Below are 57671 nucleotides of genomic sequence, written 5' to 3'. Positions count from 1 at the left end.
CTTGGTAATAACGCATGATAAGTTGCGCTACCATATCCTGTTACTGTTCCTGCTCCAGAGTAAGCAGCTAACTGATCCTCATTAATCATGTCATATTTAACACCTGGAGTAATTTCTAGGTTTTTTGTAGGTCTCCAAGTATATTCAACATATGGTTGGTAAGTATTGTAGCTATTGAACCAAAGTTGATTTCCTGACGCGCTAAATTGATAACCACCAGTAAAATCTGTAGCGTATTGATTGGATTGTTCTGTTTGTCTATTAACCCAAATACCCATTCCAAGATCATCACGACCAAAATTATATTTACCTCTGAACACATCACCATAAGTAGTATTTTGAGTTAATGAAGTGTTTCCGATTAAGTCACTAGCGTTTTGTGTAAAATTAACCAGTCCATTAACACTAGTAACATTTTGTGTACCAGTAAATCCATTTATAGTTGGATTATCTGTGGTGTTACCGCCTGGGTTGGCAGTTTGTAAGTTGGTATGTGTATATTCTGTGGTAAATAATTTATTATCAAAACTCCACTTACCATATTGAGACTGCAACTGAATATAGTACATGTAGCTTGTAAAGTGATCATGGTTAGAACCATATGAATTTTGACTTGATGGGTTGAAATTCAAACCTGGGGTTATTCCACCGTTCGCGGCAATACCGTCTGGCGTACCACCTTGAATAGCATGTTGAAATGTATCGTTAACCATACCAACCATGGTAATCGTATTATTATCATTAATTGGTTTGATTAATTTACCAAATATATTTGTTCTTCTCACTGTATTAAGAGCATATGCACCATCTGTTTGTGAATGATTTACATCAAGATACCCACGTGCATCGCCGTAATCTTTCAAATCACCTGTATCAAATTCAGCGCCAAATAAGCGCGTATTAAATGAACCGTATTGTAAGCGTGTTGTAAGCCCGGCATTTTGAAGAGGATCTTTAGAGTTAACAAATACCGTACCGCCAAAAGTTGCTAAACCAACTGTATCGGCACGTCCAGGACCTCTATCTACCACTTCACTACCCATATCTGATGCCATCATAAATTGGTTTTGGTGATGGGTCTGGTCACGCCCGTCTGCAAAAGGAATGCCATCAAACAATACGTTATATTGACCGTCTTGAAAACCGTGAATTGATAAAGTAGGAACATCAGAACCACCATATCCATTTACGGGTGCACTAACAGCGCCTGGAGTTAATCCTGCTACATCGCCATATGTGGCGGAGCCAGTAAAATTATTATTAATATATTTTTGACTAACTACAGACTGAGGCTCAAAAGTAGTTAATGAAGCTTGCGAAGGAGCTTGATTAGGGGCACTAGATGGATCAGATGCGTAGTCGGCACTGGAACCACTCGTCACAGAACCTAAAGGTACACCTGATGTAACTGAACCAAAATCAACAGCAAAAGCTTGTTGCGCAACTGTTGTTGAAAAAACTGTCGTTAATAATAACTGCGTTAATAAATTTAGCTTAGTTTTTTTCATTAATGCCCCCTGATTAAAAAAAGAATATGAGAGCATTCTGTAGTGCAAATATTAAATATTTGTTAAATAATTGTTTTAAAAAAATATAAATATTTTTAAGGTAAATTTAATTCTTTATTTGTTATAAGCATAATTATAATTATTAAGACTAAGTTTAAATCACTTTAAAAACCAATAGGGATAACGGTTTCATGAAAATACTACTGATCGAAGACGATGCACTGATCGGACAGAACATTGTTAAATCATTAAAATTATCTCATTTTCTTGTGGACTGGTTTCGTGAAGGTGAAGCCGCTTTTCAAGCATTAAATCATTCAGAATATTCTCTATTACTGCTTGATATCAATTTACCTGGCATCAACGGTTTTGAGATTTTAAAAAACTTACGGCGTAAAAACACACAACTACCTGTATTAATTATCTCTGCACGTGATCGCTTAGATGACCGTATCGGTGGCTTAAACGACGGTGCAGACGATTATTTAGTAAAACCCTTTCATCTTGATGAGCTACTAGCAAGAATAAATGTATTATTACGTCGTCAAAATTTTGCACACACCAATACACTTAATTATGGTTCGCTCACTCTTGATCCTGTCAAACATACCGTCATCTACGGCGGTGAAAAAATCGATTTTTCTAGTAAAGAGTTTGCTATTCTTCATGCTCTTTTAGAAAATCCTGACGCAGTTATTTCAAGAAAGAAGCTAGAAGCAAAAGTATATGATTGGAATGATGAAATTGGGAGTAATTCAATACAAGTCTTTATACATCATATTCGTAAAAAACTAGGCGAAGCATCTATACAAAATATACGTGGTGTTGGCTACAAAATAGGAAAGGTATGAAATCACTTCAAACACGCTTACAAATCTGGCTAATTGGCTTTTTATTGTTAGGCGCATGTTCTGCTGCCGTAGCCATTTACTATAAGACACGTCATGAAGTAGCTATCATGCAAGACAATTCATTAAAACAAATTGCACTAGCCCTTCAATCAAGCCTTAAATGGCAACATGATATGCATCAACCTCTACTGATTAATAATCAAGAACAAGAAGAAGAGGGCAATGACGACGAGGACTTAGAGTACGTAGGGCAAATTTGGAATCAACAAAAACAATTAATCTTATCTACCAATACCAATAAACATATCCCATTTTTTAATATCAATGGTTATGAAACGGTATTAAATCAAAATGAACGATTACGAGTATATGTTCTTACTGTTGATCAATATAAAATTGAAATCAGTCAACCTACTAAAGCTAGAAATATTGTTGCTATTACCACGGCCCAACGGGCACTCATGCCACTATTAATGGTTGTTCCTTTTTTAAGTATTATTATCTGGCTATTAGTTTATTTTTTATTTAAGCCTGTCAAAAATATTTCCAAACAACTTCAGCATCGAGAAATATTCTCAACCGAAGCTATTTGTAATGTAAATGTTCCTAAAGAACTCAAACCGTTAATTGAATCACTGAATGGATTGTTAATTCGTCTGAATAAAGCAATCAAACAACAGCAGCAATTAATTGGCGATGCTGCACATACCCTTCGTACTCCTTTAACAGCCTTGACTCTACAAGCTGACATTTTGCAAAGAGAACTAATTGACTGTGACCGAAAAGAGCTTGTTTATCCAATACAAGAGGGAATAGAAAGATTACGACACTCTGTTGACCAGCTATTAACTTATGCAAAACAAGATTTAGATAATCCGAATATACCAATACAACCTGTTGCGCTAAAACCTTTAGTAAAAAGTATTATTAGTGAATTTAACTCTTTAGCCTTATCTCGCTCAATTGATCTTGGATTAACAGATCGAACAAATGTCTTTGTGATGGGCAATGACAGTGCACTGAGGGCATTAATTGAAAACTTAATTCACAATGCACTAAATTATTGTCCAAGTGGCTCACAAGTAGATTTGTCGTTAACTAAAGAGAATCAACACGCCATTATTACTGTTACTGATAACGGACCTGGTATTGACCCATCACTTCATGAGAGAGTATTTGATCGATTTTATCGTGGACCCAACCAAGATATCCAAGGCACAGGATTGGGGCTTGCTATTGCAAAACTTATTGTTGAAAAACATCACGGACAGATCAAATTAGACACCAATCCATTAGGTTCAGGACTGAGAGTAACAATCACGTTACCCTCCTTACCTGTTGATTCTCATTCTTATGTGGTTTAAGCGATCATCCCTGCTGCCACAGTATCATTGGATAATTCATCAATAATGATAAACGAACCATTTGGACGATTGTTTTCATAAAGGTCCATATTAATAGGCTGTTGTACGCGTATCATTACTTTAACGATATCGTTCATAGCTATTTTTTCAGTAGGAACGTGAATTGATTGATTGATATCTAATTTATATTCTAAGGCGGCAATTTTTGCTGCAACTGTTTGTGTGCCATGGCGCAACAACAGACGCTTGTTAATGTCCAAACCAGCATTAGAAAACCAGCAAATTAATGCAGAGAAAGCCTTATCTGTGTGAGGAGGATTGTCCTGAGCGGCAATCATATCACCACGCGAAATATCAATCTGCTTTTCTAAAGTAATAGTAACTGATTGTCCGGCAATGGCTGTATTAATTGCTCCATCAAACGTATCAATACTTGCTATACGTGTCGTCTCACCTGCAGGTAATACCACCACATTATCGCCAACACTAACCTGTCCTGATTCAACACGACCTAAGTATAGACGACGTTCATTTAAGTCATCACTGTTTCTAACTCTGTTAACCAATTGAACTGGAAAACGAAAGGGTGCATGTTGAATGTTTTCATCCACTTTCACAGTTTCCAATACTTCAATCAGTGTTTTACCCTTGTACCAAGGCATGGTCTGCCCCCGATCCACCACCATATCTCCTTGGAGAGCACTCATAGGGACGGCAATAATCTCATCAAACCCCAAAGGTTTAGCAAAATTCAAAAATGACTGATAAACCTCATTAAACACTTGTTCATCAAAATCCACTAAATCCATTTTATTTACAGCCAGCACAATTTGACGAATACCTAATAAACGTACTATATGAGTGTGACGTCTAGTTTGTGGTAATACCCCTTTACGTACATCCATTAAAATAATGGCAACATCGGCTGTACTAGCACCTGTTACCATATTTCTTGTATATTGCTCATGGCCAGGAGTATCAGCAATAATAAAGCGACGCTTAGGTGTACTAAAATAACGGTATGCCACATCTATGGTAATACCCTGCTCCCGTTCTGCTTGTAAGCCGTCGGTTAGCAAAGCCAAATCCGCTTCAGACATTCCACGACGTTGGGAAGTAGCCGTAATCGCAGCCAATTGGTCTTCAAAGATGGCTTTACTGTCATAGAGTAATCGCCCAATTAACGTACTTTTTCCATCATCTACCGAACCGCAGGTGATAAATCTGAGTAACTCTGTATGCTGTTCCATTTGTAATAATTGATCCATATTAGAAATAACCTTGTTTCTTTCTTAATTCCATTGAGGCTTCTGAGGTTTGGTCATCCATACGTGTAGCACCTCTTTCAGTCACTGATGTAATGGCAGTCTCCGCAATAATGGCCTCAACATCCTTGGCTTCTGATGCGACAGGACAAGTACAGGTAATATCCCCTACGGTTCTAAAGCGTACCCATAATTCTTCAACCTCTTCATTTTCACGAGGTGGCGTTAAATGGGTTACAGGTACTAACTGAATTCCACGACGTACCACTTGACGGCGATGTGCATAATAAATGTCTGGTACAGCTAACTGTTCTCGAGCAATGTAACTCCACACATCAAGCTCAGTCCAATTACTGATTGGAAAGACACGCATATTTTCACCTGGGTGAACTCTAGCATTATATAAATTCCAAATCTCAGGGCGTTGATTTTTAGGATCCCAGGCACCAAATTCATCTCTAAAAGAAAAAATTCTCTCCTTTGCACGTGCCTTTTCCTCATCTCGACGTGCCCCGCCAATACATGCATCAAATTGAAACTCATTAATCGTATCAACTAACGTGATCGCTTGTAATGCATTACGACTATCACTATCACTTTTAACTCGCGCTCGACCCTGCTTAATTGTCTCTTCTACGCTACGTACAATCAGTCTTTCATTTAGTTCAGTCACACGGCGATCTCTAAACTGAATGACCTCAGAAAAGTTATGTCCCGTATCGATATGTACTAATGGGAAAGGAAAAGAAAGTGGACGAAATGCTTTCTCAGCCAATCTTAATAATACAATCGAGTCCTTCCCCCCAGAAAACAACAATGCTGGATTTTTAGACTGCGCAGCCACTTCACGCATAATATGAATAGCTTCGCTCTCTAGTCGATCTAAATGATTTAATACTGACACTTCTTCCTCACTTTATGATTTGTTCTTTATAGTCAAGATTGTGCTACATGTAATCCGCATTCTTTTGTTTCAGGATGTTCCCACCACCAGCGTCCCGAGCGCTCAGACTCACCTTCAAGAACAGCTCTCGTACACGGCTCGCAACCAATACTTGGGTAACCTTGATCATGTAAAGCGTTATAGAGCACATGATTTTCGCGTACAAACTGCCATACCTCATCACGAGACCAATCTAATAAGGGATTATATTTAATTAAATTATGATCACTATCCCATGCACTTTTTTCAAGCTGTAAGCGGGTTTGAGATTGCTCTCGACGTAGTCCCGTCAACCAAGCATCCTGTCCTTGTAGTGCGCGTGCAAGTGGTAAGACTTTACGTATTCGACAACAGGCTTTTCTCGCGTCAACACTGTTGTAAAAACCATTTGTTCCTTGTTGCTCAATGAGAGATTCAAGATCCGGCGCTTGTGGAACATATACTTTTATAGTTAAGTGATAATGATCTTTAATGCGTGACAGTAAACGATGAGTCGCCTCAGGAAGACGTCCTGTATCGAGGGTGAAAATGCCAATGGGTAGTTGCTCTGTTTGAATCACGTGGGTGAGTAACATGTCTTCAACACCAAGACTACTGGCTAATACCACATTATTATGTTTTTCGATTATCTGCCTTAAGTCAGCAATGAGCTCTTGGTAACGTTGCGAAATGGTCATGAGTAATCCTAAGCCAATTGAAAACGACGACGAAATAAAGGACTCTCTTTAAAGGCTGCCTGATAGCTCTCAGAAAACACTTTAAATCCTTGCAGTGCATGTTCTAACGTTTCATTCTCTTTAACTAAAAATGAATTAAATCCACAACGCTTTAAATAAAAAACCGTATCTTTAAACACATCACCGCTGGCTCTCAAAATTCCATTAAAGTGATACGCTTCACGAAGTAACCTTGCTAAAGAATGACCGCGCCCATCTGTGAAACTAGCATAATGAATATCAATCAATGATAGTAAAGGCAAATAAGGAGTTAACACTGCCAAATCGATATCTGTACCGACTCGAAGCCCAATTTCACCACTATATTGATCAAATTTACTTTTCTCTTCAACATACAACCCATAAGGAGCAATCACATGTGAATAGTGAGTTAATTCTTCAATAGAAGTGATGAAATGATAGGGATCGTTCACAATCTCTTCATTTAATATTTGTTTAGCCATTTTCCACCTCAACGTGCGACCCTTTTTGCTGATAGACAGCTGTTTTGAATGGTTCAATCCCTACTCTTTCAACCACATCCACAAAGCGTTCACTACTATCCTCTCTTATTTGTAAGTAGACACTTATTAATGACTCTATGGCTTGGGGAATATCCTCTTGTTTTAATGAAGGCCCAATGACTTTCCCTAAACGAGCTGGAGCCTGTGATCCACCAATGGTAATTTGATAAAACTCTTCACCGTGTTTGTCTACACCAAGAATACCAATATGGCCAATATGATGATGACCACAGGCATTCATACAACCTGAAATATTTAAATCAAGTTCCCCAATATCATATAAATAATCTAAATCAGAGAATTTATTTTGAATGGCTTGGGCAACAGGAATCGACCTGGCATTAGCCAGAGAACAGTAATCGCCCCCGGGACAAGAAATAATGTTTGATAACAGACCGATATTGGGCGTAACAAGAGCTAATGATTTTAATTCATCATACACATACTTAAGTTGTGTGACTGGTACATCAGGAAGAATTAAGTTTTGTTCATGACTAACGCGTATTTCGCCAAAACCTACTTGATCTGCAAGATCAGCTACCTTATCCATTTGCTCTGCACTCATATCTCCAGGAGCGTGACCTAACGCTTTAAGAGAAATTGTCACTGCTTTGTAACCAGGAACTTTATGAGCAAACACATTGCGTTCATACCAAGGTTTAATAGATGCTTGGCTGACAAACGATTCTATATCACTAGGTAAAGATGCTGGCAGTGATTGGTAGTTGTTATCCGGAAAACGTAGTTTAATTCTCTCGATTTCTTCATTAATTAATGTAGTGGGACCATCTTTAATTCGTAGCCACTCCTCTTCAACAGCCAGAGTAAATTTTTCAGGAGTCATGGCTTTTACTAAAATTTTTATTCTTGCCTTAAACTTATTATCACGGCGTCCATATCGGTTATAAACCCTTAAAATCGCATCAAGATAACTTAATAAATGCTTCTCTGGTAAAAACTCTCTGATAACCACGCCAACCATAGGCGTTCTACCTAACCCTCCGCCAACGATTACCCTAAACCCTAATTCATCATTGTGCTTTAAAGCATGTAGCCCTATATCATGCACCATAGTGGCTGCACGGTCTTGTGTAGAACCATTTACGGCAATTTTAAATTTTCGTGGTAAAAAAGCGAACTCTGGATGGAAAGTGGACCATTGTCGAATTAATTCACAATAAACCCTTGGATCAATGACTTCATCATGGGCCACACCGGCAAAGTGATCAGTGGTTGTGTTACGAACACAATTACCACTGGTTTGAATAGAATGCATTTGTACCGCAGCCAAATCAGACAAGATATTAGGGACATCAGCCAACTTGGGCCAGTTAAATTGAATATTTTGTCGAGTAGTGAAATGCCCTACTCCACGATCATATGTGCGTGCGATATGAGCCAATTGCCTTAATTGTTTACTAGATAACACCCCATATGGAACAGCAATTCGTAGCATGGGAGCATGGCGTTGGATGTATAAGCCATTTTGTAACCTTAAAGGCCTAAATTCGTCCTCAGATAGTTTCCCTGCCAAAAAGCGCAATGTTTGGTCACGAAACTGAGCGACACGCTCATTCACTATTTGCTGATCAATTTCATCATAGATATACATAAAAAAATAAGCAGAGCAATTAATTAGATCTGCTTATTTTAGACGAAAGTTATATATTATTTTAAACTAAAAAATTACGTATTAAGAACTTTTAATTATAAAGTCATACATACGCTTTTAAAGTGCGCGAAAACTGTTCTAACGCTTTGATCCCGCTGTTCTCAGCTCGTTCACACCAGAGACTTAAATCATGAACCAGTTGATCTTTGGTGGCATTGGTTTTAGTCCACAAAGCTGATAAATCATCACGCATAGTGATCACTGTTTGCAAGCATTTGCTCTCTGCCATCAGTTCTGAGAGAACTTGACGATCAGTTTCTTTCAGGTTTTCACTATCACGATGTAACCAACGATTTACCATAGCCATCATTTCACTGCGTTTGGGTAACCCATGACCGGACTTAATATTATTCAATTCTAATGAGCAGGTTTTTGACAATTCAGCAGCATAACGAGCAATTACATCATAACGATTACGGATAATTGCTTGTAAAGTCTCCTCATCACAACTTAATTTTCGACGATCAAAACTGACTGTAGGAGCCACATTTTTCACTTTAGCTTGACCCAAAATTTCCAGAATACGAATATATAACCAACCAATATCAAATTCATACCAACGGTTAGATAACTTTGCTGACGTAGCAAAAGTATGGTGGTTATTATGTAATTCCTCACCACCAATTAAAATTCCCCAAGGAAAAATATTGGTACTGGCATCACGGCATTCAAAATTTCGGTAGCCCCAAAAATGCCCTAAACCATTCACCACCCCTGCCGCCCAAAAGGGAATCCAGAGCATTTGAACTAGCCAAATTAACATACCTGGAACAACACCAAACAAGGCCATGTTAACAAAGGCCATAATAGTGACACCTAAACGACTGTATTTGGAGTAAATATTTCTCTCCATCCAGTCATCTGGTGTGCCATGTCCGTAGCGCTCCATCGTAGTTTTGTTTTTGCTTTCTTTGACATAAAGAAGAACACCACCCCATAGGACTTTATTAATACCTAAAATTTGCGGGCTATGGGGATCATCAACGGTCTCGCATTTCGCATGATGTTTACGATGAATAGCTGCCCATTCTTTGGTTACCATGCCGGTTGTAAGCCATAACCAAAAACGAAAAAAATGACTCGCTACAGGCCCTAATTCAAGGGATCGGTGTGCCTGATGACGATGTAAGAAAATAGTGACACCAGCAATAGTGATATGAGTTAACACTAATGCCACAATAACGTCTTGCCACCATGAAAAATGAGAAAAGCCTGAGAACCACATAAGCTATTTACCTTTAATAGATTTACACATTATTGTAACAAAAAAATATATTTTGATCAATGAGTTACGTTAACGCGACTCAATTTGTGCGCTGCCGCGTACGAGATCCACAACAGTAAATTGTAAGCCCATGGCGTTCATCGTGACATAAATATCTGCTAATAATTGACTGCGAATGCTATTGTCAGATAATTTGGCATCAGCAATCCAATATTCAAGCAATAACTCAAGGCCATGTATACCTAAATGAGTGAGCTGTAGCGTAGGCTCTGGCTTAGTCATAATCAACGATTGTTGTTTTGCCAACTCTTCAATAACCGTCTTTACTTGACCAAAGTCAGTACCGTAGGGCATTTGTAGTTTAACTGTCCTATATAAACCCACACCGCCTTGCGTGTGATTAGTTAAGGATTGGGTCATAAAGGTTTCATTCGGTAACACAAACAGCGTGCCGTCCCCTGCTTTGAGAGTAGTACAGCGCGCTTCAAGCTTTAGTACCTCTCCTTGTTTCCCGTCAATAGTCACAATATCGCCAAGACGCACAGAACGGTCAGCCAAAATAATAAAACCACTTACATAATTGCTAGCGATTTTTTGTAACCCGAACCCTAAACCCACACCCAACGTCCCACCCAATACAGAAAGGAAAGTTGAGTCAATACCAACCATGGGTAGCGTCATGATGACAGCCAAGAAGAGAATCAGTCCTCGCAAAATTTTGACAGCAATCGCTTTGGCATTCCCATCTAGAGTTTCTGTACGCATTACTTTGCGTTCAATACTCGAACCTAACCACAAAGCTAGGGCCACCATAATTGAAAACACTAAAATGGCTTGAATTACCTGCAGCAATGAAACAGTACTACCACCTATGGGGAAGGTAATATCACGCAAAATATCTAAGAGTGGTACCAGTAAGCCAGTAATGTGCAGAGCAAATCCTAACCATACCAAGCGTACAAATACTGTTTGTAAACTCAACACACGCTCTGAAACACTGAATATATGTTTTAAAATATAAACACCAATGCGTGCCAACCCCAGTGTCAGCGTCAACGCAAGAGCCATATGAACAATTGGCGAAGGTCTTCCTTGAGAGAAAAAGCGCGTGAATAAGTCGAGCGTCACCGTTGCCACTAAAGCAAACACAATACCCCGTAAATCCTCTCGAAAACGATGGTCACTAGTCTGCCTTGCCAATACAGACGAGGCGCCAAAAGCAATAATTAAAGAGGCAAAAATAACCGGGACTTGCCAAAGATGCTTGGGTTGAAATAAAGCTTGAAAAAACTCAATTAAAGTAATGCCATAGTCACTGACATCGCTCATAAAACCACTCCCTAACTAACCTTACGTTGCCATATCGCAGCAAAAAAACCATCGGTACCATGTTTATGAGGCAAACACTTTAAATACTGCTCACCAGATAAACCTAACTCTAATTGCTCATTATTGGTTAACACAAAATCTGGATGTTTCTCAGAAAACCACTTTACTTGATCTTCATTCTCTTCGAATAAGATACTACAAGTAGCATACATAAGCATACCACCAGGTTTTACACAATGAGCAGCTGACTCTAAGATTGCTCTTTGTTTTACCACTAATTCATCAATTCCTTGAGCGCTTTGTCGATATTTAAGGTCTGGATTACGTCTTAAGGTACCAAGTCCGCTACAAGGAGCATCAACCAACACTCGATCAGCCTTACCATTAAGTCGTTTTACTCGTTGGTCTCTTTCACTCTCAATTAATACGGGCATAATGTTTGATAACCCAGATCGTTTTAATCGCGGTTTTAATTGATCAAGACGTTTTGACGACACATCAAAGGCATAAACACGTCCATGATTATGCATTAGCGTTGCCAATAAGAGTGTTTTCCCTCCAGCGCCAGCACAAAAGTCAATAATTAAATCACGTCTTTTTGGCGCTAACATTAATCCTAGTAACTGACTACCTTCATCCTGAATCTCAAAATAACCTTTTTTGAATAACTGCAAATCCTGCAAAGAGGGCCTACCCTGAATGCGTATCCCAAGAGGAGAATGCGGCGTGATACTGGCATTAAATCCTAAACTTAATAACTCATTTAATACTTCTTCGCGACTAACCAAGAAAGTATTAACTCTGATATCAAGCGGTGCCTCAAACATCATCGATCGCCCCAAAGCGAGTAACTCTTCCTCTGGGTAGAGGTCTTTTAACTTGTTTACTATCCACTCAGGTAAACCGGTTTTGGTAGACAGGCTAGGCGTTACGGGACTTGCTTTAACGTCTTTCAACCATTGCAATTCCTCTGAGGTACATAATTTCTCAAGATCGCGTAAACTTCTACCCTCAATTTTCATATGAAAGAGTAAAGCCAAACGACGAGAAGCATGAATCGGTGCAAAGGGCAGCAGACTTTCTGCGTGTCTTAATATGCCATATACCGTCTCAACAATATAGCGACGATCATGTCCACCAATTTTTGATTGTTCCCGAAAAAACTGACGCAACACCGCATCAGCGGGTTTCACGAATGACAGCACCTCATTAAGTGATTCTATCAATGATTGAAACTGGTTAAGGTGAATGGGTGTAGTCATGAATTTAGGCTAGGCGCTATTAACGTCTGCTCTGCATTGTCAGAGGGTAATACCACCATGTGTTTATCTCTCCACTGTAAAAGTCCTTGAGCCCACCACTGAATCACGCGTGGGTAGATGACATGCTCTTCTTTTAATACACGCTGTGCCAGAGTAGCCTCATTATCACTGGATAATACAGGTACAACAGCTTGTGCGACGATCGGTCCTGCATCTAACTCTTCTGTTACAAAATGAACGGTACAACCATGCACTTTAACACCAGATTCAATGGCTCTTTTATGCGTATGTAATCCAGTAAATGAAGGCAAAATAGAAGGATGAATATTAATCAGTCGACGCGTAAAGTGATTCACAAACGTCGGTGTTAGGATACGCATAAATCCTGCTAATACCACCAACCCAGGATGATACTCTTCAATGACGTCAATTAATTGTCTGTCATATTCAAGTCGAGTTGCATAAGAGCGATGATCGACAATGCGCGTTGGAATCCCTTTATCTTGGGCAAAAGCCAGTCCTGCAGCATCGGGTTCGTTACTAATTACTGCAGCGATATGAATAGGCAAATTTGCCTCTACAATTGAGCGCATGTTGGAGCCACGCCCAGAAATCAAAATAACAATGTTCGGTAAGCTCGTCACGCTAAATAACAACTGTAGCAGGTTGGTCTTGATGACGCTCTTTAATAATCCCTATTGGCGAGGCTTTTACTCCCTGGTTTGCTAATTGATCTAACGTTGACTGTTTATCCTGAGGAGACACAATAACGACAAAGCCAATACCACAGTTAAATACTCGATGCATTTCATCCTCTTTAACTTGTCCCACTTGCTGCAACCAATTAAATACGGCAGGACGCTGCCAACTAGATGAGTCAATTTCAGCTTGCAACCCATCAGTCAGTACACGCGGGATATTATCCACTAACCCACCACCAGTGATATGCGCCATGCCTTTCACTGTAACACTTTTCATCAAAGATAATATAGGTTTCACATACAGTGCTGTGGGACGCATCAATACGTCACCTAGAGTCATTCCTGGATAATGCTCCCCAGGAAAGAGCTCATGCCAACCCAAACCTGAGCGTTCAACAATTTTACGAATTAATGAATAACCATTTGAGTGTGGCCCACTGGAAGCAAGACCAATCACCACATCGCCTGCAACAATACTTTGACCATTGACGAGTTTGCTTTTTTCAGCAATTCCCACAGCAAAGCCTGCCAGATCATATTCCCCTTGCGGATACATGCCAGGCATTTCTGCCGTTTCACCACCAATTAACGCACAACCCGACTCTTCACATCCTTTTGCGATGCCTGAGATAACACTACTAGCAATATCTACATCCAAGTGACCACAAGCGAAATAGTCTAAAAAGAACAAAGGTTCAGCCCCTTGTACTAAAATATCATTCACACTCATGGCAACCAAATCAATCCCCACGCTATCATGTCGATTGAGTTCAAAGGCCAGTTTTAATTTTGTACCTACACCGTCGGTCCCTGATACTAAAACAGGTTCTGAAAAACGTTTCCCAATTTCCACAAGAGCAGCAAAGCCGCCAATACCACTGATGACTTCTGGTCGCAGGGTACGTTTAGCTAAAGGCTTAATTCTTTCAACAAGCGCATCTCCTGCGTCTATATCAACACCTGCATCACGGTAAGATAAGGGGGAATTTAAACTTTCAGACACAAAACTCTCCAAATTTATAGTCAGACTGGGTGACATCACTGTTTGACCTGTTAAAATAGATCAACTATGACTCTATCAACTATTTTAACCTAAATGTCACGAAATAACCCTATTTCTGCATCAACTCCCTGGGGATTGGTAGCAGTACTTTTTGTTTTATGGCTGGTTTATTCTTTATCAGCTATTTTAATGCCATTTGTAGCAGCTATTTTACTCGCTTATTTGTGCTTTCCCGTGATACGCCTATCACAACGCTTTAACATACCAAGAGTGATTAGTACCCTAATAATGCTTGCCATTTTACTAGGTATCTTAGCGCTCCTTTTGTTGGTGGTATTGCCATTGCTGTTTCACGAGATTAATCAACTTCTTCAACAACTACCGACAATTCTTGATAGGTTAAGACAAGGCCCTCTGCCTGGCTTACCAAATTTAGCGTCTGACAATACTTGGCTCGATTTAACTAAAATCAAATCTAATGTTATTGATTATCTCCATTCTTCTAATAACCATGTTGATAAATTAGTTCAATCTGCCACCCATGGTAGCGCTATCGTTATTGAGTCAATATTAAGTTTATTACTCATCCCAGTGGTCTTTTTCTATTTATCTAAAGATTGGGAAACAGTGGTTCAGTTTTTACTTAACCTTTTCCCTCAAGAGCAACATCAACGGGTGTCAATAATCGCAAAAGAAGTTGACACAGTACTTGGACAATATCTGCGTGGCCAACTATTGGTTATGCTTATTATGGCTACTTTCTATAGCCTTGGCCTCTTAGCAATCCATTTAAAAGCGGGTTTTGCCCTAGGACTACTAACAGGAACATTAGTATTTATTCCTTACCTGGGGGTATTCACAGGTTTTCTACTGGCATTTATAGCCAGTGTTGCCCAGGACCCATCTTTTTCTTTAAGTTTATATGTTCTTTTAGTATTTATTATCGGACATGTTATTGAAGCCTGGATTGTTACCCCAAGAGTGGTTGGGGAAAGAATAGGCCTACATCCTGTCATGGTTATATTTTCTTTATTGGCCTTTGGTCGTTTACTGGGGTTTTTCGGTATTTTAATTGCTCTGCCTATGGCTGCTAGCGTTAAAATTATCCTCAAACATCTACGATCAGATTCATAGTTTATATCCAATGCGTCAATTAGTTCTTGAAATACCCCCCTTACATCAGCCAAGTTTAGACAACTTTGTGATAGGGAATAATGCAGAAACTATCTCTTTACTGTTTAATTGGCTTAGCGGTGAAGGTGAACAAATTATCTATCTATGGGGTGAAGAAGGAATAGGTAAAAGCCACTTATTAATGGCGCTTCATGAAAAATTACAATCAACTCAACAATCAGTGCAATTCGTTAAAATCACTGAAGGTACCCTTTTTGACGAATGCAAAGATCAATTTTTATTAATTGATGATGTACACAAACTATCGCGCGCGGGGGCAATCAGTTTATTTAACCGGTTTAACGAAAGACGTGAACAGCAGCTTTCCCTCTTAGTTAGCGGAGACGCTCCCCCCCATCAACTCCCTCTTCTTCCTGATTTAGCTACACGGTTAAGCTGGGGGCTTGTATTACGTTTACATGCCTTAAGCGATGAAGAAAAAATTAAGGCATTACAACAACACGCACACAACCTAGGTTTTCATCTTCCACAAGAATTAGCTTGGTATTTACTTCAACGTTGGCAGCGTGATATTCGCTCACTGCTACAAGTCCTAGAAGAATTAAATCGTTGGTCGCTGTCTTTACATAAACCGATTACAATGCCACTAATACGTGACGCATTAAATAACTTAAGAGAACAATCTGCATGAGTAACAAACGATTAGTATTATTTGATCTCGATAATACCTTATTGAGTGGAGATAGCGATTTTGAATGGGGCTTATTTTTAGCCAGCAAAGGGGTACATGACCGTACCACCTACGAAGCAAAAAACCTTGCCTTTTACGAAGACTATCGTGCCGGTCGTCTTGATATCGATGTATTTTTAGATTTTCAGTTAGGCCCTTTAGCTCGACATTCTCGCCATCAACTAAATCTATGGCATAGTGAATTTTTACAAACGCGTATACAACCACTAATCACTGATAAAGCCAGGGCCATTATTGCTAAAGAAAAAGAAACCGCCGACTTAATGGCTATTGTGACTGCCACAAATAGCTTTGTGACCCGCCCCATTGCTGATTTATTGACTATTAAACATTTAGTAGCCACAGAACCTGAGGTATTAAGTAATGGTGAATATTCAGGTAAAGTCTCCGGTATCCCCTGTTTTCAAGCGGGTAAAATCACTAAAGTAATGGATTGGTTAAATCATCTCAATTATCAGTGGCAAGATTTTAACGAAACTGTTTTTTACTCAGATTCATTGAACGATCTACCTTTATTAGAAAAAGTCAGTCATCCTGTGGCAGTTGATCCAGATAACACGCTACTTTCACATGCCAAAGAACGGGAATGGTCAATTATTTCACTGCGTTAAATTATGATTAAACAATTTATCAACAAAGTACTTAAACGCAAGCAAACCAATTCAACCCTTAAGGTCACTGTTATTGGTCCTTCTAAGCATCATATCGATAAAAACCATATTAGCCATTGCGCCCTAGGGGTCATCAAACAATTGCAAGAGGCTGGGTTTCAAGCTTACATAGTGGGTGGGGCGGTACGTGATTTACTGCTGGGTAAAACACCCAAAGATTTTGATGTCGCAACCAACGCCACTCCCGAACAGGTTAAACGAATCATACGCCGTTCACGAATTATTGGCCGGCGTTTTCAAATTATTCATGTACAGTGTGGCCAAGAAATTGTTGAAGTTTCTACCTTCAGAGCCAAAAGTGGTAAAGAGTCCCTGCATCAACAAGTGGATGAACATGGTCGTCTAACGCGAGATAACGTATTTGGCACCTTAGAAGAAGACGCTGAACGACGTGATTTTACGATTAATGCCTTATTTTATGATCCTCAAAAAAATGAAGTGCTCGACTATTTTGATGGGGTTAAGCATCTCAAGCAAAAACATATCACCATGATTGGCGAGCCAATTCAGCGTTACCGAGAAGACCCTGTTCGTATGTTAAGAGCAGCACGCTTTTGCGCTAAACTGGGTTTTACTTTAGACAATGCGTGCAAAGAACCTATTTCCACTCTTAATGAATTACTTTTAAATGTACCTGAATCACGATTATTCGACGAATTATTGAAAATTCTTTTATCAGGTCATGCGGTAAATAGTCTGGAACAATTGCGTCAACTCAATTTAGGAAGTTATTTAATTCCCTCCTTAGACAATACGCTATCAGATAAACAAGGCGCGTTATTTATTCAACAAGCATTACTTAATACAGACCAACGAATTGAAAAAGAGTTGGGGGTATCACCCAGCTTTCTTATGGCCACACTGCTGTGGCCTAGCTTAAATTTACGCTGGCAACAATATTTAAATAAAGGTGAGAAAACTCTACCTGCATTATTTACAGCAATTCATGAGGTACTAGTTGAACAAGATGAAGTATTAATGATCCCGAAACGCTTTGAAGGTACTATGAAAGAGATATGGGGACTACAACCTCGTTTTGAACAACGTTCCGGTCAGCGTCCTTTTAAACTACTTCAGCACCCTCGTTTTCGTGCAGGTTATGATTTCCTTATACTACGCGCTCAAGTGGGTGAAATAGATCCTGCAATTGGTCAATGGTGGACAGAATTCCAACATGCTAAGCCTGAAGACAGAGAAACCATGTTAGTCAAACCTGACAGACCCATTACACGAAAACGCAGGAAACCCAAAGCATGAGTCGCGTCTTTGTCGGGTTAGGTAGCAATCTTGATCAACCATTACAACAATTAAAAAAAGCCATTACAGAACTCGATCATATTCCGCGTACTTCAGTAGTTCGAGTCTCTCCTTTTTATCAAACCAAACCGGTTGGTTACCTTGATCAACCAGATTTTGTAAATGCAGTGATTGAATTAACAACATCTCTTCCACCTAAAGAACTGTTGACTCACATGCAATTTATTGAAGAACAACATGGACGAGTTCGTACTTTCCAAAACGCACCACGGACTTTGGATTTAGATCTTCTTGCTTTCGATCAATTGATCTACCATGATAATGAACTTACACTCCCTCATCCTCGCATTCAAGATAGGGCGTTCGTGTTGGTGCCATTTAATGATATTGCACCGGAGTTTATAATTCCTACTCTCGGTAATGTGAAAGATCTTGCCCTACAATATCAATATGATGATATGCACATAATGGAAGAACCACTCGTATGAAACTCTTAGGTGAACGCTATCGCTATATTGCTGTTGAAGGCCCTATTGCCGTTGGTAAAACCACGTTAACTAAATTGTTATCAGCCACTCTTAATGCTGAGTTAATGTTGGAAGATGCTGAGTCCAATCCATTTTTAGAGCGCTTTTACCGCCAACCCGACCGTTATGCCTTTGTAACACAGATGTTTTTTTTGTTTCAAAGAACACTACAAGCTTCTACGCTGAAGCAACGTGATTTATTTGAGTCTCCAACTGTATCTGATTTTTTACTAGATAAAGATTTGTTGTTTGCTAAACTCAATTTAGCCAATGATGAGTTTGAGTTATATCAGCATATGTACCAGCATTTAAGACCTACTACCCCTACACCTGACTTGGTTATCTATCTACAAGCTTCTGCTGATGTGCTGATAGAAAGACTTGATCGACGCGGATGGTTTGTAGAAAAGCCTATTTCTGAAAAGTACTTACGAACCATTGCGGATAGTTATGCACAGTTTTTTCATGACTACGATGCATCGCCCTTATTAATTGTTAACAGTGATAATCTTAATTTTGCCGATGACCCGGACGATTACCAACTGTTGTTAACACGCATACAACAAATAAGAAGTCGTCGAGAATTCTTTAATCGTGCATAAATGCATGAGACAATATGACAAATTATGTCAAAAAGCCATACTATGGATGTTATTACTACTGTTGAACAATTAAGAAAAAGATTGGCTAACGAGAAAAACGTTGCCCTCGTTCCTACTATGGGCAACCTTCACGCTGGTCATATCCAACTCATTAAAGAGGTGAAACCTCGGGCTGCTTGTCTTGTCACCAGTATTTTTGTTAATCGTTTACAGTTTGGCCCAAGCGAAGACTTTAATCGCTATCCACGAACTCTGGAAGCTGATTGCGCTCATTTGTTACAAGCCGGTTGTGATGTGGTCTTTGCTCCTGATGAAAAGGAAATCTATCCCACCGCTCAGGAATATACAGTTGATCCTTCAGAATTACAACATGTGTTAGAAGGAGCTTTTCGACCAGGACATTTTCGTGGGGTAGCCACAGTTGTTCTTAAACTGTTTAATATGGTGCAACCACAATTAGCCATATTTGGTAAAAAAGACTACCAACAATATTTGGTTCTAAAAGACATGGTTACTCAATTGGCCCTACCCATTGAAATCGTTCCCGCTGAAACCGTAAGAGCAACTGATGGTTTGGCATTGAGTTCTCGTAACAGTTATCTCTCACCCGTTGAACGAGAAGAGGCGATACAATTATATCGACAGCTCTCCTCTATTAAGCAAGCGATTATGGAAGGCAATTCAGATTTCAACGCTCTTGAAACGTCAGCCACCAATTATCTTAATGCTCGCGGCTGGCAAACAGACTATATCGCAATTCGCTCGCAGGACCACTTACAAGAAGCGCAAACCAACGATAATCGTTTGGTTGTACTGGGTGCATCACGATTAGGTAAAACGCGTCTTATTGATAATCTTGAAATTGAATTAAGATAGGATAGATGATGCTGATCGAGGACTACATCAATACACTTAAGGATCAGCATAAACAAATTGATAGTCAAATTAATGACCTATCATATCAACAACATAATTATGAGTTTGAAATTCGCCGTCTTAAAAAAATAAAATTAAAACTAAAAGACCAAATTGAGCAGCTTGAACGCTCATTAACCCCCGATATTCCTGCATGAGGTTGTCATAATGTCAGCAACTACTTATATGATTAGTATCCACAATTTGGATGAAGCAAAACTTGCCCGTGACAAGGGAGCACAACTTATTGAAGCAATACATCCAAATAATATGCAATCGATTATGCCCTTAGGCGAATTACGACAAATTACCAAGCATTTTGAAGATGTGTGTCCCGTGGGTGCGTTTTGTGGTGATATCCCTATGCAAACACAACGTTGGATTGAGGCCATAGAAACACTCTCGGCAGCCGCAGTAGATATTATTATTCTCCCCATTCGCTTTCCAGGAGAGTTAACTACCCTATTACAAGAAACGGGACATCTGACCGATTTATACCCAACATGCGCACTAATTAATCCTTTTTCTTTACCAACAGATATCAGTATGGAAACAGTCATTGCTGCAATTGGTGGATGTCATTGGATGGGTATTTGTTTAGAAATAAACAGTGCGATTGATGAGCCGTTATTAACCACACTTCACAATTGGATTAACTTAATCCACGAATCGGATTTAATGGCTGGGTTATCTGTCAACCATTATTCAAATACTCTAGAACAAGTTGAGGCAGATTTTATTCGTCTGCCTCTGTCTCAATTCAATAACGTCTAGAGTAATTTGTCGCACCAGTCAAATACAGAATGCAGTGCTGTACTGAGGTGTTCAGGTTGTGTTCCACCTGCTTGCGCCATATCTGGACGCCCTCCTCCTTTTCCTCCAACCTGTTGCGCTACCATATTAATTAATTCACCTGCCTTCACTCTACCGGTTAGATCTGGAGTAACACCAGCAATTAAAGACACTTTTGTTTGATCCTTAGAACCCAGCACAATAATCGCAGAGGATAAATGAGACTTTAATGCATCCAGTGTCTCGCGTAATGTTTTACTATCTGCATCACGAATTTCAGCACTGAGTACTTGTATGTTTTTAATTAACTTTACTTGATTAACTAAATCCACACTCTCCGACTGAGCCAGTTTAGCTTTTAACTTTTCCAGTTCACGCTCAAGCTGTTTCACATTATCCAACATGAGTGATAATTTCTGTACTAACTCTTGCGGAGGAGATTTAAGTTTTAACGCAGCCTCAATTAATTGATCCTGTTCTTGATGCGTATAATCTAACGCCAATTGACCTGTAACTGCTTCAATACGTCTAATACCTGATGCGACACCTGATTCACTGACAATACGAAAGAGACCAATGTCACCCGTTCGCCCCACATGTGTTCCGCCACACAACTCAGTGGAGAACCCTCCCATCCCAACCACACGCACTTCATCACCATATTTTTCACCAAACAATGCCATTGCTCCTTTTTTAATGGCGTCATCGTAAGTCATAATACTTACGGCAACAGAATGGTTGTCGCGTATTTGTTGATTAACCAAGTCCTCAATGCGACGTTTCTGTTCTTGCGTGACAGGTTTATCATGAGAAAAGTCAAAGCGTGTTTTATAAGGATCAACCAAAGAACCGCGCTGATGAACATGTTCACCTAATACTTCACGTAATGCTGCGTGAAGTAAATGCGTTGCAGAATGATTCCATTGAGCCGATAAACGTAACGCTTGATTCACTTCAGCACGGAGTGTATCACCTACTTGAATTTTACCCGTCAAGACTTGCCCCACATGACCAAATACCTGTGACTGGATTTTTTGAGTATCACTAACATTAAATGTACCATGAGAGCTGATAAGTTGACCTTGATCTCCTACTTGCCCACCTGACTCAGCATAAAAAGGAGTTTGATTTAACACAACCAAACCATGTTGACCATGATGGAGTTCATTAACAGCACTTCCTTCGTGGTAAATAGCAATAATCTCGGCATCGGAGAATAAATGTTCATACCCCAAAAAGTCTGTACCTGAACCGGAGTAATCAATTTGATGTTGGGTCGTAAATTTTGATGCTGCTCTAGCTCTTTCACGCTGTGCTTCCATGGCTTGCTCAAAGCCTGCTATATCCAGTGCAATACCTCGCTCACGTGCAATATCAGCTGTTAAATCCATCGGAAAACCATAAGTATCATATAGTTTAAATACGGTTTCTCCACTGAGCATCTTATCTTCTTGATGAAGTGCTTCTTCCAATACTGCCATACCATTCTCAAGCGTTTCAGCAAAGCGCTCTTCTTCTTGCAACAGGACTGCTTTAACTTGATCTTGTTTGGCTACCAATTCAGGATAAGCAGCACCCATCACACGACTTAAATCAGCAACCAAACGATGGAAGAAAGCATATTTTTGTCCTAACTTATAGCCGTGACGTATTGCTCGCCGAATAATGCGACGCAATACATAACCCCGTCCTTCGTTACTTGGAATAACGCCATCGACCACTAAGAAAGAACAAGCGCGAATATGATCAGCAATTACTTTAAGTGAGTTGTGACTCAAATCAGTAACGTGAGTTTCTCTGGCTGCAGCTTTAATCAGTTCTTGGAAAAGATCGATCTCATAATTACTATGTACGTGTTGCATGATCGCTGAGATTCTCTCTAAACCCATACCAGTATCAACAGAGGGTTTAGGTAACGGATGTAATACCCCTTTCTCATCACGATTAAATTGCATGAACACAAGGTTCCAGATCTCAATATAGCGATCACCATCCGCTTCAGGGGTACCAGGTGGACCACCAGCCACCTCTGGGCCATGGTCATAAAAAATTTCGCTACAAGGACCACAAGGACCAGTATCTCCCATTTGCCAGAAATTGTCAGAGGTACTAATTCGTGTAAAACGATCCTCAGGAATACCAATTTCTTTCAACCAAATAGAGGCAGCCTCTTCATCATCATGGTAGGCTGTAACCCATAACTTTTCTTTGGGAAGCTGTAATTCTTCTGTTAAAAACTGCCAAGCAAAATGTATGGCATCCCGTTTAAAGTAATCACCAAAACTGAAGTTACCGAGCATTTCAAAGAAAGTATGATGACGGGCTGTATAGCCTACGTTTTCTAGGTCATTGTGTTTACCGCCGGCTCTTACGCTACGTTGACTACTGGTTGCACGAGTATAAGGACGTTTATCGACGCCTAAAAAAACGTCCTTAAACTGAACCATACCTGAGTTGGTAAATAATAAGGTTGGATCATTAGCAGGGACCAGAGGGCTTGATGGCACAATGGTGTGTCCGTGACGTTCAAAAAACTTTAAAAATCGATCTCGAATCTCAGCAGATTTCATGGCAATAGTTTAATAAATAAAATAAATAATACTTATTCTACCAAAAACCTGAAAAACCACAGAAAAAGAATACGTTAGGCTAATCGTCACCACGCAACAGTGACTGAATAATCGCCATACTAAACCCACGGTTTTGTAGATAGCGTCCTTGCTTTGCTCTTTCGGCAGCGTTACTAGGAAGGCTTTGAAAACGTTTAGCCCACACTGCTTTTGCCTGAGACAGTTCGTCATCTTTTACATCAACTAAAACCTGTTGAATAATCTCGTCAGGAATACCATGCATAAGTAAATCCTGTTTGATGCGTAACGCACCATGCTTACCTTGACGTGCTCTGACAATTGCTTCTGCTGTTCTGAGATCAGACTGTAACCCCTCTTGCTCTAGCGTATCGAGAAGTTGGTGAATTTCATCGGGAGAGACTGCTAATGGTGAGAGTTTTTTAAATAACTCACGCCGAGAGTGCTCCCGGCGTGATAAATAACTGATAGCTTTTTGTCTTAAAGAGATATCTGCCACAATAGGTTAATCATCAGCAGAGGGAACAGCAACAGCCATCTTGATACCACTGGATTCACGAATTTTACTTTCAATCTCTTTAGCAATTTCGGGATGCTCTTTTAAGTATTCACGAGCATTGTCTTTACCTTGCCCGATTTTCTCTCCTTGATAGGAGTACCAAGCACCGGCTTTTTCTACAATTTTACCTAGAACGCCAAGCTCAATAATTTCACCTTCACGAGAAATACCTTCACCATACATAATATCAAAATCAGCAACCTTGAAAGGAGGGGAAACTTTGTTTTTAACAACTTTCACACGTGTTTCACTACCTACCACTTCATCCCCTCGTTTAATTGAACCAACGCGACGAATATCAAGACGTACTGAGGCATAAAACTTGAGCGCATTCCCACCTGTGGTGGTCTCAGGATTACCAAACATGACACCAATCTTTAAGCGAATTTGGTTAATGAATACCACTAAACAATTAGAACGTTTAATGTTACCTGTTAATTTTCTTAAGGCCTGTGACATGAGTCTTGCATGAAGGCCCACGTGTGAATCACCCATCTCCCCTTCGATCTCAGCACGAGGTGTTAATGCGGCCACAGAATCCACAACGACAATGTCAACTGATCCAGAACGCACTAACATATCGGCAATTTCAAGAGCTTGCTCACCTGTATCGGGTTGTGAAATAAGTAAATCAGTAACATTGACCCCTAATTTTTGTGCATATACCGGATCCAATGCATGCTCCGCGTCAATAAATGCGGCAATCCCACCTTTTTTTTGCATCTCAGCGATTACTTGTAGCGTTAAGGTAGTTTTACCTGAGGATTCAGGGCCATAAATTTCTACAATTCTACCGCGCGGTAATCCACCTACTCCTAAGGCCAAATCTAAACCTAATGAGCCTGTGGAAATCACCTCAAAATCACGCTCTATCTCAGTTTCTCCGAGACGCATAACAGCGCCTTTACCAAATTGCTTTTCAATTTGCGAAAGTGCCGCCGACAAGGCTTTACTTTTATTGTCATCCATAATCATGTTTCCTGAAATATCATTTGCATTAAAGGCGCCACTGATGCCATAAAACGCTAGCTGTGACGGACTTAGCCCGAGCTGACCAAGTACTGTAATTATATCCAGTTATTTTGCTTTTGCAATACCTAGTTAAAGTTAGCTTGCCGTTTGAGAATATATACGAACTGGAAGAGATATGAGCGACGAAAAAAAAGAATTTTTTAATTATTTAACCAAACATCCTAACCCCTTCCAGGTAAAGAGAAGGGGTTAGTGCATTCCCTTTAGTCGTGTTTTTCCAATTTATGATTAAGTATGAGTGCTAACAAGGTCGTTACTGCACCTGACAACAAATATAGCCCAACATAGGCAAGACCATAGTGACTGGTAAGCCACAATACAATCAAAGGAGCAAAAGCAGCACCTAATAGCCAAGATAAGTCAGCGCTTAAGGCTGCCCCCATATAGCGATAAATAGAGGGGAAATTACTTGCCGTAGCACCGGATGCTTGACCATAAGATAAACCAACCAAAATAAAACCTACAAAAATGTAGAGGTTTTGTCCCAGTTGTCCACCACCAATTAGTAAAGGTGTCGTAACACTAAAGATACCAATTAATACCGCTACTCCAGCTAAGGTGTGGCGACGGCCAAACTGATCAGCGATGACTCCCGATGCGATCATACCTAAAGCAGCAAATCCCGCCCCCGCCATTTGAATCAATAGAAAGTCGTTGATTGAGCGATCAGTATTTAACACAATCCAAGATAATGGAAAAACAGTAACCACATGAAATAAGGCATAACTTGCCAAGGCAGCTAAAGCACCCAGTAAAATATTTCTTTTTTGACTAATTAACAATTGTGAGAACTGGGGTGGTGGTATTAACGCATTCTCATCAAGTAAACGGGTATATTTTGCTGAGGTAACTAATCTAAAACGTAAAAATAGAGCCATCATATTTAATACGAAGGCAACAAAGAAAGGATAGCGCCAACCCCATTCTAGAAAGTCTTGCGCAGACAATTGCGAATGAAAATACCAAAAAGCGCCTGTGGCAATAGCAAACCCTAAAGGAGATCCTAGCTGTCCTAACATGGCATACCATCCACGCTTTTTAGTTGGCGCATTCAAAGCGAGCAAAGAAGGAAAACCGTCCCATGACCCACCCACAGCCACACCTTGGCCAATTCTTAAGATTGCCAACAAAACAATTGCCATTGGCCCTAAAAACGAATAACTAGGTACAAAAGCCATTCCAGCAGTAGAAAAACCTAATAAAAATAACGCTACTATTAACTTAGTAGTTCTATTTGAACGCTTCTGAACATACATTAAGAGACTGGTACCAAGAGGCCTTGCTATAAAAGCTAATGAAAACATTGCAAAAGAAGCCAATGTGCCATCTAACGCGGAAAGAAATGGAAAAAATAAAGCAGGAAAAACCAATACCGATGCAATGGCATAAACAAAAAAGTCAAAATGCTCAGAGCAACGCCCCATAAATACTGCCGCTGACACTTCCCCTAAATCAATGCGTTGACTATTATGATCAGCACGCTCACGAGAGGACAATCCTGCCAAATTTAATTGATTTAAATCACCTGAAACCATAGTTCTCTCCTCCAAAACTCATTATTTTTATATTGTTATGTGCCTGTTTTTTTAACTAGGCTTAAGTTCAGTCTAACAGAAAACATCCGAATTATTGTGAATTGCTCAAATAAATCAATAAGTACTTATTCTTAATCAAAAAAATTTCATTTAAAGAGACAATAACCAACATATATTAATCATTTACTTTAGTCAAAAACCATCACATAAACAAAGGCTTAAGCCTATGAACGGTCTTTACAAAATTGCGATCAAGTTACTAATTAATGATCGGGGAAAGTTCTTGGCTGTATTAATTGGTATTACTTTCTCCATATTTCTTATCATCATGATGACATCTATGTTTTCAGGTATTCTCAATCGTGCCTCTTCTTCAGTGAACAATATCGGCGCTAAAATTTGGGTATTAGATCCTGCTGTAACCAATATTGTTAGCAGTATTCCTTTACCTGATTACGTATTAAATTACGCTAAAAGTGCACGAGGAGTGAAGTTTGCTTCACCGCTTTTCTTTAGTACTGCCCTTGCGAAACTTAAAGATGGACTCTATCAGCCGATTTCTATTATTGGCATTGATGATAAAACTCTTTTTGGTCGCCCACCTCTAATTACAGGGAATATTCAAGATATCTTTGCAGAAAATGGTTTTATTATTGTCAAGGACTCTGACTATGAAAAATTACACAGCCCAACGATTGGCGATGAATTTGAGGTCAATGATTTTCGTGCAAAAATTGTAGGTATCGCAAAGCTCCCCTATTCAGGTATTTTTGGTATCCCCACTCTTTACACTACCTATCAGCGTGCTATCACTTACCTTCCTACCGGACGATTCACCATCTCTTATATTTTAATTGAACCGCAACGTGACAGAGACCTTGAACATATAAAAAATGACATCAAGAAAATTGGATACGAAGCTCTTACTAGGGAGGAATTCACCAACAAAATCGCAGATTTTTATAAATATAAAACTGGACTTGGTATTAACGTATTACTAATGACCGTTATTAGTTTCATAGTCGGGTTATCTATTTCAGGACAAACTTTTTATAGTTTCATATATGAAAATCTAGAAAAGTTTGGTGCTTTAAAAGCAATTGGTGCTAAGGGTAACGAGCTAATTAAAATGATTTTAATTCAAAGCGTATTTACCTCCTTACTAGGCTATGGCATGGGGGTTGGTCTTGCTTCATTGGTCATTCTTTTAGCGCGCGCGCGAGTCGCCAATTACGCAGCCCAAATTACTCTTGATAACCTATTATTGGCATTAGGATTAGTCATCATAATCGCAGCTATATCAAGTTATATTGGCATAAGAAAAGTACTGACTATTCAACCTTTTGATATTTTCAGAAACTAGCCATGAATGATCAAGCAGCTGCTGTTGAAGTGTCTCATATTAATAAATGGTTTGGTGAAAGTAGTAACAAAACCTATGCCGTTCGCGATACCAGTTTTATTGCGAAAAAAGGAGAAATACTATTTATCGTAGGGCCATCGGGCAGCGGCAAAACAACTCTCTTAAGCATTATTTCTGGCATATTGCGACCTGATAATGGCAAAGTAGTTATTGATGGCAAGGACATCTGGGCTCTCAATGAAGACCAATTAGCTGAATTTAGATTAAATAAAATAGGTTTTGTTTTTCAAGATTATCATTTGTTCCACCGTTTGAGCACACTAGAAAATGTAGCAATCCCTCTAATACTTCAACACTTACCTTGGCATACAGCACTAACTCAAGCGCGTCAGTATTTAGATGTAGTGGGATTAACCGGCAAAGAACATCTTCCACCACGCCAATTAAGCGGAGGAGAACAACAACGGGTTGCTATAGCGAGGGCCATTGTCTCTCAGCCTGATTTACTTATACTAGACGAACCCACAGCCTCCCTTGATGGCGAAACAGGAAGAAAAATAGTAGGCTTTATCAAAGAAAAAATATTAACTCGCCAACGAGCTATTATCATAGTCACTCATGATGCACGCATCATAGAATATGCAGACAAAATTATGCATATGGAAGACGGAAAAAACATAGGGATAGAAAGGGTAGAACATGCTCAATAGAGCCATTATTATCTTAGCCATTATCGGTATTTTCACAGGACTCGGTGCAGCCTATTTAATGAGTATTAAGAATACTCCGCTTCCTCCTGCATACCCCCCTGTTGCCAATCCTTTTCATGATGGTATATACGCCAACGGCATTATTGAAACAGCTCAGCATAGTGGTGAGAATATTAATATCTATCCTGAAGTTTCTGCAACCATTACTCGTATTCACGTTAAAGATGGTGATCACATTCAAAAAGGGACACCTCTCTTTGACCTAGAAGACTCTGTCCAACAAGCAAACTTGTTAAGTCAACAGGCGCAAATTAAAAGTGCTAAGGCTCAATATAAACTAGCCAATGACAGTTACTTAAAAGTATTACACACATGGCAACTTAATCATGACGCCATTAGCCAAGATAATGTAGACAATGCAAGAAACACAACCGATTTGGCCGCTGCTAATCTTGAAGTAGCAGAACAGCAATATCAAGCAACGCTTAATTTACTTAAAAAATATCACATCACCGCCCTGTCTGAGGGAATAGTACTCACAGTCAATGCTGCTGTAGGAGGGTTTGTCTCAACCCAAGGCGTATATGATTCCTATACCCAGCAATATCAACCTGTAATGGTACTGGGAAATAATATCCGGCAACTATCAGTAAGAAGTTTTATTGATGAAATTCTTATTGCTAAATTACCTTCTCCAGACACTCTTAAAGCCTATATGTATATACGAGGAACCAATTATAAAATTCCTTTAGAATTTAATCGCATACTGCCTTTAGTAACTCCTAAAATCGAATTGTCTAACCAACGAACAGAGCGCGTTGATGTAAGAGTGCTGCCTATAATTTTTAACTTTACTGTCCCCCAACATATCACTCTTTATCCAGGGCAATTAGTAGATGTCTATATAGGAGCCAGTACCGATGAAGCGACAAACACGCCACGGCTATAAAAGATATATACTGTTCATATGTGTATTACTTAGCTTGTTTGCTTGCGCTGTTGGACCCGATTTTACTGCTCCCACACAAAACAATGTAACCCTTAACCATAACCCCGATTTATTCAAAATAGAGCAACAGCCTGACACATATTGGTGGAAAGCCTTTAATAATCAAGAAATAAATCAGTTAGTCGAGACATACGGAACAAATAATTTTTCTGTTGGCATCGCCAATAAAACCCTTGAAGCTAGTCAATATGCTCTTCAAGCTGGGAAGGGAGTTTTTTATCCTCAAGTTACTTTAAACACCAGTACTGCAAAACAAAACTATTTTCTGGCACCGATTGGCAACTTATCCAATCAATCTATTTATACCATTAGTACGCTTACCGCAACAGTTAGTTACGCACTTGATTTATTCGGTATGAATCGTCGTATTAACGAAGGATTAACAGCACAAGTGGCTACCGACGAGGCATTAAAAAAAGGGGTTCAACTCACTTTAATTGGTCATATGATCAATACGGCGCTGACTATCGCAGCTTATCAAGATGAACTAAAACTGATTGATGAGAATAAAAACATATTAATTTCAATACACTCTTTATACCAACAACAGTTTGACTCTGGACTAATTAGCTACGATGCAGTCAATACAGCACAACTCCAAATTAATCGTCTTAATAGTACACGTAATCTGTTAGAGACAAACCTTCATTATGCAAAACATCTATTAAATGCGTTGTGCTCTCTTCCACCAGATAAAAAGACAACTATTCATTTTAGTATCCATGATATTTCTTTACCTCCCACTTTACCACTTAGTATCTCTTCAGTATGGATGAAGCAACGACCTGATATTGAAGCAGCATTGGCTCAACTTCATCTAGCAAGCGCTAATGTGGGGGTTGCAAGAGCAGCTCAGTTTCCTAATATCACTCTTTCTGCCAGTATGGGACGTGCTAATACATCTTACAGTCAACTGTTATCAAGCAACAATCCAATTTGGGGGATAAGCACCAACCTATCCCAGTCGTTATTGAGTGGAGGGACTCTAGCAGCTAACCACCAAAGAGCTATCACCTTATTTGAACAAAGCGCCCTTAATTATCAACAAACTGTTATTAATGCCTTTAAAGAAGTTAGCGATGTGATGAGTGCCATAAACGAGGATCGAGTTGAGCTTAATAACCAAACACAATTACTGTTACTACAAAAAAATAGTGTTAACTTAATTCAAGCCAATTATTATTCCGGTAGAGTGAACGGTATTCAATACTTGTCTACTCTATCTAATGTTAAACAAACAGAAATCGATTGGTTGAATGCAAAAGTAAACTCATTACAAAATACTACTTTATGGTATTTGGCGTTAGGATCAACTAATTATCCAGCCTACTAATTAAACCTTGAAGCGCATAACGAGCTGTGGCATGACGAACCTGTTGACGGTTTCCATCAAAATGATAAGTTTGTGCTTCAGAAAATTGATGGCGAGTTTGCCAAGCAATACACACTGTGCCAACAGGTTTTTGTTCAGTACCTCCCGTGGGTCCAGCTATCCCACTCACAGCAATAGCCCAGTTGGCTTTGCTGTGAAATAAAGCTCCCTCAGTCATGGCTTTGACTACCTCTTCACTGACTGCACCATAGTGAGTAATTAATTCATGAGACACACCCAACAACTCCTCTTTACTGGCGTTACTATAAGTTATAAAACCACGGTCAAACCATTGAGCTGATCCTGCGATTTCTGTAATTAACGCGGCAATGGCACCACCTGTACAAGATTCTGCTGTGGTAAGTGATAAACCTTGATTAAGTAGTAACAACCCAACTTGCTGAGCTAACTCTACATCTCTAGAATCCAACTATCAATCCCTCTAATGAGTACCACACCGCTAGAGCAAAGAGCATGGCTACCAAATCATCTAACATAATCCCTAACCCACCTTTAATACGTTGATCTAACCAACAAATAGGATAAGGTTTCCAGATATCAAAAAGACGAAATAATAAGAAAGCCCATAACAACCCAATTCCTTGAGGTTTTATCCATAACAAAAGAATTAAGAAAGCAACAATCTCATCCCATACCACAGCACTTGGGTCATCAACACGTAATGCTTTGGCTGTGTAATCGCAAATGTAGACCCCTAACAATAAAAAAATCACGATCAAAAACCAATACAGAGAACTACCCAGTACTTGTAATAAAAAATAGAAAGGGAACGCAACTAACGTTCCAACGGTTCCTGGCCCCTTAGGAGAGAGCCCAGCCCCCAGCCCAAGAGATAAAAAATGACGCCAATCACTTAACCAGATCTGTTTCAAAGAAGGGCTCACAACGGCTCCTTAAAGTGATCATAGCCAGACCAGTAAGACACCTCATCTTTATCTGTAGATAAATGTAATAGTTCTCTTTGTTGGGGATTTGCAGTTACTCTACCGATACATGTTAAAGGTAAACATAATTTTTCAGATAGCTGAATAATACTCTCTTGGTGACTCTGAGGAGCCGTAAAACACAACTCATAATCATCGCCGCCACTCAACACTGCATCCCACAAAGAAGGATTATTGCGGTGATTTAGCAATGCTTGAGATAATGGAATCGATTTAATATCGACTACTGCACCCACTTGAGAGGCGACCAAAATATGGTTTAAATCCGCCAAGAGCCCATCTGAAATATCAATTGCACTGTGTGCCAAAGCCAGGAGTTCTTCACCTAATTTAACACGTGGAGTGGGGTTTTCAAGACGATAACGACAGTATTGTTGCGCTTCAGGATCAAGTTCAACATCACAATTTAAGTAAGCCAAACCCCAGGCTGCATCGCCGATTGTTCCAGATACCCATATTTCGTCTCCCACCTGGGCGCCAGATCTCGTTAATGCTCTACCTTGGGGAACTTCACCCATGACTGTCACAGCAATATTCAACGGACCACGAGTGGTGTCCCCCCCCACCCAATCCACATCATACTCTGACAATGCAGTATAAAATCCATAAGAAAAAGCATTCAGCCACGTATCATCTATATCGGATAAAGTTAACCCTAAAGTGACCCAACGTGGTGTTGCTCCCATTGCAGCCATATCTGATAAGTTAACTGCAGCAGCTTTTCTTCCTAAAAAAAGTGCATCTATATCTAAGAAAAAATGGACTCCTGCAACTAATATATCAGTGGATACTGCCAATTGATATCCCGAGCGAACCTTCATTAAGGCTGCATCGTCTCCAACTCCAAGATCAGTATGCTGGTTTAAACGACGGCAATAACGTTGTATAAAATCAAACTCTGAGGCCACTCAACATCCCCTAACCCTTTATCAGTTTCACTTCCTTAGGACGTACATCTAAAGCCATTTTATCAATTACACCATTAATGTATTTATGACCATCGGTAGCACCAAACGACTTTGCTATTTCAACTGCTTCATTAATAATGACACGAAAGGGGGTATCAAGAGAGTGGCGTAGTTCGTAGGCTGCCAACCAAAGAATAGACTTTTCAATCGGACTTACACTATCTAAATCACGATCAAGATAGGGGGCTACAAAAACATTCAACTCCTCTATTGCATCATGAATGCCTTGTAAATAACTTTTCATCAAAGGCATATCAGCTCGTGCCATATGGTTTTGTGACAGAATATGCTGGCTAATATGCGCCATGGTATCCCCAGTCATCTGCCATGAATACAAACCCTGTACCACTCCTTCACGTGCTAATCGTCTTGCTGATTTCACAATTCACCCATTCTAATTTCTGCTAAAAGTCGAGCCATTTCTATTGCTGCCAGAGCACAATCTAATCCTTTTTGCTCTACTCTTGCAAAAGCTTGTGCATCATTTTCCGTTGTTAAAATACCATTAGCCACAGGAACACCTGTTTCTAACTGTACAGCAGTAATTCCAGCCGCACTTTCATTAGCAACAATCTCAAAATGATACGTTTCTCCTCGCACCACTGAACCTAACGCAATTAATGCATCAAAACGCTTGGTTAATGCTAAGGATTTGAGGGCTAACGGAATCTCAAGTGCACCTGGAACACGTATCACGGGGATATCTTGCTCTAACACACCATGGTCAATTAATGCTTTGCCGGTGGAGGCCAACAAATGTTCGCCAATGGCTTCATTGAAACGTGAAATAACAATAGCAATACGTAACCCTTTACCGTTACTCGAAATATCAGCCATGCTGGTATTTCTGGGACTATTCGTTTGGTGCGACATACCCTACAACCTCCAATCCAAATCCTGCCATACTGGGGATTTTTCGTAAGCGAGATAATACTCTCATTTTCTGAACACCCAGATCTCTTAAAATCTGCGCCCCTACTCCATACAACCTTGAATCCCATTTTCTAGGAGGTAACTCTTGATTAGGACTTGCCCAAGCAATTAAATCTTCAGCACTTTCTTCACCTTGCAATAATACCAACACACCACACTTTGCTTCAGTTATGCGACGCAAGGCACTTTGAATTCCGAAAGAATGTTGATAAGCACGTTCATCAAAGATATCCACCAAAAAAAACGGCTCGTGAACTCTCACAAGAGTTTCTTGCTCGGCGTCAATAGTGCCATGAACCAATGCCAAATGAGTTCGATTAGCAATCGCATCATAATATGCTGCAACCTTAAATGTACCATAAGGAGTAACCAATTCGCGTTCTGCTGCTCTCTCCACCAAACGTTCATTTTGACTACGATAGTGAATTAAGTCAGCAATAGTACCAACTTTTAATTGATGCTGTTGTGCAAACTCAATCAAGTCAGGTAATCTGGCCATCTCACCATCATCTTTCAATATTTCACAAATCACAGCACTTGGCTCAAGACCAGCAAGCTGAGACAAATCACATCCAGCCTCAGTGTGACCAGCACGAATTAATACTCCTCCACGACGTGCCATTAAAGGAAAAATATGTCCTGGCTGAACCAAATCTTCCGGACGAGCAAAACGCGCAACAGCTGCTTTAATAGTTTGCGCTCGATCGGCAGCTGAAATTCCTGTAGTCACTCCCTTAGCCGCCTCAATAGACACAGTAAAATTAGTTGTCATACTTGATCTATTGTCTGAAACCATTAGCGGAAGATTTAATTGTCGACAGCGCTCTTGGGTTAGTGTTAAACAAATTAGCCCACGACCATAGCGAGCCATAAAGTTAATGGCTTCTGGGGTAACGTACTCTGCCGCCAAAACAAGATCACCTTCATTCTCGCGGTCTTCATCGTCCACCAATACCACCATTCGTCCCGCTCGAATTTCCTCAATAATTTCCGATGTAGGAGATAACCCTGGTAGAGTTGAGCGCGTAGCACTGCTGTTGATCATGACCTTTCCTAAAGAGCAAAAAGCTATTTTATCTTATTTCTCTATTACTCTCCCACATACGAGAGCGTTCAATGTAACGAGCAATCAAATCAATCTCTAAATTAACCTTACTGCCCACAGCTAATTCTTTAAAATTAGTTACTTCACGTGTATGAGGAATAATATTAATAGTAAAGTTATCTTGCTCAATACTGTTAACTGTCAACGAGATACCATTGACAGTAATAGATCCTTTTTTTGCGATGTACCGCGATAAATCTGAAGAAGCCTTAATCTCTAAGAACCAACTTTCTCCAATAGCATGGTAATGTATCACCTCACCTAAACCATCCACGTGTCCTGATACCAAATGACCCCCAAGACGATCAGCAAGCCTTAATGCTTTTTCTAAATTCACTACCTTGCCCAACTCAAGCCCTACCGTCACATCAAGAGTATGACGAGATACATCCATCAAAAAACCGTGTTCCAATAGCTTAACTACTGTTAAACAAACACCATTAACAGCGATCGAATCACCAATTGCGACGTCTGATAAATCCATTGTTGTATCAATACGTAGACGTAACCCCTGCTCTAATTGTTCTTGTTCTACTATTTTCCCTGTTGCTAAAATAATTCCAGTAAACATAATTATTTCCTATTTAACCACTTTATTGATGCAGGCGCTCTTAACATGACACGTATATCTTCAGCCATTTGTTTCACATCAACAACTGTAAAATCAACACGCTGTGAAAGATGAGCTAAAGGACCAAACTGGGCTACGCCAGCTCCGCCTGTTCCTAAAAAAGTGGGGGCGACATAACATATCCACTCATCTATCAAACCTGCTTCTAAAAAAACGCCGTTTAAGCGCTGCCCTGTCTCTAACAACACCTCGTTGATTTGGAGTGAATGCAGCACTTTTACCACCGATTCCATAGCTACTCGGCCATTTTCACCTGCTTCTAGACACAGTACTTTAACGCCTCGTTTTTCATATTGAGCTATACGCTCAATAACCGAACTCACAGTTAAAATGACAGCATGTCCATTATCATAAATATGGGCATCAGGATGGGTATCAAGTCGATTATCAATAACGATTCGTAATGGTTGACGAGAAGACTCAATTGAACGAACTGTCAAGCGCGGATTATCCGCCCTCACCGTTCCCGCTCCCGTTAACATGGCGCAACTTCGTGCACGCCAACTGTGGCCATCCCTGCGTGCAGTATCATGAGTAATCCACTGACTTTCTCCTGAAGACAGAGCTGTTACCGCATCCATACTCATGGCTACTTTAGCTCTTATCCAAGGGCGTTGACGCTCCATACGGGAAATAAACCCTATATTTAATTCTCGTGCTTTGTCTTCTTCAACGCCGACACACACTGCAATGCCATGCTCTTTTAATCTGGCGATCCCTTGACCTGACACCAATGGGTTGGGATCTTGCATGGCAATGACTACCCGTTGAATACCCGCCTTAATGACACTATCAACACAGGGAGGGGTTCGGCCATAATGACTGCAGGGCTCAAGCGTTACATAGAGCGTTGCGCCACGTGTCAATTCGCGTGCTTGCTGTAGAGCAAATACTTCCGCGTGAGACTCCCCTGCACGCTCATGAAAACCTTCTCCCACTTTTTGTCCATTATTGACTACTACCGCTCCTACTCTAGGGTTTGGCATGGTAGTAAATAATCCTTTTTCAGCCAACGCTAGAGCTTGACGCATCCAAACTACATCTTCAGGGAAAACAATATTAGAGATCACGAATGACATCCCTAAAATCATCAACATCTTGGAAACTACGATATACAGACGCAAAACGAATATAGGCTACTTTATCAAGACGCCTTAATTCTTCCATCACCATTTCCCCAACCCGTAAAGATTGAATTTCCCGTTCGCCTTGAGCAAGTAATTTTTGATTAATTCGGTTGACGGCCTCATCAAGTAACTCAGCGGAGACAGGGCGCTTGTGCAATGCGCGCAAAAAACTCGAACGGATTTTATCAATTGAAAAATCCTCACGTTTACCATTTTGTTTGACAATTTGAGGATAGCGAACATCAGCCATTTCATAGGTCGTAAAACGCTTATTGCAACCAACACAACGACGTCTACGGCGTACACTGTCACCAGACTCATTCACTCGTGAGTCAATAACTTGCGAATCAAGCGTACCGCAGAATGGGCATTTCATACATTAATCCTTAGTTATTCACCAGCCACTGTCATGTTTTCAATTAGAATTGAACCAGTGATTTTTGATCCTCTAATTAATATATCGTTTCCTACTCCAATAATTTGCTTGAACATATCTTTAAGGTTACTGGCGATAGTAACCTCTTGTACCGGAAATTGTATTTGGCCATTTTCTACCCAAAAACCAGCGGCTCCTCGTGAATAATCTCCAGTTACGGAATTAACACCATGACCTAATAATTCAGTCACCCATAACCCCGTTCCCATTTGCTTAAGTAGATCCTCAAACGATCCGCCAAAAGGTTGGATAATCAAATTGTGACTTCCACCAGAATTGCCCGTTGTTTGCAAACCCAATTTACGTGCTGAGTAACTACTTAAAAAATAGCCTTGTAATACACCGTCTTTAACGACCTGACGACGAGTTGTTTGTACTCCCTCATCATCAAAAGAGGTACTGGCAAGTCCTTTTAAAATTAAAGGATCTTCAATAATTTGTATTTGTGGAGCAAACACTGCCTTATCAAGACTATTCAGTAAAAAAGAAGACTTCCGATATTGAGCCCCGCCGCTAACCGCACCCACAAAATGGCCTAACAAACCTGAAGCCAATGTGGCGTCAAATAAAACGGGCACCTTACAGGTTTTCACTCGTCTTGCATTCAACCGTCTAACAGTTCTTATCCCTGCTTCATGACCTACCTTTTCAGGACTATCCATATCTTTGGCATCGCGAGCTGTGGTGTACCAATAATCGCGTTGCATATTGCTATCAACCCCAGCAATAACCGAGCAGCTGATGCCATGACTCGAGCCACTAAAGCCACCTAGAAATCCTGCCGAGTTACCATAAACAAATTGGGATTCTTGCGTGTAGACTGTCGCACCTTCTGAGTTATGTATTTCCTTATCAACTTTTAGGGCTTCCTCTTCACAACGTTTAGCGAGAGTCACAGCCTCATCTACAGGTAAATTCCAAGGATGGTACAAATTTAAATCTGGAAATGGTGCCTTGGCAAATAAAGCTGCATCAGCAAGACCTGCGTACTCATCTGCGGCAGTATATTTTGCTATGGTAGTAGCTTTATTTACGGTATCTTTTAACGCACTTAGAGAGAGATCGGAAGTACTGGCATGTCCTTTCTTTTGACCAAAGTAAACAGTAACGCTTAAGTCTTTATCGCGATTGTACTCAATTGTCTCAACTTCTTTTAACCTTACTGTCACCGAATAGCCAAAACCTTCACTGACATCGGCCTCAGCCGCTGTCGCACCGTTGGCTTTCGCTTGCTTTAGTGCTTCCTCAACGAGCTCAGACAAATGCTCGGGGGTATTAGAAAAACTTTTATTATTCATCACAGAATCCATAGGACAGCTCTTTTTACCTTTATTAATACAGTCTAACGGCTTACTCTCTTAGCCTCAATCCGGTATCATATCAAGATTAGCATCGCCTGGGAAAAACCGTGTCTTTAGACGAACCAATCAGTAAATCACAACGTAAGCGTGAAATGCACGACCTGCAGGCTTTGGGTGAAGCTTTATCCCAATTAAGCCAGGATAAGATCAAACACCTAGCCTTACCTGAAACACTCGAAAAAGCGTTGTTGGATGTTAAAACTTTCAAGGCGCATGGTGCTATTCGTCGACAATTGCAATATATTGGTAAACTTATGCGAGAGGTTGATCCAGAGCCACTTATAGCCTATCTCGATCAATTAAAAGGGGTATCCAGGGAAGCTGTAGCCCTACAACATTTAGCTGAACAATGGCGTCAAAAAATTATTGAGGATATCCGCCAACTCGATCAGTTCTGTGAAGCCCACCCAGAGGCAGATAGGACACAGTTAAGGCAACTGGCTATGAATGCGATTAAAGAACATCAAGCACAAAAACCACCACGTTCATTTCGTCAATTGTATCGCTTAATTCTCGAACAACTTACCCAACACACAATACATATAGATCATGACGACCAAAACTGATTTTGAACCGATCACCATCGGTATTCTCTCGATTAGTGACCGAGCCTCTTCCGGTGTCTATGAGGATAAGGGGCTACCCGCCCTACACGAATGGTTTGAAAATACTCTTGAAAACCCCATTCATTTTGAAAGTAGACTCATTGCTGACGAACAAGCTGTCATCGAGCATACCTTAATTGAGCTTGCGGATACCAAACACTGCTCTCTTATTGTAACAACGGGCGGCACAGGTCCTGCAAAACGTGATGTCACCCCTGAAGCTACTTTGCGTGTGGCCGATAAAGTACTAGATGGTTTTGGGGAACAAATGAGACGTAACAACTTACAATATACTCCCACTGCAATTTTGTCTCGACAAGTTGCGGTAATACGTGGCTCATCACTGATTATTAATCTCCCCGGGCAACCCAAGGCAATTAAAGAAACCTTAGATGGAATTTTCGCTGCAGTTCCCTATTGTATTGATTTGATTGGTGGGCCTTATTTACTCTCTCGTCCCAATACCATCAATGTGTTCCGCCCTAAATCAGCACAACGCCCAGGGAGCGGTCAATAATGAGTATTAATCTAGATTGCCATGTTATTGAACCCTCTAGTACTGCTCAATGGTGCGTAATTTGGTTACATGGTCTTGGTGCAGATGGTTATGATTTTGCTCCTATTGTAAATGAGCTTGGATTACCAGATAACCATACTATTCGTTTTGTGTTTCCTCATGCTCCACAACGCCCAGTTTCCATCAATCATGGTATGGTTATGCGTGCTTGGTATGACATTGCTTTTGATGGACTTAATCGTCAAATTGATTTTCAGGGGGTTACTCAGTCCGCAAGGGCTATTGAAACCTTAATCGATGAACAAATTCAACAAGGGATTGATAGCAAACATATTATTATTGCTGGCTTCTCGCAAGGGGGAGCAATCACTTTAACTCTAGCTACTCACACTAGCAAAGCTCTGGCAGGATTCATGGCCTTATCCACTTACCTACCCCAAGTAGATAACCATCCACCTGTCATAGACACCAATAAAAACACTCCTATTCTAATGGTGCACGGTACTGCAGATAATGTAGTGCCAATTAGCCTTGGTAGACAGGCTGCAGACTATCTCAGAGAACAAGGTTGTACTCTTGAATGGCATCATTATGTGATGGGTCACTCTGTATGTTATGAAGAAATTCAACTAATTGGGCAATGGCTTAAAAAAATCATGAACACTACTGACGATAAGCCTGCGTCACACCTTTAATTGTTATAGCAATTTTAAGGGCACGAGCTAGTTGTTCTAAACTATGAATTTGCACTGTGAATTTCATATGCGCCTGTGCACCGCGCGATAATGTATTTACTGCAGTAACATTAATATGCTCTCGGGTAAACGCTTCAGAAATATCGCGTAACAACCCCTGCCTGTCTTGGGCTTCGACGACAACATCGACACTGTATAGCCCATCTGTGGTCTTCCCCCATTGGGCAGGCATCATACGCTGCCATTGGGTAGCTGTTAAGGCAGCCAAACTGCGACAATTTGCTCGATGAATACTGACCCCCCTACCTCGGGTGACAAAGCCAACAATAGGTTCTGGTGGTACAGGTTTACAACACTTGGCAAAGAAAGTGGCAATATTAGTCACTCCCAGTACCAACACCCCACTTGAATCCTGCTGAGCGAGCTCTTTATGAATAAATTGATCAGCAGTCAGTGGCGCTTCAGCGACTTCAGGTATCAACTGAAGTTCAACTTGGTGTTGAGAGATATCACCTCTGGCAAGACCAATCAAAAAATCTTCTACTCGCGTATAACCCGCTTGTTGAGCTAAACGCTCGCTATTGGGCTGCGTTTTTCCGACTCGATGAACGATTTTTTCAAAAATAATTCGTCCCTGAGCAATATCCTCTTCTTGATGGAGCTGTTTAAACCAATGGCGTACTTTTGCTAAAGCACGTGGGCTTTTAAGATATCCATACTCAGGATTTAACCAATCACGACTTGGGCCACCTTGCCTTACAGTAATAATTTCAACACGCTGCGCATTATCAAGAGGATAGTTAAGATTAACAATTTGCCCATCTACCTTCGCACCGCGACAACGATGCCCTAAATCCGTATGAACATGGTAAGCAAAATCAACTGGTGTGGCGCCACGAGGTAAATCGATTACCCGTCCTTGAGGAGTAAATACATAAATGACATCATCCAAAGAAGGAGCCATTTCTTTATGTGTTCCTGACAATGCCACTTCATACTGCCAAGCAAGCATTTGTCTTAACCAGGCCACTCTCTCATCAAATCGTCTGTCTGCTTTATTTGATCCTTCCTTGTAACGCCAGTGCGAAGCTACCCCAAGCTCTGAATCCCTATGCATTTCTTCAGTACGAATCTGAATTTCTAATGCCTTATCTTCAGGACCAATTACAGCCGTATGAAGTGAGCGATAGAAATTTCCTTTAGGCCTTGCAATATAGTCATCGAATTCTCCTGAGATAGGAACCCAAAGATGATGAACAAGCCCTAATACGGTGTAGCAATCTCGTATTTCTTTTACGATTACTCTTAAGGCTCTAACATCATATAGATTTTCAAAGTCTAAATTTTTAGAGCGCATTTTTTTTACGATACTATAAATATGCTTAGGACGCCCTTGAACAGTTGCCTCAATACCCGCTTCTTTCAATTCATTTTCAAGAGTGTGAATAACGGTATTGATATAACGTTCACGATCAACCAATTTTTCGTCTAGACGCTTTGCAATAGCCTTATAAGTAGCGGGCTCAAGGATACGAAATGATAAATCCTCTAACTCCCATTTTAAATGCCATACACCCAAACGATTAGCCAGTGGGGCATATAAGTCCATCGTTTGATGGGCTCGATTAAGTTGGTCTTGCGTATCGAGTTCACTGACTATACGCATTAACCAGACTTGTTCTGCCAATGCCACAATCACCACTCGAATGTCTTGTGCCATGGCTAACAATAACTTTCTTACTCCCTCTAATCGTTGTTGGTCATGTTGAGCGTTATGTGGAAGATCCTGAATGGCTGCGATTGTTTGATCAATGCGATGTAAATCATGAATAATAGTATGAACTTCGGTATCAAACTCTTCTCGAAGTGACATTTTTTCAAGTCTTTGCCAAGGAAGTGCCCGTAATAAAGCCACAATGATGCATACAGGATGAGCTTCAATATCACTGAGCAAACGAGCAACACTCAAGGCTTTTTGTAAAGTAGGAAGAGACGCGTCATCATCTACTGATTCTGCCTCAACAGTAAGCTGAAAAGCTTTTTCAATCAGATGGGTTTCGTGTTGCCCATAACGCCCACCTAATTCCAGAATAGCAATACCCTGGGATCGATCAAGATAATGAGGTGTATGGGTCCTTGAAACCATAATAATTGTCCAAAATAACTCCTTTCAGTATAACTGAAAGCATGACTTTATTATGCCAACTTAATAACTGAATTATTGTTATTTTTCTTGTACCAATTCCCCATCTAACAAACGGTACTGACAGTCTGCGCGTGAGGCTAATTCTAAATCATGGGTAACCATGATCAATGAAGAACCCGTTTCACGGTTCAGTTGTAACATCACATCAAATACCCCTTCAGCCGTATGGCGATCAAGGTTACCAGTTGGTTCATCTGCTAACACCAAACGTGGTTGATTGACCAAAGCCCTTGCTACAGCGGCGCGTTGCCTTTCTCCTCCTGAGAGTTCAGCTGGGCGATGAGTCAAACGATGTCCCAACCCCACCGCCTCTAACATTGCTGTTGCACGCTCCTCACTGACATGTCGATCAACTCGCCCAATCCATAAAGGCATAGCAACATTTTCAAGGGCGCTGAATTCTGGCAACAGATGATGAAATTGATAGACAAAACCTAACTTCTTGTTACGAATAGCCCCTATCTCTTTATCCGTTAATCGAGACAGTGCTTGACCTTCAAGAATGACCTCACCCGTTGATGGACGATCTAACCCACCTAATAGATGTAGTAACGTACTTTTCCCACTACCTGAGGCGCCAATAATAGCTACGTGTTGACCCGAACTAACCTGAAAACTGATTGTTTTTAGGACTTCAATTCGATTTTGTCCCTGAACAAATTCCTTACTTAACTGACGGACATCTAAAATAACCTGATTACTCATAACGTAAGGCCTCCGCAGGTTGGATTTTAGAGGCACGATAACTGGGATACAGTGTGGCTATCAGCGTTAATACAAAAGAGGTAATGGCAATTGTCAACACATCCGACCACTCCAATTGCGAAGGAAGCTCGGAGATAAAATACACTTGCGGGGATAAGAAATGAACACCAAACAAGTGTTCAATAAAAGGTACAATAGTATGGATATTTAAGGCAATAATTACTCCAAACACCATCCCTCCCAAGGTACCCACTAATCCGATTAATGCTCCTTGAATGATAAAAATTTGCATAATACTTTGTGAGGAGGCGCCCAGTGTTCTAAGAATTGCAATATCCGCTTGCTTATCAGTCACTGCCATAACAAGAGTTGAAACGATATTAAATGCAGCTACCGCAACAATCAGTAAAAGAATAATGAACATCACATTCTTCTCAATGGCTACGGCTCTAAATAAATTAGCATGCTCTCTGGTCCAATCGCTAACCCAGGCATCAATAGGTAGCGTTTTTACCAATTGATTGGCAATGTTTGGCGCTAGCATTAAATTATCGAGTTTTAAGCGAATACCTGAAACATCTTCACCCAAACGAAATAGTCTTTGCGCATCGTTTAACTGAATGAGAGCAAGGCCACTATCATATTCGTACATCCCAACGCTAAAAATCCCAACCACCGTAAATTGCTTTAAACGCGGCAACATTCCTGCAGGAGTAACCTGCCCTTGAGGAGTTATCAAAATCACTTTATCGCCCATATTGACATGTAAATGATCGGCTAACGCACTGCCAATAACCACACCAAATTGACCCGCTTTCAAATTATCGAGGCTACCAACTTTCATGTGCTGCCCAAGATCAGCAACTGTCGCCTCTTGGGTAGGCAAAATACCGCGTATAATAGCCCCTTGAGCATGATTATCACTGGTTAGCATGCCCTGTCCCATAATATAAGGTGCTGCCGCAGTAACATGAGGTATTGTGGTAGTTTGAGACATGATTTCTTGCCAATGAGATAACCCTGTATCTTCGTTAGCATAGATTTGTACGTGCGAGGCAACACCCAAGATGCGATCACGCATTTCGTTTTGGAATCCGTTCATTACAGAAAGCACTATAATGAGAGCCGCAACGCCAAGGCCAATGCCTGCCATAGAAATCATGGAGATAAAGGAAATAAAATGATTACGACGCTTAGCGCGTGTGTAACGCAAACCTACAATATGTTCAAAACGTTGCACGATGGTAGTCTTTATACTTAATACAAATGATGCATTGTAACCTTTAACACAAATATTATGAACCACCACCCTATTTATATTGTGCCAGGCTTAATTCCGGAGAGATTTACTGGAGAAATACCTCGCTTACCTCATCTAGAAAAATTATTGGCTAACGCTGATATTCGCTCATTATCTAAACGGATAAATAAAGAGCAGTTTTCTCACTCTCCACCACATACCAGCCTCGCTCAATCTAAAGCAGAAAAAGCAGGAATTCGCTCACGCTATACACACTGGCTACTGGCTTCACCGATACATCTACACATTGAAGGTGATGGCTTAGTCCTAATGGATCACCATACCTTTCCAATCACTATGGAAGAATCTCAGGCATTAGTTAACATCTTTAACAATCATTTTTTAGTTGACCACATTGAGTTTTTTATAATCAATAACAACCAATGGTTAATTGGTAGTCAACAAGAAGTAATAAAACACTCTACTTATCCACTTGACCGAGCGGGTAGAACTATTTCAGATTATTTACCTCAAGGCGAAAATGCTGCATTTTGGCGCCAAGTATTTAATGAAGCACAGATGTTATGTCATGATCATAGCGTTAATCTACAACGACAAGATAAAGGTCAAAAACCTATTTCAGGTGTATGGTTTTGGGATAGCCTCACTCAATTTAGTATCAACCAATATGAGATTATTGATAGTTTGGAGGCGCCTGCTGCATATGGCGATTGGGAAAAATGGACAAAGGAGTTAGTGTTACTTGATAACAGTTTATTTAGAGATTTGTTGCTATTCTTAAAAAAATCAAACCAAATCATTCAACTATTTGCCACCGATCACCCCAATAGTAGAGAAATTCGATTACATCCTATTTCTCCTTGGTATTTTTGGCGACGCCCAAAGCCTTTATCCCATTTAATTTAGCAAGTAATATGAGCGCCATTCAATTATCTCAACTCAAACAAAGACCTTTTGATACCGTCAGAATAGAAAATCTCGCTAGCCAAAAAGGGCTCTCTCCACTCATCGCACAGCTTTACGCGCAACGTGGAGTCAAAGGAAAAGAAGACCTGATAGATCATCTAAAAGACTTACCTCATTGGTCATTACTGAAGGGTATCAATGAGGCTAGTCACTCTCTAGTTAACGCTATTCAACAACAACAACAAATCATTATTGTGGCTGATTACGATGCAGACGGAGCCACAGCTTGCGCTGTGGCTATACGAGCATTACGTTCTTTTGGAGCAAAAGTAGATTATGTGGTACCTAATAGGTTGACGATGGGCTACGGTCTGACGCCTGAAGTCGTGGATCTTGCCCGAGAAAAAAATGCTGAGATGTTAATTACTGTTGATAATGGTATCGCTAGCCTATCTGGGGTGGATTACGCCAATCAATTGGGACTTACTGTCATCATCACCGACCACCATTTACCTGGTGACACACTACCAAATGCCACTGCCATTGTTAATCCTAATCAACCCTTGTGTACTTTTCCAAGCAAAGCTTTAGCAGGTGTTGGCGTTATCTTCTATGTCATGTTGGCTGTTCGACACGAGTTAAAAGCTGCCGGATTAGTCAACGAACAACAGCAACCCAATCTTGCTCAGTTACTTGACCTGGTCGCTCTAGGGAGTATTGCTGATCTGGCTCCGTTAGATCCTACCAATCGTTTACTCATTCATGAGGGGCTTAAACGTATCCGACAAGGAACGATGCAACCTGGAATAAGGGCTTTATTTCAAGTGGCAAACAAAAATCCTCAACGGGTGCAAAGTAGTGACTTAGGATTTGCACTAGGCCCGCGAGTGAATGCTGCAGGACGTATGGACGATATGACTATTGGAATTGAGTGTTTGATCACTCAACGACCTGACTATGCACTGTTGCTAGCTGAACAATTAAATAACTTTAATCAAGATAGAAAACAGGTTGAAGAGGAAATGCAACAAACTGCATTTGATCAGCTTGAACTTATTGATATCAAAGACCAATATACCATTACACTATACAATAATGAATGGCATCCAGGTGTGGTTGGGCTCGTGGCCTCACGTTTAAAAGAGAAACATCATCGACCTGTTTTTGCCTTCGCAAATAGCACAGAAGAACATACTATTCGAGGTTCAGGGCGAAGTATATCTGGGTTTCATTTACGTGATGCCTTGGATATTATTAGCAAACGATACCCGAATATGATTGAACGTTTCGGTGGTCATGCTGCTGCAGCGGGAGTAAGTATTTTTAAAGATCAATTTGCACAGTTTTGTGTTGCCTTTGAAGAGAGTGCGCGACTAATGTTAAACGAAGACTCTCTAACACAAACTATTTTTTATGACGCTGAATTGAAGGCAGAACAAATCACTCTTGCACTCGCTCAAGACTGCGAAGAAAAAGTATGGGGACAAGGCTTTCCACCTCCACTTTTTTTGGGAGAATTTGATCTTTTAGAACAAAGGCCGGTAGGCGAAAAACATTCTAAATTAGTATTAAGTATGGGGAATGTTCGCTACCAAGGTATTTATTTTAATTACAGTGATCCACTCCCCTCTCACCTAAAACTACTATTTCGCATCAGCAATAACGACTGGAATGGTCGCAGCCAACTACAACTCGAAATCAGTCATTGGTGTCATGTATAATAGTCGTTTTGATTAATTGCGACAAAAGAACATGGAAGCAGAACGACTTAATACGCTACTACATTTGCAACAAGACCTCGAACAGCGCATCGTGGCACTTCGGGGGTATCTTTGACTACGACAACAAAGTCAATCGTCTCAAAGAAATTGTTCTTCTCTCAGAGGATCCTGCCATCTGGCAGGACAGTAAAAAAAGCCAAGAATTAGGTAAAGAAAGAAAATTACTTGAAGAAACTATCGAACAAGTTGATTCAACAACACGTTCGCTTAAAGATGCCAAAGAATTAAGTGAACTTGCTCTCTCTGAAAATGATGATGAATCCCTCGAAGCCGTCTTCTCTGATATTCAAGAAGTAGAAAAAAATGTGGCCCAAATGGAATTTAGAAGAATGTTCTCTAATCCCATGGATGCAGCCAATTGCTTTGTAGATATTCAGTCAGGATCAGGAGGTACAGAAGCACAAGATTGGGCATCCATGCTGCTACGCATGTATCTTCGCTACACAGAGAGAAAAGGATTTGGTGTGGAAGTGCTTGAAGAGTCACCAGGTGAAGTCGCTGGAATTAAAAGTGCAACGCTTAAAATCAATGGCTCTTATGCTTTTGGTCACTTGCGAACTGAAACAGGGGTACATCGCCTGGTTCGTAAATCGCCCTTTGATTCAGGAAATCGTCGTCATACCTCTTTTGCATCGGTGTTTGTTTATCCGGAAGTAGATGAATCTATTGAAGTAGATATTAATCCAGCAGATTTACGTATTGATACCTTCCGTGCCTCTGGTGCAGGAGGACAGCATATTAATAAAACCGACTCAGCAATACGTATCACTCATATGCCATCTGGTATTGTTGTGCAGTGTCAGAACGACCGCTCACAACATAGAAATCGTGCTGAAGCAATGGCTATGTTGAAATCACGGTTATATGAAGTTGAATTACGCAAACGTAATGAAGAAAAGCAAGCCATGGAAGAAAGTAAAACAGATATTGGTTGGGGACATCAGATTCGCTCTTATGTCCTTGATCAATCACGCATCAAAGATCTCAGAACTCAAGTAGAAATGGGCAATACCCAGGCAGTATTAGATGGAGATCTGGATATTTTTATTGAAGCCAGTTTGAAACAAGGTGTGTAACCTCACTCAAGGATGAATTATGTCTGAAGATAGCAACCAAATTATTGAGGAACGTCGTAATAAGCTCAAAGTACTTCGTGAAAAAGGCGTTGCTTTTCCTAATGATTTCAACAGAGAGCATGAAGCAGGAAATTTACATAAAGAATTTGCTGGAAAAACAGCTGAACAATTAGAACAACATAAGCAACATGTTGCTATCGCTGGAAGAATGGTATTAAAACGCGTTATGGGTAAAGCAAGCTTCGCTACCCTTCAAGATGGATCGGGACGTATGCAAATGTACGTTCAACGCGATGAAGTGGGTGAAGATATTTATTCAGACTTCAAACATTGGGATTTAGGAGATATCGTTGCGGTTCAAGGCTATCTTTTTCTGACCAAAACAGGGGAACTGACGATTCATGCAACAAGTATTCGTCTACTCACCAAAGCACTGCGTCCGCTACCAGAAAAATTTCATGGCTTAAATGACCAAGAACAAAAATATCGTCAACGTTACTTAGATCTTATTACTAATGAGGAATCACGGCATGTGTTTATTACCCGTAGCCGCGTGATCCAAAAAATTCGTGAATTTTTAGTTAATCGTCACTATCTTGAAGTGGAAACCCCGATGATGCATCCCATTCCTGGAGGCGCTGCGGCCAAACCATTTGTGACGCATCACAATGCACTAGATATGCCATTGTATTTAAGAATTGCCCCAGAACTATATCTTAAACGATTGATTGTAGGTGGAATGGAAAGAGTATTTGAAATTAATCGTAACTTCCGTAACGAAGGTATTTCCACGCGCCATAACCCTGAGTTTACAATGATTGAGTTTTATGAAGCGTATAGAGATTACCGTTACTTAATGACCTTAACTGAAGAGATGTTCCGCTTTGTTGCTGAGTCTGTACTAGGTACTACCGTTATTCAGTATGATGGAAAAACCTTGGATTTTGCTCAACCTTTCCATCGTTTAACAATCACCCAAGCCATTCAAAAATATCACCCACATTACACCGATCAGCAATTGCAAGACAAAGACTTTTTAACTCATGAGGTCAAGCGCTTAGGTGGTCATATTCGTCCTAATGAAGGACTAGGTGGCCTACAACTACTTCTTTTTGAAGAAACCACGGAGTCTTTACTCTTTGAACCAACCTTTATTATTGACTATCCCGCTGAGGTCTCTCCTTTAGCAAGACGCAGCGATCAGTTCCCTGATATTACAGAGCGTTTTGAGCTATTTATTACAGGTCGAGAAATTGCCAATGGCTTTTCTGAGTTAAACGACCCAGAAGATCAAGCAGAGCGTTTCTTAGAACAAGTGAAACAAAAAGAAGCGGGGGACCAAGAGGCTATGCACTATGATGGTGATTATATTCGCGCTCTTGAGCATGGGCTCCCACCCACTGCTGGAGAAGGGATAGGTATTGATCGTTTGGTGATGTTATTAACCAATAGCCCCTCTATTCGTGATGTCATTCTTTTCCCACAAATGCGTCCTGAATAAAAACCAAGGGCCTCACAATGAGGCCCTTTTAATCATCTTTAATTAACAAATTATAGTCGTTCAAAGATTGCAGCAATACCTTGACCACCACCTATACACATAGTTACTAAGGCGTATTTGCCATTGATGCGTTGTAATTCGTATAACGCTTTAGTAGTGATATAAGCACCTGTGCAACCAATCGGGTGCCCTAGAGCAATTGCGCCACCGTTTGGATTGGTTTTATGAGGATCAAAACCCAATCCTTTAATGACAGTTAAGGCTTGCGCAGCAAAGGCTTCATTAGATTCAATTACATCAATTTGCTCTAGTTTTAAACCCGCTTTTTTAAGTGCTCCTTGCGTGGCAGGAATAGGCCCCTCACCCATAATATGGCTTGGAACACCAGCTACTGCATAGGATACCAGTCTTGCCATAGGGGTTAAATTAGCGCGTTGAGCGGCAGCTCCCTCAGCAAGAACCAAGAATGAGGCGCCATCGTTAATACCAGAAGCATTCCCTGCTGTAACTGTTCCCTCTTTTTTAAAGGCTGGTTTCATGGCAGCAAGTTTCTCTAACGTGGTACTTCTTGGATGCTCGTCTGTATCAAATACCACATCACCTTTTTTAGATTTAATAGTGATAGGCACGATTTGTGATTTAAAACGTCCCTCAGCAATCGCTTTGGCTGCTCTATTTTGTGACTCTAGAGCAAAGGCATCTTGTTCTTCTCTTGAAATATTCCATTTGGTTGCGACATTCTCAGCAGTAATGCCCATGTGACCAACGCCAAATGGATCAGTTAGCGCTGCGACCATCATATCTAACATTTGGGTATCTCCCATTCGAGCGCCGCTGCGCATTGCAGGAGATAGGTACCCACCAGCAGACATCACTTCAACTCCGCCGCCCACGCCAAACTCCACATCCCCTAACAGAATATTTTGCGCGGTAGAAACCACAGCCTGTAATCCAGAACCGCATAATCTATTGACCGCAAACGCTGTCGAGTCCATCGACATTCCTGCTTCAATACAGGTAACACGTGCTTGATAAGGAAACCGAGCATTGGTTGGGATAGCGTTTCCCACTGTGGCATAGGTGATTTGTTGCGGATCTAATTGCGACCGTTGAATAGCCTCTTTTAGCACCATCCCACCTAATACACCTGGTTCAAAACCAGCTAATGATCCACCAAAGGTGCCAATAGCTGAACGAACAGCACTTAATACAACAACCTCTTTACTCATGTTTCCCTCTCCTATTGATGATTGAGTTACTTATTTAGATTTTTCTGGCTATACAATCATGTTCTCTGGTTTCTTCAATCACAACATTAGCCAGTTGTCCTACTGCTAATCCTTGATGGGGGTGGATAAATACTAGCCCATCTATCTCCGGTGCATCACTAGGGCTTCTTGCTATCACCCATTCGTCGTTTACTTCATCGATTAATACTTGACGTGTTTTACCGACCCAACTCTTCAACCGCGTAGCACTAATTTCTTGTTGGACGGCCATTAATTGTTCTTGGCGTTCTATTTTTACCTCTTCTGGAACATGATCTGATAACGCATTGGCTCGCGCGCCATCAACCGGGGAATAGGTAAAGCAACCCACCCGATCAAGCTGCGCCTCTTTCAGAAAGGATAACAAATCATTAAACTGTGCATCAGTTTCACCTGGGAAGCCAACAATAAATGTACTTCTTAAGGTGAGTTCTGGACAGAGTCGTCTCCAAGACTGGATACGCTCCAGTGTTTTTTCTATATCACCAGGACGTTTCATGGCTTTTAAAATCGTAGGATTGGCATGTTGTAATGGAATATCCAAATACGGCAATACTTTACCTTCAACCATGAGAGGGATAAGTTCATCTACGTGAGGATAGGGATATACGTAGTGTAATCGTACCCATACCCCTAACTCACCTAACGCATCACACAACTCAGTGATACGGGTTTTTCTTGGGCGCCCATTCCAAAAACCGGTTCGGTACTTAAGATCCACACCATAGGCACTAGTATCCTGGGAGATAACAAGTAACTCCTTAACCCCAGCTTTAACAAGATTTTCTGCTTCTTGCATAACCTCATGAATAGGACGACTAACTAGGTCACCACGTAACGAGGGAATAATACAAAATGTGCACCGATGATTACATCCTTCACTTATTTTTAAATAAGCATAATGATTGGGAGTTAACTTAATGCCTTGCGGAGGAATTAAGTCAGTAAAAGGATCATGTAAAGCAGGTAAACTTTGATGGATGGCATCCATAACAGCTTGTTTATCATGAGGACCAGTTACTGCCAGTACATTAGGATGGGCTTGTCTGATTTTTTCTTGATTAGCTCCCAGACAACCCGTAACAATTACGCGGCCGTTATATTCAAGCGCTTCACCAATGGCATCAAGCGATTCTTCAATAGCTGAATCAATAAAGCCACAGGTATTAACCACCACCACATCAGCCCCATCGTAACTGCCTGAGATCTGATAACCCTCAGCACGTAATTGCGTCAAGATTTGTTCTGAGTCGACAAGCGCTTTAGGACAACCTAAAGAGACAAACCCTACTGTTGGTGATGCAGTCGACTTTTTATGAATGGCTGTTTGCGATGATTTACTCATTTGAATTATCTGGTTTTACATTATGGGAATTTTCTGCTGGACCAGACTTCTCTTGTGAAGACGACTCTTTGATTGGTTCTTCATGAGCTGTAAAACCTTGGTTAAAAGGAAACGAATTCACACCAAAAATGGATTGAGCTTGTTTTTGCATTTGATTTTGCATATCAACAAACATAGAAGTGGCTTGTTCAAGATAATTGCCCATCAATCCTTGAATGGCAGGCCCTTGAGCTTGCATAAACTGTTGCCAAATATCATTATTGAGTTGCGTTTTAGATAAATCAGAGGGTTGTTGTGCCTGTTCATGTATTTTCTTTTGCATTTCAACAAACGCTTGCATCCCTTGCTGGAAATAATTACCCATAAATCCCTGCATAGTATTGCCATAGGAACGAATCATTTGAGACAACATATCAGCCGTAAAAAAAGGCGAAACACCCGCTTCTTCTTCTAAAATAATTTGCATTAAAACACTTCTTGTAAGGTCTTGATTGGTTTTTGCATCAACCACTTGAAACTCGGACTGATCAATCACCAATTGTTTAATCTCTGTAAGAGTAATGTAGCTACTTGTCTCAGTGTCATATAAACGACGATTCGGATATTTCTTAATTAGTCTTACAGATTGGTTCATAACTAGCCTCAAAAAATGTTGCAATACATCAAAAAAATTGTTGCGTTACACAAAATCTATGATAATATGGTATCAAATTAATTATAGTTTTGTTTAAATAGTTAGTTTACATGTGTAGTTTACCGTTTTAATTTACTAAAAATATTTTGTTGCAACGCAAAAAAAATGCTTGACACCCCGAATATTATTCTGTAGATTTGAAACTGTTGCGGTGCACAAAATGGTGTACCGACCTAATTCAGTTTTACCAAAACATATTTTGAATAGGAGTTACATCATGTTTAACACAACCGAACAATACAGTGAGTTTAACAAATCTATGGTTAATTCGGCACTGCAAATGGCAAAAATATCTATGGATACTGCTGAGCGCATTATGGGTTTAAACCTTGAAGCCAGTAAAGAAAATTTTGCTCATTTAAGCGATACCTTAAAAAATTTAAGCGAAGTCCGTGATCCACAGGCATTAGCTACAATTCGCAACCAAATTAATGAAAAACTAGTTGCAAAATCAACTGGTTATGCACGTAGCGTGTATGATCTTACAACCAATGCACAAGCTCAATTTACCGCATTAGTTGAAAGCCATATTGCTAATTTAAACCAAACAGTGACAAGCAATATCGACAAAGCAGTTAAATCTGCTCCAGCAGGTGCTGACGTCGCGATTGCTGCAATTAAATCAACCGTCGCTGCTACAACAGCAGCTTTAGACGGCGTAACAAAAACAGCTAAACAAGTTGCAAGTTTCACTGATGCTAGCATCAAAGCAACTGTAGATGCAGCAAGTGCTGCAATCAAACCAGCTGTGTAACGGCTCCTCCTCCTTTATTCGAAAGGTTCCCTTTCAATAAAGGCTTACCCCGCAAGAACTTGTTTCTTGCGGGTTTTTTTTGTTATTTTTTTAAAACATGTGCTGGCCACCATTAATGGAGATATTGGCGCCAGTAATAAATGCGGCTTCATCAGAAGCCAAATACACAATCAATCCTGCCACTTCTTCAGGCTTACCCAAACGTCCAACTGGGATCTGCGGCAAAATTTTAGCCTCTAAAATTTCTGTGGGAATAGCTGTTACCATTTTAGTCCCAATGTAACCAGGAGAAATGGTATTCACCGTAACTCCTTTACGCGCTACCTCTAAAGCTAAAGATTTAGTAAAACCATGCATGCCTGCTTTTGCGGCAGCATAATTAGTTTGTCCGAAAGCCCCTTTTTGTCCATTGACAGAGGACACATTAATAATCCTTCCCCAGCCACGATCAACCATACCATCAACGAAAGGTTTGGTCATATTAAATACACTATTTAAATTCGTATTAATTACAGCGTCCCAATCGACTTTTGTCATTTTCTTAAAGGTCATATCACGGGTAATCCCTGCATTATTGACTAATACATCAATTGGACCCACCTCTGACTCAATTCTTGCTGCCATTTTTGCGCAGTCGTCCGCATCAGACACGTCTACTGGATAAGCATGGAAATGGTATCCTTTCTCACGCATGGCATTAAGCCATGCATCGGAAGTGGTATTAGAATGAGAATAGGTAGTAATCACCTTGTATCCTAATTCAGCCAACTTTACACATATCGATTCACCTAGTCCGCCCATCCCTCCAGTCACCAGAACCAGACGCTGTTTCATAATATTTCTCCTCTCCTTGTTTAGTTATTTATAGTATTTATAGTTAATTTTTATTAAAGGAATATGACAAATTAACTAACATTTTTCTTTTACATAATGCCCAGGAGCTGCCTCCAACTCTTTAAATTCATCGTTACCCAATACAGAGGAAGCTGATACCAGTGGCTCTTGATTATGTACTTTTAACCAATCAATCCAATGCCACCACCAACTCCCCTTGTGTTCAACGGCAGTTTCAAACCAATGTTGGGGGCCCATAGAACGCTCGCCATCGATCCAATAATTACGTTTATTTTTTTTAGCAGAATTAATGGTTCCTGCAATATGTCCACTCGCTCCTAAAACAAACTCTTTTTGTCCTCCAAGTAACTGTAGAGAACGAAAGGCCGTATGCCAAGGTACAATATGATCTTCTTTTGCTGCAAAAATATAGGTTGGATAATTAATTGTTCCCAAATCTATTTGTTCACCACACACAGTTAATGTATTAGGGGTACGTAATCTATTTTCTAAATAAAAGTGTCTTAAATACCATGCAAACATAGGTCCTGGTAAATTAGTACCATCACTATTCCAAAATAACAAATCGAAAGCAGGAGGAGTTTCACCTTTTAAATAGTTATTAACTACATACGGCCAGACTAAATCATTGGGACGCAAACTTGAGAAAGCCATAGCCAACTCTTTTCCTGATATCAATCCACCGGAAGACAATTGCTGCTCTCGTCTTTCCACAAAGTTTCTATTGATATACATACCAATATCGCCCACATCACTGTAATCAAGTAATGTAGTTAAAAATGTTAGGGTGGCAATGGGTAGGGTTTCTTTTTTCTGAAAGGCTGCCACGGCAGTAGCAAGCAATGCACCACCCACACAAAAACCCAACACATCCATCTTTTCACATTGGCTAATTGATTGCACCGATTTAATGGCGCGTATCACACCATGCTCAACATAGTCATCCCAACGTAATTGATCCTGCTCTTCTGTCACATTTTTCCATGACACCATAAAAACAGTATGCCCTTGTTCTACCGCAAAACGAACAAAGGAATTATCAACACCCAAATCCATGATATAAAACTTGTTTATACAAGGAGGAATCAATAACAAAGGTCTTTTGAAGACCTGCTCGGATTGGGGTAAGTATTGGATTAATTGAAATATATCGTTCTGAAAAACCACCGCTCCGGGAGTCGTAGCAATATTCCTACCTACTTCAAACACAGATTCATCGGTCATAGAAATACGACCTTTTTCAATATCTTGAAGGAGGTTTTCAAATCCTTTACGTAAACTATCGCCACCAGTCTCAATTGCTTTCATTAACACTTCTGGATTAGTGGCTGGATAATTACTTGGCGATAGGGCGTCCACAAACTGTTGAGTAAAAAAATCGAGTTTATCTTTACTCTTGTCGTCTAAATTTAACGAGGACACCACTTCTTTGAGCCATTGAGCTGTTAACAGATAAGACTGTCGATAGTAATCAAAAAGAAGATTATCGCGCCAGGGTGGAGAGGAAAACCGTTTATCCTTTTCTGCATTGATTTCAAAAGCATTAGCTTTACTATGGCCAGTGGCTGCTTTTTCAGCCATATTAATCCATAAGGCTAGCTGATTTTGATAGTATCGTGCTTGTAATTCTTGCCAACGTGGCAGATCTTGAATCACTGCTTCATTGAATTTTTTTAGAAATTGTTCATAGTCTTCAGGCTTATAACCACCAAATAGATTACTGACATTCTCTGCCATTGTATGATTTGCATCACTAAATGCTGAAACAAGTTTTTCAACAGAATCTGTATGAGAGTCTGGTGCAGAGTGATTGTTATTCATGAGTAACTTCTTAAAATTATTATTAAGACTAGATTAACCCTAGTATTAACGAAATACAAGTAGTTAGAAAAAACATATTTTTTCTCACACTATCAACAGCTTAACGTTTTAGACGAGACCAACTAAACGTTGAAAGCTTATGATAAATAACAGGCATAACAAATAATACCAAAGGAATTTGAACAATTAATCCAGACACTATCGCTATGGCTAAGGGTTGCTGCATGGCGGCCCCCTGTCCTATAGCAAAGGCCAGCGGAATTAACGTGATAATTGCAGCTAAGGTGGTCATAACAATAGGGCGCATACGGTTTTTACCCGCTTGTACTAAACTTTCCACACTATTGGTAGCGTGTAATCCTTGGTATTCAGTGAAATATAAAATCGCCACCTCAGTGATAATACCTACTATCATTGTCATGCCCATCATAGCCGAAATGTTAAACTCCACACGGGTTAACCATAATCCTATAAAAATAGCAGGGATTGCTGCAAGTGGCATAAACATTACTGATAGCGCAATCTGAAAGTCTTCATATAAAAATAGCAACAATAAAAAGACTAAGGCTAACGCTGATATAAATACAATCATCAATCCTTTAAACGCGATTTGTTGTTGTTTATAAAGACCACCTAACTCATAGTAGGTACCTTGTTTAAATAAATTTGATTGTACGAGTATCTTTTGTACATCGCGCATGACTGAACCCAAATCTCGATCATTAATGCGCGCAGTCACTGCTACCATTTGTTTGAAATTTTCACGTTGTATTTGTGGCTGTCCCGATAACGGCGTAATCGTCGCTATCCTGTTTAAAGGAAACACATGGCCATCTTGGGCTTTAATCAACAGCTGTCCTAACTGGTATTGGTTTTTGCGCAGATTTTGCGGGAGCCATACGCGAATACCAATCATTTTTAACTCACTTTGTACAGAGGTGGCGACAACACCTGACATATAATCAGACAGTATCT

The 57671-nt window shown here is 40.3% G+C and carries 57 protein-coding genes (2 of these 57 cut by a window edge); 23 read left to right on the top strand and 34 right to left on the bottom strand.

Going from position 1 to position 57671, the window contains the following annotated elements; translation table 11 throughout:
• Positions 1 to 1508: the 5' portion of a TonB-dependent receptor gene (locus FV185_RS01690; protein WP_067492954.1), read on the bottom strand. It extends 739 nt beyond the left edge of the window; the window shows 1508 of its 2247 coding nt (coding positions 1–1508); its start codon is at positions 1506 to 1508; the stop codon falls past the left edge of the window.
• Between the two features lie 191 nt (positions 1509 to 1699).
• On the opposite strand from FV185_RS01690, the gene FV185_RS01685 reads away from it, so the two are divergent.
• Together FV185_RS01685 and FV185_RS01680 are read left to right on the top strand one after the other, a co-directional pair.
• Positions 1700 to 2359 (top strand): response regulator, encoded by a 660-nt coding sequence (locus FV185_RS01685; protein ID WP_067492952.1) that lies wholly within the window; start codon positions 1700 to 1702, stop codon positions 2357 to 2359.
• Positions 2356 to 3723 carry an ATP-binding protein gene (locus FV185_RS01680; RefSeq protein WP_067492951.1) on the top strand — a complete coding sequence of 456 codons (1368 nt, stop codon included), beginning with the start codon at positions 2356 to 2358 and terminating at the stop codon, positions 3721 to 3723. The genes FV185_RS01685 and FV185_RS01680 overlap by 4 nt, the downstream gene beginning before the upstream one ends.
• Here FV185_RS01680 and cysN read toward each other — a convergent pair.
• The 10 genes from cysN to purM all read right to left on the bottom strand — a co-directional run bounded on the left by cysN (position 3720) and on the right by purM (position 14363).
• A complete protein-coding gene (gene cysN, locus FV185_RS01675; RefSeq protein ID WP_067492949.1) occupies positions 3720 to 4991 on the bottom strand; it encodes a sulfate adenylyltransferase subunit CysN in 1272 nt (423 codons plus the stop codon). The genes FV185_RS01680 and cysN overlap by 4 nt on opposite strands.
• 1 nt (position 4992) lies before the next feature.
• A complete protein-coding gene (gene cysD, locus FV185_RS01670) occupies positions 4993 to 5841 on the bottom strand; it encodes a sulfate adenylyltransferase subunit CysD (protein ID WP_420710417.1) in 849 nt (282 codons plus the stop codon).
• 83 nt (positions 5842 to 5924) lie between these two features.
• Positions 5925 to 6608 (bottom strand): phosphoadenylyl-sulfate reductase, encoded by a 684-nt coding sequence (locus FV185_RS01665; protein ID WP_067492944.1) that lies wholly within the window; start codon positions 6606 to 6608, stop codon positions 5925 to 5927.
• A gap of 8 nt (positions 6609 to 6616) precedes the next feature.
• Complete coding sequence (locus FV185_RS01660; protein WP_067492942.1) at positions 6617 to 7111, bottom strand: DUF934 domain-containing protein; 495 nt, start codon at positions 7109 to 7111, stop codon at positions 6617 to 6619.
• Positions 7104 to 8783, bottom strand: coding sequence for a nitrite/sulfite reductase (locus FV185_RS01655; protein ID WP_067492940.1), 1680 nt, complete (start codon positions 8781 to 8783; stop codon positions 7104 to 7106). Before FV185_RS01655 ends, FV185_RS01660 begins: the two co-directional genes overlap by 8 nt.
• A 103-nt stretch (positions 8784 to 8886) precedes the next feature.
• On the bottom strand, positions 8887 to 10068 hold the full coding sequence (locus FV185_RS01650) for a DesA family fatty acid desaturase (protein ID WP_067492938.1): 1182 nt from the start codon (positions 10066 to 10068) through the stop codon (positions 8887 to 8889).
• A 69-nt stretch (positions 10069 to 10137) separates the two neighbouring features.
• Positions 10138 to 11397: a mechanosensitive ion channel family protein gene (locus FV185_RS01645; RefSeq protein WP_067492936.1), complete on the bottom strand. Its 1260-nt coding sequence runs from the start codon at positions 11395 to 11397 to the stop codon at positions 10138 to 10140.
• Positions 11398 to 11408: 11 nt separating this feature from the next.
• Positions 11409 to 12659, bottom strand: coding sequence for an RsmB/NOP family class I SAM-dependent RNA methyltransferase (locus tag FV185_RS01640; protein WP_067492933.1), 1251 nt, complete (start codon positions 12657 to 12659; stop codon positions 11409 to 11411).
• On the bottom strand, positions 12656 to 13252 hold the full coding sequence (gene purN, locus FV185_RS01635; protein ID WP_067494184.1) for a phosphoribosylglycinamide formyltransferase: 597 nt from the start codon (positions 13250 to 13252) through the stop codon (positions 12656 to 12658). The genes FV185_RS01640 and purN overlap by 4 nt, the downstream gene beginning before the upstream one ends.
• A 52-nt stretch (positions 13253 to 13304) precedes the next feature.
• Complete coding sequence (purM, locus tag FV185_RS01630) at positions 13305 to 14363, bottom strand: phosphoribosylformylglycinamidine cyclo-ligase (RefSeq protein ID WP_067492932.1); 1059 nt, start codon at positions 14361 to 14363, stop codon at positions 13305 to 13307.
• Between the two features lie 93 nt (positions 14364 to 14456).
• Here purM and FV185_RS01625 point away from each other — a divergent pair, with 93 nt between their 5' ends.
• The 9 genes from FV185_RS01625 to FV185_RS01585 are packed head-to-tail and all read left to right on the top strand — an operon-like array spanning position 14457 to position 20994.
• Positions 14457 to 15497: an AI-2E family transporter gene (locus FV185_RS01625; protein WP_067492930.1), complete on the top strand. Its 1041-nt coding sequence runs from the start codon at positions 14457 to 14459 to the stop codon at positions 15495 to 15497.
• A gap of 10 nt (positions 15498 to 15507) precedes the next feature.
• Positions 15508 to 16188 (top strand): DnaA regulatory inactivator Hda, encoded by a 681-nt coding sequence (hda, locus tag FV185_RS01620; protein WP_067492928.1) that lies wholly within the window; start codon positions 15508 to 15510, stop codon positions 16186 to 16188.
• Positions 16185 to 16859 carry an HAD family hydrolase gene (locus FV185_RS01615; RefSeq protein WP_067492926.1) on the top strand — a complete coding sequence of 225 codons (675 nt, stop codon included), beginning with the start codon at positions 16185 to 16187 and terminating at the stop codon, positions 16857 to 16859. Before hda ends, FV185_RS01615 begins: the two co-directional genes overlap by 4 nt.
• 3 nt (positions 16860 to 16862) lie before the next feature.
• Entirely contained in the window at positions 16863 to 18176 is a 1314-nt protein-coding gene (gene pcnB / locus FV185_RS01610; protein WP_067492924.1) for a polynucleotide adenylyltransferase PcnB, read from the top strand.
• Positions 18173 to 18664 carry a 2-amino-4-hydroxy-6-hydroxymethyldihydropteridine diphosphokinase gene (gene folK, locus FV185_RS01605; protein WP_067492922.1) on the top strand — a complete coding sequence of 164 codons (492 nt, stop codon included), beginning with the start codon at positions 18173 to 18175 and terminating at the stop codon, positions 18662 to 18664. The genes pcnB and folK overlap by 4 nt, the downstream gene beginning before the upstream one ends.
• Positions 18661 to 19305: a deoxynucleoside kinase gene (locus FV185_RS01600; protein ID WP_067492920.1), complete on the top strand. Its 645-nt coding sequence runs from the start codon at positions 18661 to 18663 to the stop codon at positions 19303 to 19305. Before folK ends, FV185_RS01600 begins: the two co-directional genes overlap by 4 nt.
• A gap of 42 nt (positions 19306 to 19347) precedes the next feature.
• Complete coding sequence (gene panC / locus FV185_RS01595; protein WP_067492919.1) at positions 19348 to 20181, top strand: pantoate--beta-alanine ligase; 834 nt, start codon at positions 19348 to 19350, stop codon at positions 20179 to 20181.
• A 5-nt stretch (positions 20182 to 20186) separates the two neighbouring features.
• Positions 20187 to 20378, top strand: coding sequence for a DUF465 domain-containing protein (locus tag FV185_RS01590; RefSeq protein ID WP_082786975.1), 192 nt, complete (start codon positions 20187 to 20189; stop codon positions 20376 to 20378).
• A 10-nt stretch (positions 20379 to 20388) separates the two neighbouring features.
• A complete protein-coding gene (locus FV185_RS01585) occupies positions 20389 to 20994 on the top strand; it encodes a hypothetical protein (RefSeq protein WP_067492915.1) in 606 nt (201 codons plus the stop codon).
• Here the strand turns inward: FV185_RS01585 and alaS are convergent.
• From alaS to FV185_RS01565, 4 genes are all read right to left on the bottom strand, one after another.
• Positions 20991 to 23582 carry an alanine--tRNA ligase gene (gene alaS, locus FV185_RS01580; RefSeq protein ID WP_067492913.1) on the bottom strand — a complete coding sequence of 864 codons (2592 nt, stop codon included), beginning with the start codon at positions 23580 to 23582 and terminating at the stop codon, positions 20991 to 20993. The genes FV185_RS01585 and alaS overlap by 4 nt on opposite strands.
• Before the next feature lie 79 nt (positions 23583 to 23661).
• The gene (recX, locus tag FV185_RS01575) at positions 23662 to 24099 is read right to left on the bottom strand and encodes a recombination regulator RecX (RefSeq protein WP_197457707.1); all 438 of its coding nucleotides are present in this window, start codon (positions 24097 to 24099) and stop codon (positions 23662 to 23664) included.
• Positions 24100 to 24105: 6 nt separating this feature from the next.
• The gene (recA, locus tag FV185_RS01570) at positions 24106 to 25128 is read right to left on the bottom strand and encodes a recombinase RecA (protein ID WP_067492909.1); all 1023 of its coding nucleotides are present in this window, start codon (positions 25126 to 25128) and stop codon (positions 24106 to 24108) included.
• Between the two features lie 266 nt (positions 25129 to 25394).
• Positions 25395 to 26726 (bottom strand): MFS transporter, encoded by a 1332-nt coding sequence (locus FV185_RS01565; protein ID WP_067492907.1) that lies wholly within the window; start codon positions 26724 to 26726, stop codon positions 25395 to 25397.
• Positions 26727 to 26952: 226 nt separating this feature from the next.
• On the opposite strand from FV185_RS01565, the gene FV185_RS01560 reads away from it, so the two are divergent.
• Genes FV185_RS01560 through FV185_RS01545 form a run of 4 tightly spaced genes read left to right on the top strand, consistent with a single transcriptional unit; the run spans position 26953 to position 31141 of the window.
• Positions 26953 to 28089 carry an ABC transporter permease gene (locus FV185_RS01560; protein WP_067492904.1) on the top strand — a complete coding sequence of 379 codons (1137 nt, stop codon included), beginning with the start codon at positions 26953 to 26955 and terminating at the stop codon, positions 28087 to 28089.
• Positions 28090 to 28091: 2 nt separating this feature from the next.
• Positions 28092 to 28799, top strand: a complete 708-nt coding sequence (locus tag FV185_RS01555) for an ABC transporter ATP-binding protein (RefSeq protein WP_067492903.1) — start codon at positions 28092 to 28094, stop codon at positions 28797 to 28799.
• Positions 28789 to 29748, top strand: coding sequence for an efflux RND transporter periplasmic adaptor subunit (locus FV185_RS01550; protein ID WP_067492901.1), 960 nt, complete (start codon positions 28789 to 28791; stop codon positions 29746 to 29748). Before FV185_RS01555 ends, FV185_RS01550 begins: the two co-directional genes overlap by 11 nt.
• Positions 29720 to 31141: an efflux transporter outer membrane subunit gene (locus FV185_RS01545; RefSeq protein WP_067492899.1), complete on the top strand. Its 1422-nt coding sequence runs from the start codon at positions 29720 to 29722 to the stop codon at positions 31139 to 31141. Before FV185_RS01550 ends, FV185_RS01545 begins: the two co-directional genes overlap by 29 nt.
• Here the strand turns inward: FV185_RS01545 and FV185_RS01540 are convergent.
• From FV185_RS01540 to pmbA, 10 genes are read right to left on the bottom strand one after another with little or no spacing between them, the layout of a single operon-like run.
• A complete protein-coding gene (locus FV185_RS01540; RefSeq protein WP_067492897.1) occupies positions 31122 to 31610 on the bottom strand; it encodes a CinA family protein in 489 nt (162 codons plus the stop codon). The genes FV185_RS01545 and FV185_RS01540 overlap by 20 nt on opposite strands.
• Positions 31600 to 32085 carry a phosphatidylglycerophosphatase A family protein gene (locus FV185_RS01535; RefSeq protein WP_067492895.1) on the bottom strand — a complete coding sequence of 162 codons (486 nt, stop codon included), beginning with the start codon at positions 32083 to 32085 and terminating at the stop codon, positions 31600 to 31602. The genes FV185_RS01540 and FV185_RS01535 overlap by 11 nt, the downstream gene beginning before the upstream one ends.
• Complete coding sequence (gene thiL / locus FV185_RS01530) at positions 32082 to 33053, bottom strand: thiamine-phosphate kinase (RefSeq protein WP_067492893.1); 972 nt, start codon at positions 33051 to 33053, stop codon at positions 32082 to 32084. Before thiL ends, FV185_RS01535 begins: the two co-directional genes overlap by 4 nt.
• Before the next feature lie 10 nt (positions 33054 to 33063).
• A complete protein-coding gene (gene nusB / locus FV185_RS01525) occupies positions 33064 to 33495 on the bottom strand; it encodes a transcription antitermination factor NusB (RefSeq protein WP_197457706.1) in 432 nt (143 codons plus the stop codon).
• Entirely contained in the window at positions 33492 to 33986 is a 495-nt protein-coding gene (gene ribH / locus FV185_RS01520) for a 6,7-dimethyl-8-ribityllumazine synthase (RefSeq protein WP_067492889.1), read from the bottom strand. Before ribH ends, nusB begins: the two co-directional genes overlap by 4 nt.
• Complete coding sequence (gene ribBA / locus FV185_RS01515; protein ID WP_067492887.1) at positions 33967 to 35091, bottom strand: bifunctional 3,4-dihydroxy-2-butanone-4-phosphate synthase/GTP cyclohydrolase II; 1125 nt, start codon at positions 35089 to 35091, stop codon at positions 33967 to 33969. Before ribBA ends, ribH begins: the two co-directional genes overlap by 20 nt.
• A gap of 28 nt (positions 35092 to 35119) precedes the next feature.
• Positions 35120 to 35722, bottom strand: a complete 603-nt coding sequence (locus FV185_RS01510) for a riboflavin synthase (RefSeq protein ID WP_067492885.1) — start codon at positions 35720 to 35722, stop codon at positions 35120 to 35122.
• Positions 35723 to 35724: 2 nt separating this feature from the next.
• Positions 35725 to 36852, bottom strand: a complete 1128-nt coding sequence (ribD, locus tag FV185_RS01505) for a bifunctional diaminohydroxyphosphoribosylaminopyrimidine deaminase/5-amino-6-(5-phosphoribosylamino)uracil reductase RibD (RefSeq protein WP_197457705.1) — start codon at positions 36850 to 36852, stop codon at positions 35725 to 35727.
• Positions 36842 to 37285 (bottom strand): transcriptional regulator NrdR, encoded by a 444-nt coding sequence (gene nrdR / locus FV185_RS01500; RefSeq protein ID WP_067492882.1) that lies wholly within the window; start codon positions 37283 to 37285, stop codon positions 36842 to 36844. Before nrdR ends, ribD begins: the two co-directional genes overlap by 11 nt.
• A gap of 14 nt (positions 37286 to 37299) precedes the next feature.
• Positions 37300 to 38643 carry a metalloprotease PmbA gene (gene pmbA / locus FV185_RS01495; RefSeq protein WP_067494178.1) on the bottom strand — a complete coding sequence of 448 codons (1344 nt, stop codon included), beginning with the start codon at positions 38641 to 38643 and terminating at the stop codon, positions 37300 to 37302.
• A gap of 110 nt (positions 38644 to 38753) precedes the next feature.
• Between pmbA and yjgA the strand changes: the two genes are divergently transcribed.
• From yjgA to FV185_RS01480, 3 genes are read left to right on the top strand one after another with little or no spacing between them, the layout of a single operon-like run.
• Entirely contained in the window at positions 38754 to 39272 is a 519-nt protein-coding gene (yjgA, locus tag FV185_RS01490; protein ID WP_067492880.1) for a ribosome biogenesis factor YjgA, read from the top strand.
• On the top strand, positions 39256 to 39828 hold the full coding sequence (mog, locus tag FV185_RS01485; RefSeq protein ID WP_067492878.1) for a molybdopterin adenylyltransferase: 573 nt from the start codon (positions 39256 to 39258) through the stop codon (positions 39826 to 39828). Before yjgA ends, mog begins: the two co-directional genes overlap by 17 nt.
• Entirely contained in the window at positions 39828 to 40523 is a 696-nt protein-coding gene (locus FV185_RS01480; protein ID WP_067492876.1) for an alpha/beta hydrolase, read from the top strand. Before mog ends, FV185_RS01480 begins: the two co-directional genes overlap by 1 nt.
• Here FV185_RS01480 and FV185_RS01475 read toward each other — a convergent pair.
• The 3 genes from FV185_RS01475 to FV185_RS01465 form a co-directional block, all read right to left on the bottom strand.
• Positions 40492 to 42669: a RelA/SpoT family protein gene (locus FV185_RS01475; protein WP_067492874.1), complete on the bottom strand. Its 2178-nt coding sequence runs from the start codon at positions 42667 to 42669 to the stop codon at positions 40492 to 40494. The two genes, FV185_RS01480 and FV185_RS01475, sit on opposite strands and share 32 nt — an antisense overlap.
• A 78-nt stretch (positions 42670 to 42747) precedes the next feature.
• Entirely contained in the window at positions 42748 to 43434 is a 687-nt protein-coding gene (gene lolD, locus FV185_RS01470; RefSeq protein WP_067492872.1) for a lipoprotein-releasing ABC transporter ATP-binding protein LolD, read from the bottom strand.
• Positions 43427 to 44674 carry a lipoprotein-releasing ABC transporter permease subunit gene (locus FV185_RS01465; protein ID WP_082787026.1) on the bottom strand — a complete coding sequence of 416 codons (1248 nt, stop codon included), beginning with the start codon at positions 44672 to 44674 and terminating at the stop codon, positions 43427 to 43429. The genes lolD and FV185_RS01465 overlap by 8 nt, the downstream gene beginning before the upstream one ends.
• Positions 44675 to 44731: 57 nt before the next feature.
• Here FV185_RS01465 and FV185_RS01460 point away from each other — a divergent pair, with 57 nt between their 5' ends.
• From FV185_RS01460 to lysS, 4 genes are all read left to right on the top strand, one after another.
• Complete coding sequence (locus FV185_RS01460) at positions 44732 to 45601, top strand: hypothetical protein (RefSeq protein ID WP_067492869.1); 870 nt, start codon at positions 44732 to 44734, stop codon at positions 45599 to 45601.
• A gap of 8 nt (positions 45602 to 45609) precedes the next feature.
• Positions 45610 to 47322, top strand: coding sequence for a single-stranded-DNA-specific exonuclease RecJ (recJ, locus tag FV185_RS01455; RefSeq protein WP_067492867.1), 1713 nt, complete (start codon positions 45610 to 45612; stop codon positions 47320 to 47322).
• A gap of 31 nt (positions 47323 to 47353) precedes the next feature.
• Positions 47354 to 48458 (top strand): peptide chain release factor 2 gene (gene prfB / locus FV185_RS01450; protein WP_197457704.1). Its coding sequence is split into 2 segments (ribosomal slippage): positions 47354 to 47434 and positions 47436 to 48458, totalling 1104 coding nucleotides; the frame shifts between segments, so codons are not numbered across the junction.
• A gap of 19 nt (positions 48459 to 48477) precedes the next feature.
• Positions 48478 to 49959 (top strand): lysine--tRNA ligase, encoded by a 1482-nt coding sequence (gene lysS, locus FV185_RS01445; RefSeq protein WP_067492864.1) that lies wholly within the window; start codon positions 48478 to 48480, stop codon positions 49957 to 49959.
• Positions 49960 to 50009: 50 nt separating this feature from the next.
• Here lysS and FV185_RS01440 read toward each other — a convergent pair whose 3' ends face one another.
• Genes FV185_RS01440 through phaR form a run of 3 tightly spaced genes read right to left on the bottom strand, consistent with a single transcriptional unit; the run spans position 50010 to position 53206 of the window.
• Entirely contained in the window at positions 50010 to 51188 is a 1179-nt protein-coding gene (locus FV185_RS01440) for an acetyl-CoA C-acyltransferase family protein (RefSeq protein WP_067492862.1), read from the bottom strand.
• Positions 51189 to 51222: 34 nt separating this feature from the next.
• Complete coding sequence (gene rimO / locus FV185_RS01435; RefSeq protein ID WP_067492860.1) at positions 51223 to 52572, bottom strand: 30S ribosomal protein S12 methylthiotransferase RimO; 1350 nt, start codon at positions 52570 to 52572, stop codon at positions 51223 to 51225.
• Positions 52565 to 53206 (bottom strand): polyhydroxyalkanoate synthesis repressor PhaR, encoded by a 642-nt coding sequence (gene phaR / locus FV185_RS01430; protein ID WP_082786973.1) that lies wholly within the window; start codon positions 53204 to 53206, stop codon positions 52565 to 52567. Before phaR ends, rimO begins: the two co-directional genes overlap by 8 nt.
• 277 nt (positions 53207 to 53483) lie before the next feature.
• On the opposite strand from phaR, the gene FV185_RS01425 reads away from it, so the two are divergent.
• Positions 53484 to 54020: a phasin family protein gene (locus tag FV185_RS01425; RefSeq protein ID WP_067492858.1), complete on the top strand. Its 537-nt coding sequence runs from the start codon at positions 53484 to 53486 to the stop codon at positions 54018 to 54020.
• 90 nt (positions 54021 to 54110) lie between these two features.
• Here FV185_RS01425 and phbB read toward each other — a convergent pair whose 3' ends face one another.
• From phbB to FV185_RS01410, 3 genes are all read right to left on the bottom strand, one after another.
• Positions 54111 to 54854, bottom strand: coding sequence for an acetoacetyl-CoA reductase (gene phbB / locus FV185_RS01420; RefSeq protein ID WP_067492856.1), 744 nt, complete (start codon positions 54852 to 54854; stop codon positions 54111 to 54113).
• 75 nt (positions 54855 to 54929) lie between these two features.
• Positions 54930 to 56696, bottom strand: coding sequence for a PHA/PHB synthase family protein (locus FV185_RS01415; protein ID WP_067492854.1), 1767 nt, complete (start codon positions 56694 to 56696; stop codon positions 54930 to 54932).
• Between the two features lie 100 nt (positions 56697 to 56796).
• Positions 56797 to 57671, bottom strand: the final stretch of a protein-coding gene (locus FV185_RS01410; RefSeq protein ID WP_067492852.1) for an efflux RND transporter permease subunit. It continues 2170 nt past the right edge of the window; only the last 875 of its 3045 coding nucleotides appear in the window; its start codon lies off the right edge, out of view; the stop codon is at positions 56797 to 56799.

Source organism: Ferrovum sp. PN-J185 (assembly GCF_001581925.1).
Classification (GTDB): domain Bacteria; phylum Pseudomonadota; class Gammaproteobacteria; order Burkholderiales; family Ferrovaceae; genus PN-J185.
Note: the sequence above shows the minus strand (reverse complement) of the source record. Positions and strands in the feature narration are given on the sequence as shown.

What these genes read in the sequence shown, in the direction of transcription:
- FV185_RS01685 (WP_067492952.1), top strand. Translation starts at nt 1,700, where the DNA reads ATGAAAATACTACTGATCGAAGACGATGCACTGATCGGACAGAACATT.
- FV185_RS01680 (WP_067492951.1), top strand. Translation starts at nt 2,356, where the DNA reads ATGAAATCACTTCAAACACGCTTACAAATCTGGCTAATTGGCTTTTTA.
- cysN (WP_067492949.1), bottom strand. Translation starts at nt 4,991, where the DNA reads ATGGATCAATTATTACAAATGGAACAGCATACAGAGTTACTCAGATTT.
- cysD (WP_420710417.1), bottom strand. Translation starts at nt 5,841, where the DNA reads ATGCGTGAAGTGGCTGCGCAGTCTAAAAATCCAGCATTGTTGTTTTCT.
- FV185_RS01665 (WP_067492944.1), bottom strand. Translation starts at nt 6,608, where the DNA reads ATGACCATTTCGCAACGTTACCAAGAGCTCATTGCTGACTTAAGGCAG.
- FV185_RS01660 (WP_067492942.1), bottom strand. Translation starts at nt 7,111, where the DNA reads ATGGCTAAACAAATATTAAATGAAGAGATTGTGAACGATCCCTATCAT.
- FV185_RS01655 (WP_067492940.1), bottom strand. Translation starts at nt 8,783, where the DNA reads ATGTATATCTATGATGAAATTGATCAGCAAATAGTGAATGAGCGTGTC.
- FV185_RS01650 (WP_067492938.1), bottom strand. Translation starts at nt 10,068, where the DNA reads ATGTGGTTCTCAGGCTTTTCTCATTTTTCATGGTGGCAAGACGTTATT.
- FV185_RS01645 (WP_067492936.1), bottom strand. Translation starts at nt 11,397, where the DNA reads ATGAGCGATGTCAGTGACTATGGCATTACTTTAATTGAGTTTTTTCAA.
- FV185_RS01640 (WP_067492933.1), bottom strand. Translation starts at nt 12,659, where the DNA reads ATGACTACACCCATTCACCTTAACCAGTTTCAATCATTGATAGAATCA.
- purN (WP_067494184.1), bottom strand. Translation starts at nt 13,252, where the DNA reads ATGCGCTCAATTGTAGAGGCAAATTTGCCTATTCATATCGCTGCAGTA.
- FV185_RS01625 (WP_067492930.1), top strand. Translation starts at nt 14,457, where the DNA reads ATGTCACGAAATAACCCTATTTCTGCATCAACTCCCTGGGGATTGGTA.
- hda (WP_067492928.1), top strand. Translation starts at nt 15,508, where the DNA reads ATGCGTCAATTAGTTCTTGAAATACCCCCCTTACATCAGCCAAGTTTA.
- FV185_RS01615 (WP_067492926.1), top strand. Translation starts at nt 16,185, where the DNA reads ATGAGTAACAAACGATTAGTATTATTTGATCTCGATAATACCTTATTG.
- pcnB (WP_067492924.1), top strand. Translation starts at nt 16,863, where the DNA reads ATGATTAAACAATTTATCAACAAAGTACTTAAACGCAAGCAAACCAAT.
- folK (WP_067492922.1), top strand. Translation starts at nt 18,173, where the DNA reads ATGAGTCGCGTCTTTGTCGGGTTAGGTAGCAATCTTGATCAACCATTA.
- FV185_RS01600 (WP_067492920.1), top strand. Translation starts at nt 18,661, where the DNA reads ATGAAACTCTTAGGTGAACGCTATCGCTATATTGCTGTTGAAGGCCCT.
- panC (WP_067492919.1), top strand. Translation starts at nt 19,348, where the DNA reads ATGGATGTTATTACTACTGTTGAACAATTAAGAAAAAGATTGGCTAAC.
- FV185_RS01590 (WP_082786975.1), top strand. Translation starts at nt 20,187, where the DNA reads ATGATGCTGATCGAGGACTACATCAATACACTTAAGGATCAGCATAAA.
- FV185_RS01585 (WP_067492915.1), top strand. Translation starts at nt 20,389, where the DNA reads ATGTCAGCAACTACTTATATGATTAGTATCCACAATTTGGATGAAGCA.
- alaS (WP_067492913.1), bottom strand. Translation starts at nt 23,582, where the DNA reads ATGAAATCTGCTGAGATTCGAGATCGATTTTTAAAGTTTTTTGAACGT.
- recA (WP_067492909.1), bottom strand. Translation starts at nt 25,128, where the DNA reads ATGGATGACAATAAAAGTAAAGCCTTGTCGGCGGCACTTTCGCAAATT.
- FV185_RS01565 (WP_067492907.1), bottom strand. Translation starts at nt 26,726, where the DNA reads ATGGTTTCAGGTGATTTAAATCAATTAAATTTGGCAGGATTGTCCTCT.
- FV185_RS01560 (WP_067492904.1), top strand. Translation starts at nt 26,953, where the DNA reads ATGAACGGTCTTTACAAAATTGCGATCAAGTTACTAATTAATGATCGG.
- FV185_RS01555 (WP_067492903.1), top strand. Translation starts at nt 28,092, where the DNA reads ATGAATGATCAAGCAGCTGCTGTTGAAGTGTCTCATATTAATAAATGG.
- FV185_RS01550 (WP_067492901.1), top strand. Translation starts at nt 28,789, where the DNA reads ATGCTCAATAGAGCCATTATTATCTTAGCCATTATCGGTATTTTCACA.
- FV185_RS01545 (WP_067492899.1), top strand. Translation starts at nt 29,720, where the DNA reads ATGAAGCGACAAACACGCCACGGCTATAAAAGATATATACTGTTCATA.
- ribH (WP_067492889.1), bottom strand. Translation starts at nt 33,986, where the DNA reads ATGTCGCACCAAACGAATAGTCCCAGAAATACCAGCATGGCTGATATT.
- ribBA (WP_067492887.1), bottom strand. Translation starts at nt 35,091, where the DNA reads ATGATCAACAGCAGTGCTACGCGCTCAACTCTACCAGGGTTATCTCCT.
- FV185_RS01510 (WP_067492885.1), bottom strand. Translation starts at nt 35,722, where the DNA reads ATGTTTACTGGAATTATTTTAGCAACAGGGAAAATAGTAGAACAAGAA.
- nrdR (WP_067492882.1), bottom strand. Translation starts at nt 37,285, where the DNA reads ATGAAATGCCCATTCTGCGGTACGCTTGATTCGCAAGTTATTGACTCA.
- pmbA (WP_067494178.1), bottom strand. Translation starts at nt 38,643, where the DNA reads ATGAATAATAAAAGTTTTTCTAATACCCCCGAGCATTTGTCTGAGCTC.
- mog (WP_067492878.1), top strand. Translation starts at nt 39,256, where the DNA reads ATGACGACCAAAACTGATTTTGAACCGATCACCATCGGTATTCTCTCG.
- FV185_RS01480 (WP_067492876.1), top strand. Translation starts at nt 39,828, where the DNA reads ATGAGTATTAATCTAGATTGCCATGTTATTGAACCCTCTAGTACTGCT.
- FV185_RS01475 (WP_067492874.1), bottom strand. Translation starts at nt 42,669, where the DNA reads ATGGTTTCAAGGACCCATACACCTCATTATCTTGATCGATCCCAGGGT.
- lolD (WP_067492872.1), bottom strand. Translation starts at nt 43,434, where the DNA reads ATGAGTAATCAGGTTATTTTAGATGTCCGTCAGTTAAGTAAGGAATTT.
- FV185_RS01460 (WP_067492869.1), top strand. Translation starts at nt 44,732, where the DNA reads ATGAACCACCACCCTATTTATATTGTGCCAGGCTTAATTCCGGAGAGA.
- recJ (WP_067492867.1), top strand. Translation starts at nt 45,610, where the DNA reads ATGAGCGCCATTCAATTATCTCAACTCAAACAAAGACCTTTTGATACC.
- lysS (WP_067492864.1), top strand. Translation starts at nt 48,478, where the DNA reads ATGTCTGAAGATAGCAACCAAATTATTGAGGAACGTCGTAATAAGCTC.
- FV185_RS01440 (WP_067492862.1), bottom strand. Translation starts at nt 51,188, where the DNA reads ATGAGTAAAGAGGTTGTTGTATTAAGTGCTGTTCGTTCAGCTATTGGC.
- rimO (WP_067492860.1), bottom strand. Translation starts at nt 52,572, where the DNA reads ATGAGTAAATCATCGCAAACAGCCATTCATAAAAAGTCGACTGCATCA.
- phaR (WP_082786973.1), bottom strand. Translation starts at nt 53,206, where the DNA reads ATGAACCAATCTGTAAGACTAATTAAGAAATATCCGAATCGTCGTTTA.
- FV185_RS01425 (WP_067492858.1), top strand. Translation starts at nt 53,484, where the DNA reads ATGTTTAACACAACCGAACAATACAGTGAGTTTAACAAATCTATGGTT.
- phbB (WP_067492856.1), bottom strand. Translation starts at nt 54,854, where the DNA reads ATGAAACAGCGTCTGGTTCTGGTGACTGGAGGGATGGGCGGACTAGGT.
- FV185_RS01415 (WP_067492854.1), bottom strand. Translation starts at nt 56,696, where the DNA reads ATGAATAACAATCACTCTGCACCAGACTCTCATACAGATTCTGTTGAA.